Origin of the sequence: Nocardia miyunensis NBRC 108239, from assembly GCF_001613065.1 — a bacterium.
GTDB lineage: Bacteria > Actinomycetota > Actinomycetes > Mycobacteriales > Mycobacteriaceae > Nocardia > Nocardia miyunensis.
Window position 1 is genome coordinate 57,672 of record NZ_BDBQ01000060.1, and the last position, 49,076, is coordinate 106,747.

Consider the following 49,076-nt stretch of genomic DNA (forward strand, 5'->3'; position numbering starts at 1 on the left):
GCGTGGATCTGGACCGGTACAAGCGCACCCTGATCGAACGTTTCGGGAATCCGGCGATCGGGGACACCATCGCTCGGCTGTGCGCCGAATCCTCGGATCGGATTCCGAAGTGGGTGCTGCCGGTCATCAGGGAGCGGCTGGCCGCGGGCGGTGAGATCGACTGTGCCGCAGCCATCGTGGCGAGCTGGGCCCGCTATGCCGAGGGAGTCGACGAGCAGGGGCAGCCGATCGAGGTGGTCGACCGGTTGCGGGACCGGCTGACGCCGCTGGCGCGGCGGCAGCGCACCGACCCGACCGCATTTCTGTGTGACCGTTCGGTATTCGGCGATCTCATCGACGAGCCGCGGTTCGTGCGTCCCTATCTGGCCGCTCTGGAATCCCTGCATGCCAAGGGAGCGCGGGCAACCCTGGGCGACCTCGCCGGGCAGGGGTGAACCGCCGAATGTCGTGTGGCCGAATCGGTGGGTCGGTGCTCGGTCGACGAGGCCGGAGGGCTATTTTTAGAGAGCTATGAAAACTGCCGCCACCACAATTTCAGGAGCCTGGCGCGCGGGCGACGACACGGCAGTGTCGTTCCGTGACGCCGCCGTAGCGTGGGCGCTGGCCGCCCATGGGGTCCTAGCCGAAACCGCCACCGGCTATGGACAATTCGTGACCGTCGAAGAGCTGGCCGAGCGAGTGCAGGAAATGTCGGGCGTGCATACCGACGCGCCGACTCGCACCTGGATGGACGCCATCCTGCGCAAGGTCGCGCGCCGCTGCCACAGCGCGGGAGAACCCCCGCTGACCGCATTGTGCGTGCGAGCCAACCATACTGTCGGCGATAGCTACAAATATGTTCTCGAACTCGCCGGACTGCCGAAGCCGGAGGATCTGGAACTGCATGCGGCGTACGCGCGATGGCAGTGCTACCAGACCTACGGCGCCGACGTCCCGGCCGACGGCGGTGTGCCGTCGCTGACGCCGAAGGTCGCGGCGCGGCGCGGCGCGGTCAAGACGCGCCCGGTCGAGCCGGAGCCCGAGCCCGTCGCGGGCCCGGCGGTGTGCCCGGAGTGCTTCATTCAGCTGCCTGCCACCGGAATCTGCCAGTACTGCTGAGACTTTCGCGGCTCGCACCGACGGCCGGTGCGAGCCGCGTCCTGTCCGGCGTCGCGGCGGATCAGTGAAATGCCTTGAGCCCCACCACTCCCGCGACGATCAGCAGCAGACATACGATGCGGCCCACAGCGGCGGATTCACCCAGCCACAGCATCCCGGCCAGGGCGGTGCCGACCGCTCCGATGCCGACCCAGGCCGCGTATCCGGTGCCCACCGGAATCGTGCGCAGCGCATATCCGAGCCCGGCCATGCTCAGTATCAGTGCGACCAGGAAGGCCGCACTGGGCCACAGTTTGCTGAACCCCTCGGACCGCTCGAGCGCGATCGCCCACGCCGTCTCCATGAACCCCGAGACGATCAACAATATCCAGGCCATGCAGGTACCGTAGGCGACCGTCCGGTTCGGTATCGCTCCGGCCGGATGTGCGGCGGAGCACAATGCAGTCATGGCCGATCTCGTACTGGTCCAGGGCGACATCACCGAACAGACGGTGGACGCGGTGGTGAACGCGGCCAATTCGTCGCTGCTGGGTGGCGGCGGAGTGGACGGGGCGATCCACCGCAAGGGCGGTCCGGCCATCCTCGCCGAATGCCGTGACCTGCGCGCATCCCGCTACGACAAGGGTCTGCCGACCGGCGCCGCGGTGGCCACCACGGCCGGGAACCTTCCAGCGCGTTGGGTCATTCACACGGTGGGCCCGGTGTGGTCGGCCCACGACGACCGCTCGGAGCTCCTGGCCTCGTGCTACCGCGAGTCGCTCGCGGTGGCCGACGAGCTCGGTGCGGAAACGGTGGCCTTCCCCGCGATATCCACCGGCGTCTACGGCTGGCCGATGGATGACGGCGCCCGGATAGCGGTCGAGACCGTGCGTGCGGCGGATACCCGCGTGCAGCGGATCAGTTTCGTGCTGTTCGGCCGCGACGGGTACGCGGCATTCGAGAAAGCGCTGTTCTGAGCGTTTTCACGATCGGTAGCGGGCACTGGACGATCGGTTGTCGTGACATACGAAAAGCCGCATCCACCCGCGTGGTGAATGCGGCTTTTCGTATCGGTTCTGCTACCGGCCGCGACGGGTCTTGAGCAGCTCCAGACGCTCCTGGAGCAGCTCCTCGAGCTCCTCCTTGGAACGACGCTCGAGCAGCATGTCCCAGTGCGTGCGCGGGGGCTTGACCTTCTTGGGCTCCTGGGTGGTGCCCTCGATCAGGATGCCTTCCTGACCATTGCGGCACAGCCAGGTGGGCGGGATCTCGGCGTCATCGGCGAAGGGCACATCGAACTCCTCGCCGTTGTCGGTCCGGTACCGCGCCACTCGCCGAGGGGCCAGGTCGTGGTCCCGGTCGGTCTCGTAGCTCACCGCTCCGAGTCGGCTGCCTCGGAGTACGCGATCTGCCATGGTGTGCGGTCCTCTCTTAGCCTGTCGGCAACGTTCTACTCGGATATAACGCGCCATGCCCAGGTTCAGTTCCCGGCGACGGTCAACCCCTGCATATTACGGGTAACCGCTGGTAGGTAAAAATAACCGTCCCAACCGGGGGAAAACGGTGTGCCCCGCGTGGCGACCGGAGATCCGCCCGTTAGGGTGTCGGGTCATGTCGCGCCGTGTCCTGTCGTCCTGTTCCTGGTGTGGACGGCAGATCGCTGAATCCGAAGTCGGGCGTCGCCGCCGATATTGTCGGCAGTCGTGTCGCCAACGAGCCTACGAACATCGAAAAGGCTTGGAGGGCACCGGAATTCCCGAGGACTCGGTGGTGCTGAGCGCACAGGAGGCGGCCGATCTGGCCGATCGCTGGTTCGCCGCGCGCTGTGCGGCGGAGGATGTCGCGACCGCGGTCACCGAGGGCGCGGATCACGGTGAGCTGCTGGAGCTGACCAGTACCCTGGTCAGCCTGGCGAAGGAGGCCGAGCGACTGCGCTGAGCGGTCTCAGCCCGCTCGATGCGCAACCGGCAGCGCGGGCGCGGGATCCTGCGGCGTCGTGGGAATCGCCGCGGTCCGTCGCGCGGTGAGTGTGACAGTCGTCATGGCAGCGCCGGTGGCCACGACCAGGGCGGTGAACGTCAGCAGGGTCGTCGAGTCGGGGTGGATCAGCGGCTGCGCCCGCAGCGCCTGCCACAGCAGCAGGGCGACCAGGGCGGCGTAGCCGAGTGCCAGGGTTCCGATCAGCCGCGCACGCACCCGTTCGGTCAGCCACGGATAGCGATGCGCGAGCCGGGCCAGGACCAGTGCGGAAACGATCAGCACCTGGATTCCGTGCAGCCCGGCGAAGTGCGGTATGCGCAGATCCCCGCCGATCGTGCTCCAGTGGATGAGCGGCATGCCACCGACTCCGTCCCGAGCCTGCGCGGGGGAGTGCAGCACGGTGTGCCCGGCACCGAGCTCCACCGGATGTCCCACGGCGTCGTGCACGATCTGCTCGCCGGTGAATCCCATCAGATAACCCAGCGCCATACCGAACACCGCGATCGCCAGGCCGGTGTGCACCGCCCGGGCGATCGGCCGATCGGCGATCCGTTGCCACGAAAGGATCAGCGCGATAACGAGATTCGCCGCGAACAGGCCTGGAACGCCCGAGGCGAACACGATCTGCCCGATCGAGTTGACCGGATCGGATTCGGTGTTGAAGTGGCTGAACGTGCCGCGCGCGGCCTGCAGCACGATGAAACCGACGTCCACGAAGGCCGTCACGGCGAACAGGCTCCCGAACCACCGGGTGACGCGGGATCCCCTGTGCGGGAACGACAGCAGCCACGCGAGGGTGAGCGTGTAGAGGGCGAAGGCCAGCCCGAACTTCATCGGTTTGAGCCAGACCGATTCGCTCAGGATCGTGCGATGGTCGACTGCCATGGCGCACAGGCTGAACACGACGAGCCCGGCCATCGAGCACGATGTCGCGAGCAGCGGCCGGTGCAGGCGCCGGGCGGGGGAGGCGGCAACAGCGGAGGTGGTCATATGGCGACGCTATGGCCGCGTCCCCGCGCGGCACGTCCCCCGACGGTGCTGTCCGAACGTAATACCGTGGTGCTAGGGGTGTTTCAGGGTCGCGTCCGTCCCGGTGTCAGGAGCGAACGAACAGGGTCGGTCAGCCGACACGACGATAGCGGGCGGACCGCCCGTTGAGACCCGAGCCCGACCATGAGCGACTGCGCAACTGCTTGTCGATCGCGTCGATCACCTCGGGCACCGTGATCTCCAGCAGTCCGGGATCGGGGGTGTCGCCGTCGTGATCACCGGTGTGCCCGGCCCACAGCACCACGTGACGGCCGAGCAGATGCGGTGGTGGACCGCTCTGATCGGGCGAGGTGGGACCGAACAGCAGAACGGTGCGGGTGCCGAACGCGGTCGCCAGATGCGCGACGCCGGTGTCGCCGCACACCACGAGTTCGGCCTCGGCGACGGTGGCGGACAACTCGATGAGATTCTGCTGCCCGGCCAGGACATGATGCTGTGGCAGTCCGGCCCGTGCGGCGATGCCGAGCGCGGTCTCGCGTTCGAATTCGTCGCCGGTGAGCACCACTTCGCGGTCCTGGACGAGCAGATGCCGGATCACCGCGGCGAAACGTTCCGCCGGCCAGCGCCGGGCCTCGGCGCCCGCGCCCATGTGGATGACCACGCAGTCGCGATAATTCGTGGCGGCGACCGGCGGGACCAGACCGAGATTGCGGCGGTCGGCGCTGATACCGGCTGATTCGAGCAGGTAGCACCAGCGATCGACATCGTGCATATCGGGCTGCCACCGCGGGCCGTCCAGGTCCGGGAATGCCGGATTGCGGTAGGTGAGGATCCGGGCGGGGTTGGTCTTGGCCAGTTCCACGATGCCTTCCGCCCCCGGGCCTTGCAGATTGACCGCGAGTGCCGGTGGCTCGCCGTCCCAGCGCAGACTCTCCGGATCCGCGGTGGGCACCATCTCGTCGACCGAGGTGATCAGATCGACGATCGGCTTGAGCCGATGCGGTGCCGCCAGCGCGATGTGGTCGTGCGGCCGTGCCCGCCGCAGCGCGCGGAGAGCTGGGACCGCGGTGAGTAGATCACCTAGTCCACGTGCGCGCAGCACGAGTACAACCGCCACCCTCTTCTCCTAGCCATCAACCTGTCATTCGCCTCCCTCCGCCTCCGCGCGCGAACTCGGCAGCGCATGGGGCGAAGAGAGCCACTTGGCGATGGTTACCCGGGGTGAAAGACCGCGAAACGCGTATTCGATGCGATATCCGTCCCACCGGGTCGGACCGGGATCTGCCTGGTCATGCGACTGCGAGCCGATCGGGAGAGTGTCCCCCGGGACGTCTGGGCACACTCCCCGTCGCGGCCTCGCGGACACCGTTCGGGCGGTCGTCCGGAGGCGTTCGGATAGCCCGGATTGCCGATGACAACGGCATGAATCCCGGCAGTGCGGACGCCATGGCAGGCGTGGCCGGTGGGAGTGGGACGGACGGCCCGTGCGCAGGGGCCCAGACCATGCGAACGGGCCGGGCTGAGCACGATGACGCGTTGGCTCAGCGGGTGGGCGCGGCGCTCGGCGACGGTGTCTCCGACAGCGCGGTCCGCGACATGTGCCGGTGGTGCGATGTCGTGTCCGCGTCAGTGTGCGTATCGGCTTCCGTGTAACGGTGGAACCAATGCAGGTGGTCCTGCCAGAACGAGTGATCGGCCGTGACCCCGTGCGGATGGTGGGGATTCTCGTCACCGCCGAACGCGGTTCCGGCGGTGAATCCGATGCCGCTGATCAGCAGGGCCACCACCACCGCCGCCGCGATGCGCAACGCAAGCGAGGTCCGCCAACGAGTGCCGAACCGGGCCAGGCGGGTGGGTTGTGGTGACGGTTCGGCGATCACGGGATCGGGGTGCGTCTGCGGCGGTGGCGGAGTCGTCGATCCGGATTCGGACGCGTGCTCGGCCGGGGCGGTGATGCCCCGCTCCGCCGATGGGGTGCCCGGTGTCGGACCGGTCGGTTCGGAGCCTGCTGCACGGGGAGGTGTGTGCTCCCCGTCGCTCTCCTCGTATGTCATCTCTTGTGCCTCGGTGGTCTGTGCCTCGATGAACAGGACATTCGGTCGGTTGGGCGGCTGTCGACTGATTCGCAGGCTACGGCCCGGACATGGCATCGATCTGCGTGTCGGATGTGGATCTGCTGTGTGTCGCGAATGCGGCCCCAAGATTTCTACTACCGGACGTCGTTGACGGCATTGACCATGAACTACGCTCTCGTTCCATGACATTCGTCTTCAATTTGGTGCTCGTGACCCACCTGCTGGGTCTGGCGGCCATCATCGGCGGCTACGCGGCCTCGCCGACGCGGGTATCCGAGGTTCTGGTGTGGGGCGCGCGGGCGCAGATCATCACCGGACTGGTGCTGTTCGGCATGGCGGATTCGATCCATTCGCTGGACAAGCACGTGATCATGGCGAAGATGATCGTCAAGCTGGTGATCGCGGTCGCGGTGGCGGCGTTCGCCGAGATCGCGCGAGCCGATGCCAAGCGCGACAAGTTGATCGGCTGGATGCCGCACGCCGCGGGCTGGCTGGCGATCGTGAACGTCTGCGTCGCGGTGCTCTGGAACTGAGTGCCGTCCGGCACACCGCGCGAGGCTGCCCGGTCTGCGACTGTGCACGGTGTGCCGGAACGGGGTGTTCCTCAGCCCTCCATCAGTGACTGTCCGATGTACCCGCCCGGGTCGGTGATTCCGGGCGGGACGACGAACACCGCGGACCCGACGGGGGTGGTCCAGGTGTTGAGGGCGTCGAATTCCGCGAGCCGCCGCTGCACCGGGAGATACTGCGTCTCGATATCGGCCTGGTACGCGGCGAACAACAGCCCAGAATTCGATACCGCGCCGGGTGCGGGGGATTCGTCGTAGTTGTAGCCGCGGCGCAGGAACCGATCGGTGGCACCGGTGTGGTGTGCCCGAGCGATATGCGACGACGGCGGGATCACCGGTATGCCGAATTTGTCGACAGCGGCGAAATCCGGATCGTCCGTCTCCCGGGTTCCGGTCAGGGGAGCGCCGGTGGCGACCCGGCGGCCCACCGACAACTCCCGCCCGCCGGTGTCCAGATCGTCCCAGGTGTCCAGGTTCATCGCGATGCGCCGCAGTACCAGCGAGGTCCCGCCCGCGAGCCACGGCTGTCCGCGGCCGTCGTGCCAGATCAGGCGATCGAAGTCGGCCGTGCCCGCGGCGGGATTCACGGTCCCGTCGACCTGGCCGAACAGATTGCGCATGCTCTGCCCGGGCCCGGCATCGCGAAATCCGCGCTGCACCCACCGCACCGTCACCAGTGAGGTGACGGTGCGGCTCAGTGCCCGCACCGCGTGCGCGACCGTCGTCGCCTCGTCCGCGCAGATCTGCAGCAGCAGATCACCGTCGCAGTACGCGGGATCGAGACGATCGATCGTGAAAGCGGGCAACGGCCGCAGCCACGATGGCCGCGCCGCCTCGACCCCGGCGGCGGTGAACAGCCGCGGTCCGAAACCGATCGTCACCGTCAGCCGCGCGGGCCGCGCGGTGAGTTCGGGTTCGGAATCGGCCAGGCCGGGTTCGCCCTGGGTGAGCCGGGCCGCGTCACCGCTCCAGATCTGCAGCAGCCCGATGATGTCCGCGCGGGTGACACCGGGTTTCAGATCGAATCCGAGGTAGGTCACGTGCCGTTGCGGCGTCGTCGCGACGCCGCCCTGATGACGTCCGTGGAACGGCTCGGTCGCCGCGGCGGGATCGGGATCCCGCCGCGAACGGGCGAAATGCTCCGTCCCCCAGGCTATTCCGGCGGCACCGGCCGCGACCGTGCCGCCGCCGAGCAGTCGTCGCCGGGTCAGGCCCGGCTCAGCCACCGTGCGCGGGGGTGGTGGTGGGCGCGTAGTTCTCCTGGTTCCCGGAGAAATCGCGAGCCTGCGCGGTGAACGTGGTGCTCGAACCGTCGGCGAATTTCACTGTGATCGGCGTCCGCGATCCCGTGCGCAGCGGCGTCTTCAGATCCATGAACATCAGATGGTCGCCGCCCGGGGTGAGCGATACGGTGCCGTGCGCGGGCACGACCAGCCCACCGGCCATGGCCCGCATCATCGTGGTCCCACCGGTATCCACGGTTTCGTGGATCTCCATCCGCGTCGACGCGGGACTGGTTGCGTCGACCACGCGGATCTCCCTGTCGGTGGAATTGCTGAAATCGGCGAAGGCCGAGGACATTCCGGAATCGGCGGCCTTGATCCACTGATTACTGATCCGGATCGAGGCCGCGTCGTTGCTGGATTCGGATGTCCCGGAGGAACATCCGGTCAGCAGGATCGGCACCGCCAACGTCGCGGCGGCCATGGCCGGGTAGGTACGGGCGAGGGTGAACATGCGAAGGCTCCGTTTCATGGTGATGGTCGAGAGCCACCGTCCTGAGGCCGCGCGGGAGGCGATCGACGACGCGCGTGCGGCTGGAGTCCCGGCCGCACGGTCAGGGGCCTGCACGGCGTCGTGGGACCTGCGGCCGAGTCGAGACGCGTATCGGCGTGCGTCGCGGCGCGTTCGAACCTTCGCTGAGGTGCATTCGGTCGCGGCGCGGAGAAGGAATCCGCTTGCGGCCGTGCGTCATCGGTGTCGAGCAAGCAGCCCTGTCACAGCGGGCATCGACGATCGCGCTTTTGCGAGCGTCCCGCGAGCGGATACCGATTCAGGCGACGGCGAGATCCGTCGGACGGTGGAAAGTATCGATGAACGAATACCTCGGCGGCCCTCGCCGCCCGATACCCGAGCTGATCAGCAACCGCCGCAACGTGATCGGCGGGACAGCAGGCGTGACGAGCGAATGCGACCGCGGCGCGGCGACCGTCGCGATGAGCGCGACGAGGACACGCAGCACGCTCGCGTACACCCGTCGCAACGCCGCCTCCGCACCGCGGATCAGCAGTGCGCCAACAGGAATGGCGAGTGCGTGCGCGGCCAGCATGGGCGGCGTGAGCAGGTGTGCGTGGCAGTGCTCCGGCGAAATCGCCAGCGCCACATGCCCGATCGCCTGTCCCACCGCGAGCATGGGCAGCAGCCGGGCCAGCCCCGGCCGCATCCCGGCCGTCACGGTTCCGGTGAGCGCGCAGACCGCGACGAGCAGGACGACCGACGCCGAGGTCAGCGATACCGGTCCACCGCCCAGCGCGTGCGCGCCGATGCTCACCGCGCCCGAAGCCGCACCGACACACGCACCGCGCAGACGCGCGGTGGGGTCGGCGGGTGATCGCACCGGGTCATCGTAACGACCCCGAGACCGAGCGGATCGTCAGGACTCCGCGGAGGTCTGCGGTTCGATCGGCGGCAGCGCCGCCAGACGATCGAGGATCAGGTCCGCCACGCCCGCCATGCCCGCGGCGGTGGGATGGAACGGCGCGCCCGGATAGTGCCGTCCCGGCAGCGGAATGTAGCCGCCGGAGGTCCACGCGCCGGCGCTTCCGGGCGGATGGTCCAGGCTGGGTGTGCGCGCATCGATCAGTTCGGCCCCGGCCCGGGCGGCGGCCGAGGCCGTATGCGCGGCAAGGGATTCGGCGAACTGATGATAGTTGCGATCGACCGGGCGGTCCTCGTCGGAGACGGGGCCGAGCAGGGACAGATAGTTCACCACCAGAACCCGGGCCCGCGGTGCGCGCTGGGAGATGGTGTTCAGCACCCCGGTCAGACTCTGTTCGATCGTATGCAGCCGGTGGTTGACGGCGGTTTCGTCGCCGAAGCGCGCGATCGGGGGGATGAGCCGTAACGGCAAGGGTAATCGGTGCGCGACGCGGTACTGGGTGAGTCCGACATCGTTACCGCCGACGGTCAGCGTGACCAGGTCGGTACCGGCATCGACCGCGCGTATCTGCGGCGGCTGGCCGTACTGCTGCTCGCGCAGGATGTGTTCACAGGTGGCGCCGCTGCTGGTGACGTCGGTGAGCTGCAACCGGGCGGCTTCGGCGACCAGATGCGCGTAGTTGTTGCGCGAGCGCCCCGCCAAGCGGGGCGCCCCGGGCTCGCGGGGAGCGATCGCGGGCCCGGAGGCGAACGAACTGCCCAGTGCCACATACTTTTTGCCGTGCCATCGAGTCGACTCCGGATCCGTGCCGGGTCGGCCGTGGTGGAGAATGCCGCTCACCTCCCTGGACGTGCCCCCCTTCGGGAGGCATCTTGACGCAGTGCGCGGCGCGTTTCAAGCCCACAGGAGACCTGTCCGCTCGGCCGCTACGTCACAGTGTTTCCAGCGCGGCCTGAGTCAAATCATCCGGAAATACGAACCGGCGCAGGGACCAGTACCGGAATGCCATGGCCAGCAACACGCCGAGGATCTGCCCGGTGATGAAATTCGACACCGCCTGCGTCGCCGGGCTGACATGCGGCACGTGGATATCGAACACGTACAGCGCGATCGCCTGCGGAATCAGGGTGACGACCACCGCCAGTGCGCTCACGCCGAAGAACAGCGCCGCCTCGTGCGCGCGCTGGCGCCCGCCGCGGGTGCTGAACGACCATTCCCGATTGAGAATGTAGGACGCGATGGTCGCGATGAGCACGCCGATCGCCCGCGCGGTGAGCGGTTTGTCCTGCAGCACGGTCAGTTTCAGCGTGTAGACGATTCCGGTATCGATGAACCAGGTGATCGCACCCACCACGGCGAACTTCATCAGCTCCTGATGCTGGTGAAGGCGGGCGAGGTAGCGATCCGGCACTCGATCCAGTGCGGTCTGCATCAACGACACGTCGTCACAATAGCCGGACCGTCGCCTTACGGCACGTGTTGCCGCGTCCAGGTGTCGCGTGGGCCGCCGCCGTGTCCGGCGGCGGCCGGATCGTTCAGGCCCCGACGTAGGCTGCCAGATGTTCGCCGGTGAGGGTGGACCGGGCCGCGACCAGATCCGCGGGCGTGCCCTCGAAGACGACGGTGCCGCCGTCGTGTCCCGCACCCGGTCCCAGGTCGACGATCCAGTCCGCATGGGCCATGACCGCCTGGTGGTGTTCGACGACGATGACCGATTTCCCGGCCTCGACCAGCCGATCCAGCAGCGCGAGCAGTTGTTCCACATCGGCTAGGTGCAGCCCGGTGGTCGGCTCGTCCAGGACGTAGATTCCGCCCTTGTCGCCCATGTGGGTGGCCAGCTTGAGCCGTTGACGTTCACCACCGGACAACGTGGTCAACGGCTGTCCCAGGCGCAGATACCCGAGCCCGACATCGGCGAGGTGGCGCAGAATCCTCTGGGCCGCGGGAAGACGCGCCTCGCCCTCGCCGAAGAATTCCTCGGCCTGCGCGACGGACATCGCGAGCACCTCGCTGATATCGCGTCCGCCGAGGTGATAGTCCAGGACCGCGGCCTGATACCGCTTGCCCTCGCACTCCTCGCAGGTGGTCGCGACGCCGGCCATCATCGCCAGATCGGTGTAGATGACGCCCGCGCCGTTGCAGGCCGGGCACGCGCCTTCCGAATTCGCACTGAACAGAGCCGGTTTCACCCCGTTGGCCTTGGCGAATGCCTTGCGGATCGGTTCGAGCAGCCCGGTGTAGGTCGCGGGATTACTGCGTCGCGAGCCGCGGATCGCGCCCTGGTCGACCGAGACGACGCCCGCGTCCGCCGGAATCGACCCGTGCACCAGCGAACTCTTACCGGATCCCGCGACCCCGGTGATCACGACGAGCACACCGAGCGGGATGTCGACGTCCACCTTGCGCAGGTTGTTCGCCGTCGCACCGCGAATCTCGAGGGCCCCGGTGGGTTCGCGCACGGACTTCTTGACCGCCGCGCGGTCGTCCAGGTGGCGGCCGGTGATGGTGTCGCTGGCGCGCAACTCCTCGAGGGTGCCCTGGAAGCAGATCGTGCCGCCGTCGGAGCCCGCGCCGGGGCCGAGATCGACGATGTGATCGGCGATCGCGATGGCCTCGGGTTTGTGCTCGACCACGAGCACGGTATTGCCCTTGTCCCGCAATCGCAGCAGCAGCGAGTTCATGCGCTCGATATCGTGCGGGTGCAGGCCGATGGTGGGCTCGTCGAACACGTAGGTGATATCGGTGAGCGAGGAACCCAGATGCCGAATCATCTTGGTGCGCTGCGCTTCTCCGCCCGACAGCGTGCCCGACGGCCGGTTCAGGCTCAGATATCCCAGGCCGATCTCCACGAAGGAGTCCAGGGTCTCGCGCAACGACTCCAGCAGTGGGCCGACCGACGGTTCGTCCAGGCCGCGCACCCATTCAGCGAGGTCGCTGATCTGCATCGCGCACGCGTCGGCGATGCTGATTCCGTCGATCTTCGACGATCGCGCGGTCTCGCTGAGCCGGGTGCCGTCGCATTCGGGACAGATCGTGAAGGTGACCGCTCGCTCGACGAAGGCGCGCACATGCGGTTGCAGCGTGTCGACATCCTTGGACAACATCGACTTCTGAATCTTCGGGATCAGTCCCTCATAGGTCAGGTTGATCCCCTCGACCTTGATCTTGGTCGGTTCCTTGTAGAGCAGATCGTTCAATTCACGCTTGGTGTACTTCTCGAGCGGCTTGTCCGGGTCGAAGAATCCGGAGCCGATGAAGATTCGGCCGAACCAGCCGTCCATGCTGTAGCCCGGGATGGTGAACGGGCCCTCGCGCAGGGATTTGGTGTCGTCGTACAGCTGGGCCAGATCGATGTCGTTGACCGAGCCGCGGCCCTCGCATCGCGGGCACATCCCGCCGGTGATACTGAAACTGCGCCGCTCCTTCACCGTCCGGCCGGAGCGTTCCACGGTGACCGCGCCCGCACCGCTGATCGAGGCGACATTGAACGAAAAGGCTTGGGGCGAGCCGATATGCGGTGTGCCCAGACGGCTGAACAGGATCCGCAGCATGGCGTCGGCGTCGGTGGCCGTGCCGACCGTCGAGCGCGGATTCGAACCCATGCGCTGCTGATCGACGCTGATCGCGGTCGTCAATCCCTCGAGCACGTCGACCTCGGGCCTGGCCAGCGTCGGCATGAATCCCTGGACGAAGGCGCTGTAGGTCTCGTTGATCAGGCGCTGCGATTCCGCCGCGATCGTGCCGAAGACCAGCGAACTCTTCCCCGAACCGGAGACGCCGGTGAACACCGTGAGCCTGCGCTTGGGCAGCTCGACGCTGACGTCCCGCAGATTGTTCACGCGCGCGCCGAGCACGCGGATCGTCTCGTGGCTGTCGGCGACGGGCGATGCGGGCGGCTGCTCTCGGCGCGCGGGCGTCCTCATGGCCTCGGTCATCGTTTCTCCATCTGTCTGCACGGCCGTTCTCACGGCCCGGAATCAAATGTGGGGTGGTGCGGAACGGATCAGCGCAGTTCCTGGATTCGGACCATATTTCCGGCGGGGTCGCGAAAGGCGCAGTCGCGCACGCCGTACGGCTGTTCGGTCGGTTCCTGGACGACCTCCGCGCCGGTGGCCTTCACGCGATCGAAACTGCCGTCGAGATCCTTGGTTGCCATCAGGATGCTGCCGTAGGTGCCCTTGGACATCATCTCGGTGATGGTGCGACGCTCGTCGTCGGTGATACCCGGGCTGGCCTGCGGCGGGTACAGCACGACATTGATGCCCGGCTGATCGGCCGGGCCGACGGTCAGCCAGCGCATCCCGTTGTAGCCGACGTCGTTGCGGAGTTCGAAGCCGAGCGCGTCACGGTAGAAGGCAAGGGCCGCGTCGGGATCGTTCTGGGGCAGGAAACTCGAGTGAATGGTGATATCCATGGCGATCAGGCTAATTGCGGGTCGGTTACCGAAGCTTCTCGATTCCTGATCGGTCTGGTCACCTGTTTCGCTACACACGAGGGCATGCCCGCGGTGGCGTCGGCCTGTTCGCGGCGGTAGACGCTGGGTGAAACGCCGACCAGTTCGCTGAACCGGGTGCTGAACGTGCCCAGTGACGAGCAGCCGACGGCGAAGCAGACCTCGGTGACGCTCAGATCACCCCGGCGCAGCAATGCCATCGCGCGCTCGATTCGCCTGGTCATCAGGTACGAGTACGGCGACTCCCCGTAGGCGAGCCGGAACTGGCGGCTCAGATGCCCGGCCGATATGTGCGCGTCGCGGGCGAGCGCCTCGACGTCCAGCGGCTGGGCGTACTCCCGATCGATCCGGTCGCGCACCCGCCGCAGCCGGGCGAGGTCCTGCAGGCGCTGCTCCTCGGTCGGGCTGCTGGTCATATGCCAGATCGTACGTGCCGGCCTCGGGATGCGGGAGCCGCTGATGCCATCGGCGGGAGGACTCGGTTAGCGTCGGCGGCATGGAACTGCGACGAATCCACCACGCCGCGATCATCGCCTCGGACTACGGCGTGTCGAAGACCTTCTATACGCAGGTGCTGGGTTTGCGGGTGGTCGCGGAGAACTATCGGGCCGAGCGGGATTCCCACAAGCTGGATCTGGCGCTACCGGACGGATCGCAGATCGAGTTGTTCTCCTTCCCGGATCCGCCCGCCCGGCCCTCGCGTCCGGAGGCGTGCGGGCTGCGTCATCTGGCCTTCGCCGTTCCCGATGTGGCCGCGGCGGTCCGGGAGTTGCGGGGGAGGGGAGTGGTCACCGAGGAGATTCGGGTGGACGAATACACCGGAAAGCGCTTCGTATTCTTCGCCGATCCCGACGGTCTGCCGCTCGAGCTGTACCAGGAGTGAGCGCCGGGGGAGCGGGTGCCGATGAGATGCGTTGTGCACCTGAGGGTTCTGATGTGGCCGACCGGGAAAGTGTTGGGCGGCACAGGCTTTGCGTGTACCCAACCCGATGGAACATTCCACCTGCAACATTTGACAATGAAGATATGCGAATTGGAACATGTCAGACCAGCGGGTCCGTACATGGGCACGTGCTTTCGGGTGGAAAGCGCTGGATGCATCAATCACCAATTGCCTGGATGAGAGAGGATCGGCGCTGGTAGCGGTCGGGCGGGGGAGTGGGCGGGCACTGCCATACGATGTTGCGATGACCACAGTGTTGTTGAGAACCTCAGCAGGGGACATCGCCCTGGAACTCGATGAGACCAAGGCTCCCAAGACGGTCACGAACTTTGTGGACTACGTCAAGGCGGGCCATTACGACGGCACGATCTTTCACCGGGTGATCCCCGGATTCATGGTCCAAGGCGGCGGACTGACCGCGGATATGAGTCAGAAGCCCGCACCGAACAAGGTGGAGAACGAAGCCGACAACGGGTTGCGCAACGACAAGTACACCGTCGCGATGGCGCGCACCTCGGACCCGCATTCGGCCAGCGCGCAGTTCTTCATCAACACCTCGGGCAACGACTTCCTGAACTACCCCGGCCAGGACGGCTTCGGCTATACCGTCTTCGGCAAGGTGACCGACGGAGAGAATGTGGTCGACGAGATCGAGGGCGTGGCCACCACGTCCAAGGCCGGACATCGCGACGTCCCGGTCGAGCCGATCACCATCGTCTCCGCCGAGGTGGTCTAGACCCGTCGAACGCATCCCGGGGCCGCGGCAGGTAGCCCCGGGATCGCTCACGTCTCGGCCACGTGCGTCTGGCGCGTCACCACGGGCGGCAGAACCGACCAGGGGAAGTTGATCCACCGGTCGGTGCGCCGCCACACGTATTCACACGAGACCTCCGACCGCGGCTTCTGATAGATGACCGCGCAGCGCACTTCGGCCACCTTGTCGGCGCAGAAATCGCGCACGAGCCGCAGGGTTGCTCCGGTATCGGCGACGTCATCGGCCACCAGCACCCGCGCCCCGGCGAGATCGACCGCCGAGGGCACCGGCGGCAACATAACCGGCATATCCAGCCGCTGATCGACTCCGGTATAGAACTCCACGTTCATGACGTGCAGATTCTTCACGTCCAGCGCATATCCGAGCGCCCCAGCGACGAACAGCCCGCCCCGCGCGATGGACAGGATCAGATCCGGTTCGAACCCGTCCCCGGCGACCATCTCGGCGAGCTCGCGGCTCGCGGTGCCGAACAGTTGCCAGTCGAGTTCCTCGCGATCGCTCACGTGAGGAGACTAGCCCAGCTCGGCGGTCGGCCCGACAGGTATGTGTACGCCGATCGCGTGCGTCGGTGACCGATTCCGGTGTGTGCCGCCGACCCGATCATGAAAGATCGCCGGCGGAACTGAATGGGACGCTTAGCGGCTGACGGGTGCGTCCAGTCCCGGCAGTTGTGAGCAGTCCTGCGGTCGTACGAGTCGAACGGGACTGTGGGCCGATGACAGTGATCGGGCGGCCGAACCGGCTCGGGTGGATGCGGCCGCAGACGTGCGGGCCTCGAGTTGAGGCCGGGTGAGCACTCGTCAGACCAGTCGATGGCCGCCATCGACGTGTAGGACGGTTCCGGTCATGAATCGGTTGTGCAGGACGGCGAGGAAGGCGTCGGCGATGTCGTCGGGGTGGCCGATGCGGCCCCCGGGCAGTCGTGCGGCCATGGCCGCGAGCCGTTCGTCCTTGGTGTCGGCGGCGAAGCCGTTCCAGATGGGTGTGTCCACCCAGCCCGGGGATACGGCGTTGACGCGGATCGGCGCCAGTTCGAGGGCGAGCGCGCGGACGAGTCCTTCGAGTGCGGCGTTCGCGGTGGCCACGACGGTGCCGCCGACAGCCGGTCGGTAGGCGGCGATTCCCGAAGTGACAGTGAGGGTTTCGGAGAGCAGGGGCACGGCATACTTGGCGACGAGCCATGGGCCGAGCACCTTGGCGTCGACAACGGCCCGGGCATCGGCGAGCGGCAACTGTGTCAGCGGCCCGTACCCGGCGGACATATCGGCGGCAGTGACGACGACGTGATCCAGCCGCCCGGTGTGCTCGATCAACCACGGGCCGAAAAGATCTCGCACCGAGTCCTCGCGAGTGATATCCGCCTGGGCGGTACGCAAACGGTCGCAGGCCAATTCGGCGGACACTGCGTCCAGTCGATCCCGGGACCGCCCGGCGATGGTGACTGCCTGCCCCTCGGCAAGCAGCCTGCGAGCCAACGCCAGCCCCATACCGGAGCTGCCACCGACCACGAGCGTGTGCGAAATATCGTCCATGACAACGACTTTGCATCCCATGGCGTCGTCGGGGGAGACCGTGCGGGGCCTGGTCCCGACAGGGCCACCCCTCCACCCCGATCCTGCGAGTACCGCCTCTGGTCGCCCCGCCGCAGTGGCTATCGCTCGCGCGAACCGGTCCTGGTGGGATCACCTCGGGACCTCGTCCGGCGGCCACATTGACCCTGACGATAGAACGGGCGGACAACGGCCGCCGAGTGTGCACTTATACGTGGAAACCATTGTGGCGCAATGATGTTCTAACCATATGAAACTTGGCGTCGGGAAAACCGTTCGCAGGAAACTCCGAATGAGGCGGCTCGGCCCCGCCGCGGATCTGTCCACGGCACTCGGGACGGTGTCGGAGAGCAATCGCGTCATCGCCGCAACCGATACGAAGTCGGATCAGCGGGATGGACGGCAGCGCGCCCGGCGTGTGGCGGCGGCCTCGACGTGGTGTGGATCGGGTCCGGCTTTCCGCTGCCGTTCAGAGTGTTTCGATGTGTTGGGTACCGGACTCGTCGGAGGGTGCCGGTCGGCGATTCGGGGGTTGTTGCGCGAACGGGCTGGGCTTGTGTGGCTGTGTGAGACTGCCGTGGTGACGGAAATCGATGAAGCTGCTCGTGCGAATCTGCTGCGGCGGGGGTTCCTGCTCGAATACGCAACGCTCGCATGGAATGTCGTCGGCATAGTGGTGATAGCTATTGCTGCGGCTGCGGCGAGGTCGGTTGCGTTGGCGGGGTTCGGGTTGGATTCGCTGATCGAGATCGGTGCTTCGGCCGTGGTGATCTGGGAGCTGTCCGGCACCGGGGAGTCGCGTCAACGGTTCGCGCTGCGTTCGATCGGAGTGGGGTTCGCCGCGCTCGCCGTATATTTGCTGGTCCAGTCGACCGTGGTCTTGGCCACCGGATTTCATCCCGAGCATTCGCCGCTGGGTATCGCTTGGACCGCGGTCACGGCGGTGGTGATGTTCGGATTGGCGACGGGAAAGGCGAGAACCGGTGCCGCTCTGGGTAATCCGGTGTTGGCGACAGAGGGGAAAGTCACCCTGATCGACGGACTGCTTGCCGTCGCGGTGCTGATCGGATTGGCACTCAACGCTGTGGCGGGTTGGTGGTGGGCCGATCCGGTCGCGGGTTACGTTCTGGTGTTCTATGCGGCGCGAGAGGTGAAAGGGGTTTTCCTCGGGGAGCCTGTCGAGAGATGAGTGAGAGCCGGGCTGATGATGCGGCGGATGCGGGGAGTGCTGGAGATCCCGCGGACTGGTCCCGGTGGGGCCACCCCGAGGACTCGCGGAACGGGCAGACTGGTGGGGTGAGTGGACGGCGGGTGTTGGGGGATTTTCTGCGGGCACGGCGGGGGCGGTTGGGGCCTGAGCAGGTGGGGTTGTCGGTGGGGGTGGGGCGGCGGCAGACTCCGGGGTTGCGGCGGGAGGAGGTTGCGACGCTCGCGGGTTTGAGTGTGGATTACTACACGCGGCTGGAGCAGGGGCGGGATACGAATCCGAGTCTGGCGGTGCTGGATGCGCTTGCCGGGGCGTTGCGGCTCGACGGGGACGAGCGGATGCATCTGTACGACCTGGCTCGGGCGGTGGCGGTGCGGCGGGTGGCTCCCGAAGTGGTGCGGCAGGTGCCGCGGGCGGGGTTGCTGCTGTTGCTCGAGTCGGTGCGGCCGACGCCGGGGTTGATTCTGGATCAGCCGAGCAATGTGCTCGCGACGAATCCGGAGGCGTTGCGGTTGCTCGAGGGGTTGTCGGATTTCGCTGTGGCGGAACGGAATCTGGTGCGGTACGTGTTCACCCATCCCGCGGCGCGGCGGGTGTTCGAGGACTGGGACGCGATGACGCGCGATTGTGTGGCGCATCTGCGCACGGTGCAGGGGCGTGAACCGGATTCGGCGGCGATCCATGCGGTTGTGGACGGATTATGTTCCGAGAGTGCGGAATTCGCGGACCTGTGGGCACACTACGATGTGCGTACCAAGCGCGGTGCGACGCGGGTGTTCCGGCATCGTGAGGTGGGGCGGTTCGCGTTGACCTCGGAGATCGTCACCGCCCCCGACGGGCAGCGTTTCGTGGTGTTCCAGGCCGCGCCGGGCAGCCCGGACCACGATGCGATGACGCTGCTAGGGATGATGGACGATGGTGTACCACAGCAGCGCGCAGGTGCCGAGGACGAAAAGTGGTGACAGGATCCAGGTTTCGACCTTGTTGCCGGTGCGTTCGATGATCGGGATGGTGGTGCGGAGCTTGAAGGGCCAGAACAGGCGGCAGCCCCGGTCGGTGAGGCAGTCTCCGGCGAGGTGGGCCAGGGAGCCCAGGCCGACGGCGAACGGGAGCCAGGTCGGTTTGTCCGAGATCCACTGGTCCATGGCGAAGGTGCCGGCCGCGGCCAGGATGACGATCGTGCCGTAGGAGCGGAATCCCTCGCCGGGCGGGCACAGATTCAGCGCGCGGACCGCGAGGGCGAGCAGGAAGAACACCAGGGAGAGGGTGAACCAGCGGTGCAGCCAGTGCTCACCGGCCCAGGTTCCGGCGGTGACGGCGATGACGAAGGCGAACGAGTGGGTGGCGTGGCGGTGCCCGCCGGATACTTCGGAGATCACTTTGCAGGCCACATGCGAGACCGGTCCGAGCACATGGGAAATGGTGCCGCTGGGATGATCGGCGTCGGGCAGCAGTGCCGCGCCCGCGGTGAGGAAGGTGCCCATCACCAGATCGACGGTGCCGATATGTCCGGCGGTGACCGCCGGGAAGGTCAGAATCGAAAGCGGCAGCGCGGCAGCGGCTCCGGCCCACGCGAGAGCGCCGCTGGTCGCATGTGAATGTCCTAGCACCGCCTCGAGAGTAGCCGATCTTGATCTTCGGCTGCGAACGACCATGGGCGAGCGCGGTTTCGAGGCCGTGTGCCCCCGAATCGGCACCGGCCCAGGGCAGGTCAGGCGCGCTGATGCGGATGCGGGTCCACGATCCGGTGTAACGCGTTGAGGTTCGCGTCCAGGGCGTAGAACGTGCGCAGCGCGATGGCGAATGCGAAAAGCCCACCGACGCGCAGTCCTACGATCGGCCCGATGACGGATTGCTGCTGATCGGGATCGAGGAAGACCAGTCCGGCGGGCACGCCGATCAGCGGCACCGAGGCCGCGATACCGAGATAGATGCGGCTGCGTCGCACCAGCCGGTGCAGTCGCTCGGTCTCCGCGGGGCAGATGTGCCCGGCGGCCACGAGTCCCGGGTAGTACCAGCGCAATACGAAGAAGGTGACCGGAAAGTACGTGTACACCACCGCAACCGCGGCCGCGACGGCGTGCGAGGCGATCAGGTCGGTGAGCAGTCCGGGCGGCAGCGATCCGAGGCCGTGCAGTCTGATCAGGAATACCGCACCGGCCGCGAGCCACCCGATGACGGCCACCACCGCGATCCGGTCGCCACAGGAGAGGGTGTCCGCGCGGGCCTTGGCGAGGGTGGCCTCGTCGAACCGGCGGCCGTGGCGTAACCCATCGGGCACCAGGAACACCTGGCGACGCCAATACAGCAGTCCCGCGATGCCCAGCGGATAGGCGATGACGGCGACATCAGTCCCAGCCGGGTCATGGTGCCGGCGGCTGCGGGACCGAGTTGTCCTTCGACCAGGCGAATGTTGTGCGCCCCCATGTACAGCCCGGCCAGCAACTGCCCGAAGATGCTGGACAGGGTGACCACCGGCATCGGCCGCATGCGCAGCCGGGCACGCAGGCTGTTCGTCGGCGGGTCGACCAGGTCGCGGGCCGTACGGTCCTGGCTGAGTTCGAGTTGATCGGCCAGCTCCGCGCCGGTGGCGTAGCGGTCGGCGGGGTCGGGCGCCAGGCAGGTCAGCAGTGTGTGCCGCAGCATCGCGGGAGTGTCCGGCGGCAGCTGATCCTGGTACTTCGGATCGATCCCGACATTGCGGCGGTCGATCATCGCCTGCAGGGATTGCCCGGACTCCCCGCAACCGAGTTCGTCGTCGAAAGGGATTGTGCCGGTGAGCAATTCCCACAGCACGACGCCGAGGGCATACAGGTCGCTGCGGGTGTCCAGGTCCGCGTCCGAGGCGGTCAGGCCGGGATGGATCGCGGCGAGCTGTTCGGGGGACATGTGGCTGCGCGCGGTGATCTCCTCGTAGATCACGGGCCCGGCCCCGAGGATATTCGATCCCTCGCGTCGCTTATCGGTGGTCGGGTGAGACCGTTACCGGGGAGTAGGGATTTCCGGCCACTGGTCTGGCCTTACTGAACAATAGTGAGATACGCTCCGGGACAAGACGTTCGACGAGAGAAGGGGACGAACTGTGTCCACAGCCGCCGCGGTGAAACTGCAGATCCAAACGATCGGAGCGGGATTCATGTTCTCCCGCGAGGCCAAGGCGTTCGGCGCTTCGACGGGGGTGACGACGTTCCTCGGGCCCTACACGCGCGGGCGCGGCGGTGTGCTCGGCGACGTCGACGCGGACGTGGTGACCTCCGCGTTCGGCTTCTTCCCTGCCGAGACCGTCCGCTCGGCGTGGGACTCGCTGGATATGCCCGCGGAGAAGGCGGCGATCGCCTATCTGGGGGTGTGCCAGGATTTCGGGCGGCGCAAACTGGGCGGATTCGACGGCGCCGGACGGCTGGCCGAGTTGCTGGCCCCGGTGGTCGCGGCCGCCGATCCGGCCGGTGCGGCGCTGTTCGCGGGCTGGCGGGCGCTGCCGTGGGCCGCGGACGATCCCGCGCGGGCGATGCAGCTTATCCACGTGATGCGCGAATTGCGCGGCGGGCTGCATCTGCTGGCCGTGCGGGCCGCTGGGCTGACTCCGCAGCAGGCGGTGCTGATCGGCGGATCGCCGCGCAACAGCGGCGCGGACCAGGCGCGCGCGTTCGGGTGGCCCGAGCCGTACCAGGAGATCACCCCCGAACTGCGGCAGCGGTGGGATGCGGCCGAGGCGACGACCGACGAGCTGATCGGCCCGGCCTTCGCGGTTCTGGACGAGAAGCAGGGCGCGGAACTGGCCGAATTGCTCACGACCGCACAGGGTTTGGTTTACAGCCGCTGAATCGGGTTGTGGGCGGGATGCTTCCGTGACGGCCGCGGTACCGCCGATCTGTGGGATAGTGCCGGAGGACGATCGCTCGCGACGAGCGATCACCCTCCGGCACAGGTGAATCCGGTCCGATCAGCGCAGCGCCGGGATGACCTCGCGTTCGAACAGCTCGATGCCGGAAGTGTCGTACGCGGCCTCGGGGAAATTGAGGATCGCGTAGCCCAGGCCCAGATCGCGCAGGGCACTGAGCTGCTCGGTGATCTGATCGGGTGTGCCGTGCGTGATGGCCTTGTCGATCCAGGCGTCGGCCGCCTGCTGACCGATGACCGGCACCAGGCGCGCGCGCAGTGCGGTGAGGCGGTCCTCGATCTCGGCCTCGGTCGCGCCGGTCACCACGGTGGTGTTGGCGCTGCGCACGATCGCGTCGAAATCGGTGCCCACATCGGCGCAATGGCCGCGCAGCAGTTCGGATTTGCGGGCGAAATCCTCGCCGCTGAAGTTGGTGTACTGCGCGTACTTCGCGGCGATCTTCAACGTCACCTTCTCGCCGCCGCCGGCGATCCAGAGCGGAATCCCGCCCTCCTGCAACGGAAGCGGCTGCACGATCGCACCGTCGACCTGATAGTGCTTGCCGTCGAGGGTGGCCTCGCCTTTGCTCCACGCCTGCCGGAAGATCTGCACGCCCTCGTCCAGGCGGGCCAGGCGCTCACCGGCGGTGGGGAAGCCGTATCCGTATGCGCGCCATTCCTGTTCGTACCAGCCCGCGCCGATACCCATCTCGACCCGGCCACCGGAGATGATGTCCACGGTGGCCGCGACCTTGGCCAGATAGGCCGGATTGCGGTAGCTCATCGCGGTACACATCTGACCGAGCCGGATGCGCTCGGTGCTCGCCGCGAACGCGGACATCAGCGTCCACGCCTCGTGGGTCGCCTCGGTGGTCGGCACCGGCACGGTATGGAAGTGGTCGAACACCCACAGCGACTCCCAGTCGTCGTTGGCGTCGGCCCGGCGGGCCAGATCACGCATCACCGTCCACTGTGCCGCGGGTTCGATACCGACCAGATCGAGCCGCCAGCCCTGGGGGATGAAGATGCCGAAGCGCACGGTCTACTCCTTCGCGTCCGTGGGGTCCGGGATGGACCCCGGCCGCGGCGGGTCGCGCCGCGGCACCGCAGTCCACTGTCGTGGGTCGGTGCCCGGTCGGCAACTTCTCGCCCGCAGGTCCGATCAGTCGTCGCTCGGTGCGGCCCGCGGCCAGGAGCGCCCGCTGCTGGGCAGGGCGGCCGGATCGGTGCTCAGCACACGGGGTTTCGCTGGCGAGGGGGTGGCGAGTGCGGCCTCCGCCTCGGCGGTGCCGCGCTCGTCCAGCTCGGCGACGCCGACCAGCACGATCAGCATCATGGTCACCAGGGTGACGGTCATGATCAACGGGGTGAGCAGCTGCACCGGGTCCACGCCGCTGCCGCCCATCGCCATGTCGTGAGCGGTGGGCTTGTCCGCGGACATCGAGGCCATGCCGGTGTAGTGCATGCCGCACACCGCCAGACCCATGATCATCGCCGCGCCGAACGTGGCCGCCAGGCCCTGGACGTGCAGCATGAACCACAGCGCCGCGGTCGCCGCGACGACGGCGATGACCACCGACAGCGCCACGACCGAGAGGCTGTAGTGCATCGCGACGTCCGACTGCATCGCGAACATGCCCATGTAGTGCATACCCGCCACGCCCAGTCCGGTGACGGCCCCGCCGATCGGCAGCGCGAGCACCTCACGCCGCCAGCGCACCACCAGCGACAGTCCGACCCACACCACCACGATGGCGACGACCGCGCTGAGCAGCGTCAGTGGCAAGTTGTATCGGATGTTCGCGCCGTGAATGGAAAAGCCCAGCATGGCGGTGAAATGCATGACCCAGATCCCGGCGCCGCCGAGTGAGATCGCCGCGGCCACCAGCCAGCCGCCGGGACGTTTCGATTCCCGCGCGTGGAAGGCGCACCGCAGTCCGAGCACCGAGCCGATGACGGACATGATGTACGCCAAGACCGGGGTCACCCAGCCGTAGCTGAAGTAGTCGAGTTCTAGCACGTGGCACTTCCAAATTTCCTTGAACGAGAGATCGCAGGGACCCTAGTTCAACTTGTCGAGTATGGGAAGCTCGATGTTTACCCGAGGAGATACGCCGGTGTGACCATCGGGCGGACGTTGTAGACGAAGTTCTGCCGAGACTCGTGATAGCTCTCGTCGGGCGCGAAGAAGTTTCGGTGCATCTGGGTCAGCTCCTCTTCCCGGTACGCGGCAAGGGGTTTGGCGGCTTCATCGGCCGCGCGGCGCTGCTTCTTGGCCAGCAGACGCTCGGCCAGCTCAGGTGCCGCGGCCAGGGCGGCGGCCTCCTGCCGCGCCCAGGTCCAGAACTCGCCCGCGCTGCCCGGGATCGCGTAGTCGGCCAGGCCCAGGGACACCGCCTCGCGCGCGCCGACCGGCAGGGGAGTGCCGGTGAGCCGGGCGGCCTCGGCCGCGCCGACGCGCCGCGGCAGCGAGTAGGTCCAGTACTCCGAGCCGTATAGCCCCATCAACCGGTAGTGCGGGTTGAGCACGACCGATTCGCGGCACCAGATCTCGTCGGCGGCCAGGGCGAGCATCACCCCGCCCGCGGCGGCGTTGCCGGTGAGCGCGGAGATGACGAGTTTGTCGGTCGTGGTCAGGATGGCCTCGACCAGATCGTCCATGGCGGTGATGTTGCGCCAGGATTCCTGCGCCGGATCGGCGGCGGCCTCGATGACGTTGAGGTGAATGCCGTTGGAGAAGAAGTCCCGGGCCGGGCCGAGCACCAGCACGTCCACCGGGCGGCGGCTGGCCTGGCGGTAGGCGTCGAGCAGGCGGCGGCACTGCCGGGTGTCCATCGCGCCGCCGGCGAAGGCGAATTCGAGGTAGCCGACGCCGGCGTCCTCGCGGTAACGCAGTTCGGACCAGGTGTCGCGTTCGGCGGCCTCGGCCGGGGTGATCGGAGCCTCGGGGACGTCGGTGAGTTCGGCGGCCAGCACGTCGGCGGCGGGGCGTTTGAAGGTGGCCGGGCCGCCGGGGACGCGGCGCGGGCGCAGCTGCGGAAGCCAGATCGCGCCGTCGACGGTCGCGCGGCAGATCGCCCCGTCGCGGGTGGCGACGATCGCGCCGGGCACGCCGCGCAGCCGGTCCTCGTTGTGGCCGCCGTGGATGAAGTACTCGCGGCCGAACAGCACGTCGACCACTCCGGGCTGGGAGTCGGCGGCGCGTAGTTTGCGCAGGATCGCCGCGGTGCTCTCGGTGGACCAGTCGATCCGGCGGAACTGCTGGGAGTGGTAGGGGCGCAACTGTCCGCGCACGTCGGGACGCGTGTAGTCCAGCGGTTCGGGCTCGTAGTCCCCGGCGAAACGTTCCACGGCCAGCAGTACCGCGCGCACGGCGGCGTCGGCGGCCTCGTTGCGGTACAGCTCGCTCTTGCCGCAGTCCGCGACGGGGAACGGGACGCTCGCCCAGATCGGGCCAGCGTCCATTTCTTCGACTGCCTGCAGGACGGTGACGCCCCATTCGTCGGCGCCCTCGGAGATCGCCCAGTCCAGCGAGGACGGGCCGCGGTCGCCCATCGGGCCGGGGTGCACGATCAGCACCGGGTACCGGGTCCACACGTCCTTCGGGATCGCGGTGGTGAGCATCGGGGCCAGGATCAGGTCGGGGCGAAAGGAGTCCACGCGCGCTCGCAGCAGATCGTCGCCGAGGGCCAGTTCGACCCCGATGTGATGCCTGTCCCGCAACTCGGTGTGAACGCGCTGGGTAAGACTGTTGAATGCGCTGGCGACCAGCAGGATGCGCACGGTGCTCCTCCATCGGGGATGTTTCGGGAACCGCACCACGAGCGGGTGGTGGTTCAGTCCGAAACTAGCCAAGTGAGGGCCCGGATGCATCTTTGCGAATGCCATGCGGCATCCGATACGACTGTAGGCCCCCGGGTTGAGTTGTGTTGGCCGACAAGCCATCCGAGCGCGCGTCGGGTCACATTCCGGACCGTGGCTATCATGAGGCTATCGGTGTGGGCTGAGCGGGGTGGTTCGAATCGCATAGTGGAGCGCCGCCGAGGCGAGTGGTCTGGAGGAGCGGTCGAGAGACTGGCATCCTGCCAGCAAGCGCATTTCAGTGGTGGTGCGCCGGGGGCCGCATCCGGTGTCCAGAGGTGTGGACGTTCGCGGGCGAGCGGTCCGGCAGACAGAGACGCTACGCGATCGCGAACCGTCGTGAACAGGGACTTTGGTCCCCGAATCCGTTGAGCGTCAACGTAATCGAGCCAATATGACGCTGCGGGCAGTAGATACTACGCTCGCGATCGCAGCTTCGGAAGACATTCCGCACAGATCGGTGAGTGTGAAGAATGACTCGGCGCTCATCACCACGGCGAGGTCCTGGCGCATTTGCGTCAACGTCTCAGGAGTGAGATCCGCCAGGGGTTCCAGGGCGGCCTCGATGAGCCCGAGACGGTAGGCGGGACGCAGGATTTCGGTCGGGCGGACGATGGCCGCGGCCATCGTCGCGCGCACCGCCGGTGCGTGGGTGAGCACGTGCCGCAGCAGATATTCCGTCGCGTGGGCGACCCGCTCGGCCGGATCGGTGACGTGCTCGACCGGGGCCATGATCTGCGTTGCGCCCGGCCATGATTCGTGCATCGCCTCGCGCAGCAGGGTGGCCAGATCGGGGAAGTAGCGGTAGGCGGTGGCCTCGGAAACCCGTGCGGTCCGGGCGACTTCGGGCATGGTCACCTCGCCGCCCGCGTCGATGAGGGTGCGCGCCGAGTCCAGGATCGCGCGTCGGGTGCGCTCCTTCTGATTCGCGCGTCCGCCGCGTGTCGCGGTCGATGTGGATTCGGCCTGTCGGGCCACCTCGCTCACCTCCGTAGTCGGTTGATATCGAGAGCATACTCTCTTCGTGAGAGTGGACTTGCATAACGCGATGGGTGCGTCTACTTTGATGAGAGTCCACTCTCACGAACGAGGAGTCATCATGGCCGCGTATGACATTCGGGTTCCCGGCATCGGTCCGGTGCCCGTCACAGTGACCGAAACCGGTTCGGGCCCGGTTCATCTGCTGCTGCACGGCGGGGCGGGACCGCAGTCGGTGCAGGAGTTCGCCGAGCGCTACGCCCGAGTGCGGTCGGTGCGGGTGCTGACACCGGTGCACCCCGGCTTCGGTGGTACGCCCCGGCCCGAGGCGGTATCCACGATCGCCGACCTGGCCACGGTGTACATCGCGCTGCTCGACGAACTCGGGCTCGACGAGGTGACCGTGATCGGCAATTCGATCGGCGGCTGGATCGCCGCGGAGATGGCATCGCAGGGCAGCGACCGGATCGCCGCGGCGGTTCTGGTCTGCGCGGTCGGCCTCGAGGTGCCCGGGGTGACGCCCATGGACTTCTTCGGTCTGCGACTCGACGAGATCGCCGACTACAGCTACCACCGGCCCGACGCCTTCCGGATGGATCCGTCCACCTTCAGCCCGCAGCAGCTCGAGGCGATGGCCGGGAACCGTGTCGCGCTGCAGGTCTACGGCGGTGAGCGGATGGCCGACCCGGCGCTGACCGAGCGGCTGTCCGGGGTGAAGATCCCGGTGCTGGTGCTTAGCGGCCAGAGCGACCGGATCGCCCCGCCGGAGATCGGGCGGGCCTACGCCGCCGCCATTCCCGGCGCGCGATACGAGCTGCTACCCGAGACCGGGCATCTGCCGCAGCTGGAAACGCCCGATCAGCTGGTGACGGCCCTCGCGGCCTTCGCCGCCGGAAAGTAGGTACGAGTCGTGACAGAGGTACTGATCACCGGACAGGACAACGCCGAGATCGCACTGACCGGCCCGGTCGTGCTGCGTATCCTCGAGGACGGCAGTGCGACCGACCACCGGCTCGGCGTCGCCGAGATCGAGGTCGCCCCGCACACCCAGGGGCCGCCGCAGCATCGGCACGCCCGCCACGACGAGGGGTTCTACGTCGTCTCGGGCACAGTGCGTTTCACCGTGGGCGCCACCGACCACGACGTCCCCGCGCGCACCCTGGTCATGGTCCCGCCCGGCGCGCCGCACACCTTCGCCAACCCCTTCGACGAACCCGCTGTCATGCTGAACACCTTCACCCCCGACCTGTACGTGCAGTACTTCCGCGACCTGCGCGCCATGATCGAAGCGGGCGAGCCCATGACCCAGGAGAACGTCGTCGAGGTGATGGCACGTTACGCGACCACACCGGCCGAGGACCACCGGCACTGAGTCCGGATTCGCTGCTACCGCCGCAACGTATCCGGCCGTGACACCGGACGATCGGCGGCCCGCCCCGGCGACCCCGGTGTACCGCAGGACATTTCGACCCCACCGCTTCGTGATTTCGAGACACCCGCGCTCAGGCGCGTAAGCCGTTGCGTATCAACTGATTCCGATCGGACACCGGGATTGCGGGCGCGCGCTACGGATTCACGTTCTGCGGGAGATGAGTCCTCGTGCCGCGAAGGCGCGACCAGCGCAGGGCACTTCGGCTGGGCGGCGCTGCCGCGAGCATCGCCCCCAGTGGCGGGACGTGCCGCGGTGGCGACGATTCCGGCCGGTCGGCCGCGAGCCCGCGTCGGCGGCGTACCGGTAGATCGTGCCGACCGGCCGCGACTGATGCCGATCGAGCTCACCGAGGCCGAGTCGCCGGAGCGGTTGTCCGAGCCGACGCTTGGGCTTGCCTCGCGCCAATGCCGGTGTCCTTCCCCGCAAATGGCCGCTACTGCGGTGTTATCCGCAAACCCCTGCGGCAGGTCTTGCGCCCGTGCTTGCGAGACACAATGGCTCGACGCAATTCATCTGCGGCCGAACGGAAACCGGTTCGGCATCGGCGGGAAGGCCGGGGCGATCTGTGGACCGGAGCTGCCGGTCGGGGTGAGATAAGGCTGCGGAGGCGTCGTCGTCGCGAAACATCTCGCTGTCGTGCGGGTTCCGGCCGATCCGCTCGAATTGCGCTGTGTACCAGGCGGAATCACGGGCGCGGGCCGTCCGATAGTCGTCGCCATGGCTGAGGGCGTGAGCCGGGATGTGATGTGAGTGGCCGAAACTCGCCGGGCGGGATCGCCGGTCCTGTCGTACCGGGCCGATAGCGGTGTCCGGGCCGGGGAGTCCTCGTCGCCCTTACCGGACCGAGCAGGGGGTGTGGATGAGCGGTGCGGGGATGGGGGGCATGGGCGATGATGGAGGCGTGGGCTGGAATCCGAGGCAGTGGGACGCTGCTCGGATATTTCGGGTTCGGGGGGAGACGGGACGTCCGGGACGGGCCGAGGCGCGTGCTCGGCGGGCGCTCGGGTTCGCGGCGGGGGTGGGGGCGGTGCTGTGGCTGGTGAGCCATATGCATGTGATCATTCAGCAGGATCGGATGGTGCAGGCGTGGTGGACGCCGACAGTGGTGGCGGGGCTGCTGATCACCGGGACAGGGCTGGTCGTGGCGTCGCTGACGGTGGGCGGCCCGGCCGTCGGCAGGTTTGCGGCCTGGCTGGCGACGGTTATGCTGGCCGCGCTGATGACCTTGCCGATCGCCGGGCACTACAACTGTTTCGGCCCGTCCGGTACCTGGATCCCGCCGTTGGTGGCGGCCACAGCGGTGGCCGGCGTGCTGGCATGGCCCCGGTGCTGGCCGGTGTATCTGCTGGTCTCGGGCGTGATCGCCGCCGTGATCGACGCATACGTCTCCGGCGGCACCGGAATTCACGTCATCGCCGAAGATCTCGTGCGGACCTGGGGTGTGCAGGGCTTCCTGACCTGGACCGCGGCGCGGCTGCTGGCCGCGGCGATCGAACTGGACACCGTGACCGCGATCGTCGTGCGGCAGGCGACCGTGGCCGCGGGCGCGGAGGCCACCGACCGTGAACGCACCCGATTCGCCGGACTGATCCACGACAACGTCCTGGCCACCCTGCTCGACGCCGCCCGCGGCGGCACCGCCGAACGGCTGCGGCGCTCGGCCCGGCGCACCCTGCGCCAGCTCGACACCAGCCCGCACGAATATCGCGTCGAGGACACCGGCGAGGTGCGCGAGGCGATCGAGGCGCTGCGCGCGGAGGCCGCCGAGCACGGCCTGCCCGTCACGGTCGACCTCGCGAACCGGGCCCGCGACCTGCGCATACCGAACGAGGTGACGACCTCGCTGGCCGGTGCGCTGGGCGAGGCGGTGCGCAACAGCTTGCGACACGCCGCGCCCGACGGACGCGCGGTCACCCGGACGGTGCGAATCGCGGTGGACGAGGGCGGGGTCGTCGTGCAGATCGTCGACGACGGGGCCGGATTCGAGGTCGATCGGATCGGCGTGGAGCGGCTGGGTGTGCGGCAGAGCATCCTGTGGCGGATGCGATGCCTGCGCGGCGGCGACGCGCAGGTCGACTCGGCACCCGGCCGGGGAACCACGGTCACGCTGCGCTGGACTCACACCGACCCGCGGGAACCGCGGCCTCCGGCGCTGATCGGCGTGCGGGGTCTGCCGGGCATCGTGATGATGGCGCTGCTGTGCTGGGCGGTGGGCATGCTGCTGCTGGGATATGTGCGCGGCGGCGATCCGGTCGTGGCCTGCACCGGGTTCGGATTGGTCGCCGCGGCGGGCGCGGTGGTGCTGATACCTCGGGACGACCCGCTGCCGCGCGCGGCGACCTGGTCGGTGGTCGCGGTGGGTCCGCTGGCCGCGTCCATCGTCAACCTCGGTCCGCGCGCGGCGCACCACGCGGTGTGGGTGATCGTCGCCTACTCGTATGTGCTTGCGCTGCTGGCGATTCGGGGCCGGGTCGCGGCGACGTGCGTGGCCTTGCTCGCGGCCGGGGCCGCCTACTACGTCGCGGGCGGATCGCCGGGGGCCGCACTGAACGGCACCGCCGTGGCGGGCGCGACCGTCCTGGCGGCGGTCGCGTTCACCCTGTACATGCGGCCGCTGCTGCGCTCGTATCACGGGGCCCGCGCCGATATCGCCCGGCATGCCGGAGCCGAGGCCCGCGCGGCGGCGCAGAGCCGGGAACGCCGCAGTCAGATGGCCTATCTGTCGCGCACCGCGCGCCCGATGCTCGAATTCCTCGCCGCGGGCCGTCCGCTCAGTCCGCAACAGGTGCGCGAATGCCGGTTGCTCGAGGCCGAACTGCGCGATCGGCTGCGCGCGCCGGGTCTGGCCGATCCGGCCCTGGTGCGCGCCGCCCGCGCGGCCCGGACCAGGGGCGTGCGACTGACCCTGCTCGACGACGCCGGACCCGGCCCGGAGGACGGCGAATTGCGTGCGGCGATCGTGGAAACCGCTGTGGCGTACCTGGATTCGGTGATGGGGGGCCGCGTCACGGTCCGCGTGCTGCCGCCGGGACGCGGCTGCGCGGCCACGATCGTCATCGTCGAGCCCGACACCTACCGTCGCGTGGAGATCGACGCCGGGGGAGTGCCCTCGGCGACCACCGAACCGGCCACCGCGGGCTGAGCGGATCGCGCGGCCTCACTTGCGGGCGTAACTGCGGAACTGGAAACTGTCCTTGCCGTTGGACGAGCGGGTGATCCCGGTGGTGAAGGCCAGCACGAACTCCCGCGGGATCTCGGGTGCGTAGGCATCGCCGGACGCCTTGGCGTCGACCTCGGTCACCACGATGACTGTCGCGAATTCGATTGCCGCGGAGAATATTTCGGCTCCGCCGAGCACCCAGACCTCGTCCGGGTCGGTCAGCGCCAGGGCCTCGGATACCGAATCCGCGCTCTCGGCTCCCGGTGCGAACCACTCGGGATTGCGGGTGATGACCACGGTGCGGCGATCGGGCGCGACGCGCGCCTGTTCGGGCAGTGCGTCCCAGGTGCGGCGGCCCATGATGATGGTGCGGCCGCCGGTGACGTCCTGGAAGTGCTGCACGTCCTCGGGGATCTGCCACGGGATGCCGCCCTTCGCGCCGATGACGCGGTCGGGGGTTTGGGACCAGATCAGCCCGATCGTGCGCTTGCTGTGCTCGGTCACGTGCGGTCACCACCTTCGCTCTACGAATAGTTTACCTTTGCTAACTATCTCGTCGGCTGTTCGGCTGATCACCCCGGTGTTGCGCGACCTTCAGGTGGTTATGCGCTCACCACCACTTCAGGATCGGCCGCATCGCCCGGCCCAGCGCGGGCGCCAGGGATCGCGAGTAGTTCGCGGTCAGGTGATGTTCGTCGTGATAGATGAGGATATTGCCTGCCGAGACCGGGCAGACGTCCGCCGCGCAGACCGCATCGGTCATATCGAGCGGAAAGATGTTCGGGAACCGCGAGGCGGGTTCGGCTTCGGGGTTCACCGGATTCAGGGCGTAGTCGCGTGGCAGGCCGCAACTCGTGCTGTCACCGCCCTCGGCCAGGCAGTCCGAGGCGCGATAACGCACCCCGTCGCGCCGTAGCCACGGCGTGTCGCGGATAGCCACCACGTTCAGCCCGCGATCGGCAAGTTGGGACCACACGTCCAGATAGTCCTGCGGGGTCTCGTCGCCGGGCCCGTCGAGGGGGCGGGTGCCAGTGGTGAACACCCAGTCCGGCCGTTCCTGCCCGAGCCGGTCGATCACCTGGCGGGACCAGTCGCGACAGTCCGGAATCGCCTCGCCCTTGTAGGAGATGGCATCCGAGACGGTCAGCGGGCAACCCATCTTCAACATCACCCGCACCCGGAAACCGTGCTGCTGACCCAGGATCTGCAGGGCCGGAATCCAATGTTCGGCATGGGAACTGCCGACGACCGCGAGCGTGCGCTGGGCGTTGCGGTCGCCGTAGTCGCAGGTGACCACGTCGGTCGTCGTCCAGTCCGCGATACAGCCGTCGGTGGTCGGATAGGGCAGGTCCGCGGGCGCTTCCAGGACCGTGGGCCGCATCCGCGCGTGCGGGACCGGTGCGCCCGCGGCCAGCGCCTCCGCGCCGGGATACTGGACCGGGTCCAGCGACGCCGGCGGCCGGGGCCCGTTCGTGCCCATCGCCACGTGCCAGGACGCGCTCGCCCCGATTCCCACGACACCGATCACCGCGACCAGTGCGCCGATGGGCCGCCGCAAGCGCATCAGGACCGGGGCGAGGGAGATCGTCCGGGGGCGTTCGGCGCGCTGGCTCTGCTCGGCCGCGAGCGCGCGGGCCGAACGCATCCGCAACGGCTCCTCCACCAGATGCCGGGTCGCGTACGCGAGCACCAGCGACACCCCGATCACGCCCAGGCCGCCCACCGGCCCGGCCATGGGCCTGCCGCGTTCGGAGAGATAGAAGATCAGGAACGGCCAGTGCCACAGATACAGCGAGTAGGCCATACCGCCCAGTTCCACGGCCGGTCGCGTGGCCAGCCAGCGCAGCAGCAGCGGCCGGGCGGCGGGTTCGAGATTGTTACCCGCGAGGATCAGCGCCGCGGCCGCGCCGACCGGGATCAGCGCCGCGGGGCCGGGGAACACGGCCGCACCGAAGACCAGTTCCCCGCAGATCGCCACGATGATCAGCCCGGCGACCGCCACCGCGGCGCGCGCGATGCGGGGCATGGTCAGCCACGGCGCGGCGATCGCCAGCAGCCCACCGGCCAGCAACTCCCAGGCCCGGGCGAACGAATCGTAGTAGTTCCAGCTCTGGTGGGCGCTCTCGCCGACCATCGCGTACAGGAACGAGATGACTGTGAGCGTGCCCAGCAACACCAGCAGCGCCGGGCGCAGCTGCCCGGGACGTCCCAGCTTGCGCAGCGACCAGGCCACCACCGCGAGCAACAGTGTGATCGCGAGATAGAACTGCCCCTGCACCGACATCGACCACAGGTGCTGCAACGGGCTCACCGACGGATCGGCCGCCAGATAATCCGACGACGCGAGCGCCAGATGCCAATTCTGGTAGTAGAACGCCGAGGCCAGCGTCTGATCGGCCAGATCGGCCCACTGGGTGACCGGGCGCAACGTCACCGCCGCGACCACCACGGCCGCGAGCACCACCACCAGGGCGGGGAGCAGGCGGCGCAGCGTGCGTCGCACGGTGAACAGCACCCGCACCGCACCGCCGGATTCGATCTGCCGCAGCAGCAGACCGGTGAAGAAGAACCCCGACAGGACCAGGAAGATGTCCACGCCGCCGGACACCCGCCCGAACCAGACGTGGAAGAGCACCACCAGAACGATGGCCACACCCCGCAGACCGTCCAGATCCAGGCGATACGCGCTCGCGGCCGAGGGGCGGACGGCGGGTGCGCTCTGCTGTGGGCCGGATTGCACCGGCTGCTGCGTCCTGCCCATCACCGCGCGCGGAACCGTTGTGCCGGTGCACAATTCGCATCGGGCGACGGGCTGGGCAGCGAAACGCAATGCGTCAACGAGGAAACCGGCACATGAATTCTCATATCATGTCCGCGAATTGGGGTCCAATCAGGGACATTCCGAACGCAGAACGCCGACGCGGCCGTCGGATGCGGCCGCGCCGGCGGGTTCGGCCCGGTCAGCTGTTGGCGTTACCGGCCTGCCAGGTCTGCCACGGGACCTCCCAGTCGCCGTAGGTGTCCCACACCGGCAGGGTGGGCCCGCCGGAGTTGGTGATCTCCACTACGTCGCCGATGCCGAAGTGGTCGTAGAACCACTGGGCGTTGGCGGGCGCGAGGTTCACACAGCCGTGCGAGACGTTGCTGCTGCCCTGCTGCCCGACCGACCACGGCGCGGAATGCACGAACTCGCCGTCGTTGGATATGCGTTCGTCGAGCAGGACGGTCTCGTTGTAGTAGCCGGGCTGTCCGGCGCAGGTGCCATAGGTGCACGAATCCATCACGATCGAGGGCTGCTTCGCGGAGATGACGTGCGGGCCCTCGTGCGAGGGGAAACCGGGCGAGCCCAGACTCATCGGCATCTGGTTGACCTGTTTGCCGTTGTCGAAGATGGTGAGCTGGTCGGTGCTGCCGTCGGCCTTGGCGACCCAGGCGTCGTGCACGGTGTAGTCGGCGCTGTTGTTCTCCGCGCCCAGCACGCCGTTGCCGAGATCGAGCCCGACCACATCGGCCTCGATGTGGATCTTGGTGCCCGGCAGCCAGTAGTTCGGGCCGCGATAGTGCACGTCCTTGTCGTCGACCCAGTACCACGCACCGGGCTGCGGCGGGCTGACGGTGATGTGCAGATGCTTCTGCACCTCGGCCTTGTTGGTCACCGGTTTGGTGAACTGGAACACCATCGGCTGGCCGACGCCGATGCCGGTGGCGGCGACCACGTCGGGTGCGGGCACGACGTTCGCGTACGCGGTGCTGACGCTGTCCGCGGAGATCGTGTTCACGGTGAAGTTCTGCTTGGTGTGCGCACCGGCGGAGTTCACCGCGTCGGCGGTGATGGCGTAGGCGCTGGAGAAGGCCAGCGAATCGGTGTTGGTCCAGGTCTTCCCGTCGGGGGACAGGGTGCCGGCGAGGGGCTTGCCGTCCGGGGTGGTGGCGGTGACGGCGGTCAGGTGCCCGCCGGTCGCCGAGACGGTGATCGGGACGCTCGGATTGATCGGTTTCGCGGTGTCCGGAACGTCGATCGCCGCGGCCGGGACCGCGGGCGTGGTGTTCTCCTGGGCACCGCTACCGCCGCCGTGACCGGTGGCGGATCGGCCGAGGAAGACCGCGCCGACGGCGATCACGACGATCGCCACGGCCGCGGCGGCCAGCAGCCAGGTCGCGCGTCCGGGGCCCGGCACCGAGCTGCCGGGCGCCGCCGCGCCGACCTTGGCAGGCGGTGCGACGGGCGTGACCGACGGCAGTGCTGTGGTCGGCGCATCGGCGCCGGGTGCGCTGGGCGGCGTGGCGGCCGGGATCGCGGTCGTGGCGGCTTCGTCGGCGCTGGGAATCGCGGCTGTGGCCACCTCCGCGTCGGTGGCCGCGCGGTCGGCGCTATCGGATGCTTTGTTCGTATCGTCTTGTGCGGCAACATCTTTCGATGCGGCACCGCCGGTTGTGGCGGCGTTCTCGGATGCGGCCGGTGGTTTTTCGGGGTGGCGGTCCTGGCCGGACTGTGGGTTGGCGTCGGTCGGTTCGCCGGAGCTCGAATCGGTCACGATGTTCTGTTCGTCCTCACCGATCCCCGTGTTAGCGGCGGCCGGTTTGTCGGTGGTGGTCGGTTCCTGGGCGGGGTGCGACCCGCTGCTGTGTTCGGGATCGCCGGTCTGGCTCATCGTGCCCCCGCCCGGGCCAGTATTCCACGTCCACCTCCACGCTCCCGCGCCGCCCGCACGCCCCCGGTGGACGATGGGGCGCGATCGTTACGACATTCCTCCATGAAGTCGATCTTGCCGCAGGATCGCGAAAACCATGCTCCCTCACAGTAATCGCACAGCGAAGCGAGACCTTCGCCGATGCGCGCACACCGGCCGCCCGATCGCGCGGGCGGCCCGGTGTGACTCACTGTTCGGGCGCCAGAACCTCTCCGGAATCGGCCGCCCGCACCAGAATCGCCTCGACCGGACAGGATTCCGCGGCATCGAGAACGCTCTCGTCGGGATCGGCCAATTCGGCGACCGGACTGGAATATCCGTCCACGAGTGTGAAATGCGCCGCGGCCGTGCCGGTGCACATACCCGAGCCGATACAGGCGTCACGGTCGACCGAGATGCGCCATTGCTGTTCGCTCATCCGCCCGCCTACCAGCTCACCGGCAGCGCGATCGGCCCGCGCACCAGCAGGCCCGTCTTCCACTGGACCTGCTCGAGCGGGACGGCCAGCCGCAGCCCCGGGAACCGGCGCAGCAGGGTGCCGATCGCCACCTGCAGTTCGACCCGGGCCAGTTGAGCGCCCAGGCAGTGGTGCACGCCGTACCCGAACGCGATGTGCGGATTGTGCTTTCGAGTCAGGTCGAGTTCGGCCGGGTTGTGGAAGATGTTCTCGTCGCGATTGGCGGATGGCATCTGCGCGAAGACGGACTCACCGGCGCGCACGGTGACCCCGCACAGCTCGAGATCCTCGGTGGCCACCCGCGCGGACCCGCCCCCGGCGCCGAGTTGCACGAAACGCAGCAGTTCCTCGATCGCGTCGGGCACCAGATCCGGATCCGCGCGCAGCGCATCCCACTGTCCGGGTGTGGTGAGCAGCAGGTAGGTGAAGTTGGCGATCTGGTTGGCGGTGGTCTCGTGACCGGCGACGAGCAGGGTGATGCCGAGTTGGACCAGTTCGTCCTCGGTGAGCCGGTCGTCGTTGTCGCGGGCGGCGACCAGCGCGCCGAGTACGTCATCGCCCGTGTCCGGCGCGGCGCGGCGTTCGGCGACCACCTCGGCCAGATACTTCTCGAGTTCGGTTCGGGCCGCGGTGATCTGGTCGGGGGTGTAGGCCGTGGTGGACAGGATGGCATCGGAGAAGTCGCGGAACCGGTGCTGGTCCTGCGGAGGTACGCCGAGCATCTCGCAGATCACCGTAACCGGCAGTGGCAGTGCGAGATTCGCCACCAGATCCGCGGGCGAGCCGATCCGCTCCAGGTCGTCCAGGCAGTGATCGACGATCTGCTGAGCGCGCGGGCGCAGCAGATCGACCCGGCGGCTGGTGAATGCCTTGGCGACCAGTTTGCGCAGGCGGCTGTGCTCGGGCGGATCCATGGTCAGCAGCGAGGGGCGGGCGGGTTGCGGGACCGTGCGGGGGATGTCTTCGCGATCCACGGTGACCGCGCGGCTGAATCGCGGGTCGGCCAGCACGAATTTGACGTCCTCGTAACGGGTTACGAGCCAGCCGTCGCCGCCGTAGGGAAGATGCACGCGGCTGATCGGTTCGGTGTGCCGCAACTTCTCGTAGAGCGGATCTATCTCGAGCCGGACCGGAACTCCGAAGGGGAAGTCGCGTACCGGTGAGTCGACGCTCATATCTGAACTCCCTTCCCGCACGCCGCAACTGGCGTGTAAGCGATGTAAGCGAGTGCTTACAAAAATAGGGTAAGGTGGTCCACGGAACGCGTCAACTTCTGAATCGCGTTACTGCGGTGGGAAATTCACATCAATGCGCTCGAGCAGCACCCGCGCGGCACGCAGCACATGAGCGGCAACCGCGTCCGGATCGGCTCCGGCCAGCGGATCTCGCTGATGCACCGTGCGCAACAGGCCGATGCCCAGCAACCACGCGAGCAGCAGATCCGCGCGCAACTCGGCGTCGGGTGCGTCGGTGAGGGTGGACAGCGCGCGCACGTATTCCTCGTCCAACTGCGCGCGAATCGCCGCGGTGCCCTCGTCGTGCCCGCTCGACCGAAGCGCGGCCTGCAGCCAATAACCCTGTGCGGTAGCTTCGTCCGGTCGCAGCATGCGCCCGAGCATGCGGGCCAGCAGCCCGTCGTCGGGGCCCTCGGCCAGGCGGCGGCCACGGTCGGTGATCGAGGCCCGGAACAACTCGTCCTTGGTGCCGAAGTAGCGGAACAGCAGCGCCTGGTTCACCCCGGCGCGCGCGGCGATATCGCGCACCGTGGCACGCTCGAATCCGCGCTCGGCGAACAACTCCTGCGCGGCGGTCAGCAGCGCAGCGCGCGTGGCGGCCGCATCGCGCCGGCGTCCGGCCGGTGCGCTCTCCTCGGACATCCATCCTCCCGGTGATCGTCCCAGCAGAGTACGGGCAGCCTCGCGGGTGGAAGGTGACGCCCGCTCGCTCAGGGCACGGCCGAGTGGACGACCTCGCGAGTGCTCTCGCGTTCGGCCGCCGGATCGGCGGGAGGCCGGCGACGCTTGCGGGGGATCAGCCGCGGAGACCACCAGGAGAAATCGCCGAACAGCCGCATCGTCGCCGGGACCAGCAGCATGCGCAGCATGGTCGCGTCGATGAACAGGGCCGTGACCATGCCGTACGCGATGTACTGCATCATCACCAGATCCGAGAGCGCGAACGCGCCGGTGACCACCAGCAGGATCAGGGCCGCGGCGGTGATGATCCGGCCGGTGTGCGCGATGCCCGAGCGGACCGCGTCGATGGTGGACGCGCCCGCCCGGCGCGCCTCGACGATGCGGGCGACCAGGAATATCTGGTAGTCGGTGGACAGGCCGTAGATCACCGAGACGATCAGCACCAGAACCAGCGCCATGATCGGCTGCGCGGTGAAATTCATTGTGCGAGAGCCGTGTCCGTCGACGAATATCCAGGTCAGCACGCCCAGCGTGGATCCGAGGCCGAGCAGGTTGAGTACCGCGGCCTGCAACGGCAGCACGATCGAGCCGAAGGCGGCGAACATCAGGGCGGTGGTCAGGATGAAGACCAGGGCGATCATCCACGGCAGCCGGTGCAGCAGCGCGTCGACGCTGTCGCGTTGCTCGGCGGGCGTACCGCCCACCAGAACCGTTGTGCCCCTGGGCAATGGCATCGAGCGCAGATAGTCGATGGCGGGATCGGGGCGGTGCGGATCCAGCAGCACGGTGTCGGTGGTGAAGATGCCGGGATTCGAGGGCCCCTGCACCGCGGCCGGGAAAGGTGCGGCCAGACCCGGTGCGCGAGCGGCGGTTTCGAGTACGCCGGGCACGTCCCGGGTGTCGTTGGTGATCACGATCAGGGAGATCGGTCCGGTCTGACGCAGCGGGAAGATCCGGTCGAAATGCTCCTGGGCGAGGCGGGTCTCATTGTCCGGCGGCAGGAATCGCTCACTGATGCCGCCGAAGGCGATATCGCGCACCGGCGCGATCAGCAGCACGAGGATGGCGACGATCGGAATCCCCACGGCCAGCGGCCGTCTCATCACCCATCCGGCCAGCCGCCCCCAGCGGTTGTCCGGATCCTCCGCGGTGCCGCGGGTGCGCTGGAACCGGCGGAACCCGAACAGATCGATGCCTCTGCCCAGCACCGCGAGCATGGCGGGCAGCAGGGTCACCGCGGTGAGCGCGGCCAGCGTGACGGTGATCATCGCGCCGTAGGCGAACGAGCGCAGGAACCCTTGCGGGAAAAGCAGAATCGCCGCCGACGCGGCCACCACGATGGTCGCCGAGGACACCACCGTGCGTCCGGCGCTGGCCACCGTGCGCCGCACCGCCGGCGGAACCTCGTGCCCGTCGGCGAGTTCCTCGCGGAATCGGCTCACGATGAACAGGCCGTAGTCGATCGCCAGTCCCAGCCCGATCATCGAAACCACCGGGGAGACGAAGGAATTCACGTCGGTGACGGTGGTGATCGCCCGGATCACCCCCCACGCGCCGATCACCGTGAGCCCACCCGCGATCAGCGGCAGGGCGGCCGCGACGACGCCGCCGAAGACGAAGAACAGCAGCACCGCGACCGCGGGGATGGCGAACAGTTCCATGCGCGTCTGATCGTGCGCCATGGTGTCGTTGAGTGCCCCGGCCACCGGCTGCCCGCCCGCGACCAGCATATCGATGCCCGGAATGTCGAACGCTCCGGCGACGTGCCGGTAGTTGCGCATCATCTCGGTGTTGTCCGCACCGCGAATGGCGATGGAGGCGAAGGCATATCGGCGATCCTCGGAGCCGAAGACATCCGGCAGCGACACCCCGGTATCGGTGCGCCAGTAGGTCCCGTTGACCTTGGCGATCTGATCCGGAAAGCGTTGCGGCAGGCTGTTCAGGCTGTTCACGACGGTCCGCGAGAACGCCGGATCGTCGATCGTGCGTCCGGGCGGCGCGTGGTAGAGCAGGAGCACATCGGCAATGTGGTTGCGCCCGAACGCCTCGTCCTTCAGGCGTGCCTCGTGGATGGACTGCGAACCGGGGTCGTCCCAGCCGTCGGCGCTGAGCCGGTCGTGCAGATCCATCCCGTAGACGCCCAGTGCCAGCAATCCGGCCAGCAGTACCACGATCACCGTGAACCGCCGCCGAACGACCATGTCCGCCCAGCGCGTGAAATCGGCGAACAAAGGCCGTCCTCTCTGCCGCATCGAATTCCGGAAAGTGCGTGGCGGCTCGGCACGCACGCCGAGCGCCGAGGGGAGCCTATCGGTGCGGGTGCGAATTCATCGCGGGCAGCGAAATGTATTCCGAAACGACACAATGACACGCCCTCGGTATTGTGAGCGATACCGAGCGCCGCATTGTGGCCGAATCCGTTCGCGTGATACGCCTTTCGCCGGATCGCCATGCCGCTCACCAGCGACGCCTGGGCGAAGTCACAGTCCCGGGCGAGCCGTCTCCGAGGACGGCACAAAATGTGCTCGCGAGACTGTTCGTCTCATTGTCCGTCGATACACTGAGCCGGGCCTGTCAACTGTGCGGGGTGCTGAATTACACGGATCGCCGAATCGGACGGCGATGACATATCCCGAGCTCGGGAGGAAAACTGCGTGTCTGATATTGCAATTGTCGGTATCGGCTGTCGATTCGCGGGCGGCATCGATTCGCCCGACACGTTCTGGGATTTCGTGGTCGACAAACGGGACGGAGTCGTGGAGATTCCGGCCGACCGCTGGGACTATCGACGATACTACGATCCCGAACCGCGCACGCCCGGTCGCGCCTACACCAAGCGCGGCGCGTTCATGACCATCGATCCCTGGGAATTCGATCCGGACTTCTTCGGCATCTCCCCGCGCGAGGCGACGGTGCTCGATCCGCAGCAGCGGCTGCTGCTCGAGGTCACCTGGGAGGCCCTGGACGACGCGGGTGTGGCCGGGCGCGCGACCGGTGCGCCGGTCGGGGTGTACGTCGGCGGATTCGTGGTGGACCAGTCGGTCATCGGCGTGGTCGGCCCGGCGCTGTTCCACACCGATATGCACACTCCGGCCAGCGCCTCCTACACGATGCTGTCCAATCGAATCGCGTACGCGCTCAACCTGACCGGGCCCGCGCTGACGGTGGACACCGCCTGCTCCTCCTCGCTGGTGGCCTTCCACCTGGCCTGCCAGGCGCTGGAGAACGGCGACTGCGAGGTGGCCCTGGCCGGTGGCGTCAACGTCATGTTGCAGCCCGAGACGTTCGTGCTGATGTGCAAGGGTGGATTCCTGGCCACGGACGGCCGCTGCAAATCCTTCGACGCCTCCGCCGACGGGTACGGCCGTGGCGAGGGCGCGGGCATGGTGGTGCTCAAGCGGCTCGAGGACGCGGTCCGCGACGGCGACCGGATCTATTCGGTGGTCAAGGCCACGGGTGCGAACCAGGACGGGCGCACCACCGCGATCACCGTGCCCAGCGCCGAATCCCAGGAGTCGCTGGCGCGCCAGGTGTGCGCGCGCGCGGGTCTGCGCCCGGACGAGATCACCTACGTCGAGGCGCACGGCACCGGAACCCTGGTCGGTGATCCGGTCGAATTGCGCGCGCTGGGAAGGGTTTTCGGCGCACCCGCCGGACGGACCGGCACGCTCGGCGTCGGTTCGGTGAAATCGACCATCGGGCATACCGAGGCCGCGGCCGGTGTGGCGAGTGTGATCAAGGCGGCGCTGGCCATCGCGCACCGCACGATTCCGCCGCAGGGCTGGCTGGACAAGCCCAATCCGGACATCCCGTTCGAGGAACTGGGCCTGAGCGTCCAGCGCGAGCCCGAGCGGCTCGCGCCCGGCGGCGCGCCGATGACCATCGCGGTCAACGGATTCGGCTACGGCGGCACCAACGCGCACGCGATCCTGCAGGAATACCGCGAGCCGAGCGTGCCCGCGGCCCACGAGCACAACCACTTCGGCATCCTGCCGATCTCCGCGCGCGGCACCGCGGCCGCCCGCGCGCAGGCGGGCCGATTCGCGGATCTGCTTGCCGCGGGCGCGGATCCGGACCATCTTGCCGAGGCGGCCTGGACCCGGCTGGCCCATCATCCGTACCGCACCGGCGTCCTGGTCGACGGCGACACCACCGAGCTGATCTGCCAGCTGCGCGGGTTCGCCGGGGGCGAGGGCCGCGACGCGGCGCGCACGATCCTCTCGCGGGTGGCAGAGCCGGTCTTCGTGTTCTCCGGAATGGGCCCGCAGCATTGGCGGATGGGCCGCGAACTGCTGTCTGCCGGTGAGGTTTTCGCTGAGACCGCACAGCGCGTCGACGAGGAGTTCCGGGTGCTGTCGGGCTGGTCGATCATCGAGGAGTTGCAGCGGCCGGAGGAGGAGTCGCGGGTCACCCGGACCGAGGTGGCCCAGCCCGCGAACTTCCTGATCCAGGTGGCGCTGGTGCGCGAACTCGCCGAATACGGCATCACGCCCGCCGCGGTGGTCGGCCACAGCGTCGGCGAGGTGTCCGCGGCGTACGTCACCGGGGCGCTGACTCTGCCCGAGTCCGTCCGGGTGGCGTATCACCGCGCCCGGTTGCAGGCGACCACGGCCGGGACCGGCGGCATGCTCGCGGTCGGCCTGAATCCCGATCAGGCCCGCGAACTGGTCGGCGACGACGCCCGGGTGGACATCGCGGCGATCAACAGCGCCGGCTCGCTGACCCTGTCCGGCGATGCGGACCGGCTGGACGAGATCGCCGAGAAGCTCACCGAGGAAGGCGTTTTCGCGCGCCGCCTGCGGGTGGAGGTGCCGTATCACAGTCAGCTGATGGATCCGATCCTGGACGAGCTGCGCACCGAGCTGGCCGAGCTGAAGCCGCGGCCGCCGATCGTGCCGCTGTACTCCACCGTCACCGGCGCACGGGTCACCGAGGGCGACTGGGACGCGGAGTACTGGTGCGCCAACGTGCGTCAACCGGTGCTGTTCCGCGACGCGATCACCGCCCTGATCGCCGCGGACAGCCGGGTGTTCCTCGAGGTCGGCCCGCATCCGGTGCTCTCGGGCAACATCCGCGAGACGCTGCTGGGCGCGGACGTCAACGGCACCACCGTGCCGACACTCGATCGCACGCAAGCGGATTCGGAGAGCATCCGGCGCACCCTGATCGGCCTGTATGCCGCCGGGGTGCTCGCGGTGGACACGCTGTTCCCGCCCGAGCGCCCGGCCACACCGCATCTGCCGCTGCCGCGCTACCCGTGGCAGCGCACCCGATTGCATTCGGCGCTACCGCTTTTCGAGCAGGCGCGCCTGGGCACCCCCGACGGATACACCATGCTGGGCGATCCGGATCTGGAGGGTCGCCCGGACTGGCTGCTGCAGGTCGGTGGCGAATTGCTGCCGTGGCTGGCCGATCACGTCGTCAACGGGGTGAAGATCATGCCTGGCGCGGCCTATCTGGACGCCGCGCTCAGTGCCGCGGCCAGCAGACTCGGCGTCAAACGCGTTGGGCTGGAACAGGTCCGGTTCGTCGCGCCGCTGATCATGGGCGCACCGGACGTGCCGCTGGTGGCGTTGAGCGTGGAGGAGGCCAGCGGGCGGTTCCTGATCCGCTCGCGCGGTGCGACCGGACAGGCGTGGACCGTGCACGCGCACGGCCGGCTGCTGACCGGCAGCCATGAGCAGACCTTCGTCCGGGTGCCGAGTATCGAGGTCGGGGTCGACATCGATCCCGAGATGTTCTATTCCGGGCTGGACGCCGCGGGTTTGCAGTACGGCCCGTCCTTCCGGCGCGTGGTGGACGTGCGGGTCGGCGAGGACGTCGCGGTGGCGACCGTGGACGGCAGTATCGCCGAGGGCTCGGGGCATCTGGCCCATCCCGCCGTGGTGGACGCGGCCATGCAGAGCGCGGCACTGCTGTTCGCCGACGAGCGGATCAACGAGGGCACCATGGTTCCGGTCGGGGTGAACGCGGTGCGGCTGCTCGCCCCGCTGCCCGAGCGGATCACCGTCGTGGCCCGCCGCGATCCGAAGGCGCGCCTGCGCGCCGACGTGGATCTGCTGGATGCCGACCAGAATCTGGTGATGCGCCTGACCGGCCTGCAGATCGGCGCGCTGTGTCCCGGAGACGACCCGCTGCACCGGATGGTCGAGTTCTACTACGCCGACACCATGGAACAGCGCGATCCGATCGACCCGGCCGCACTGGCCGACGCCGGATCCGCCACCACCGTGCTCATCGCGCTCGGAAAGAGCGCTCGCGCAACCGAACTCGCCGAGTCGATCCCGGGATCGCGGCTGTATCAGGTGGATTCGCCGGGCCCCGAACTCGAGCCGGAACTGACCGAACTCCTACAGGCCGGACGGGACGAGGGCACGCAGCGACTGCACGTGGTCCTGGTCGCCGGACCCGAACAGCAGGACGATCTCGCGGATCTGTGGACCCTCAAGCGAATCGCCGTGGCAGTACACGAATTCGCGAATCCCGAGTCCGCGGACGGCGCACCGCAGTCGGTCTTCGGCGACGGCGCGTGCCACGTCACCCTGGTGACCGAGCACGCCTTCGCCCTGTCCGGCAGCCCGATCGCACCGGAGTCCGGCCACGCCGCGCTCGCCGGTGCGCGGCGGGTGCTGCTCAACGAGCAGACCGCGCTGCGCTGGCGGCTGATCGATACCGAACCCGACACCCCGATCTCCGACCTGATCGCGGAACTGGCTGTGCCCGGGGCATTCTCGCTCGACAACTCCGACGAGGTGCTTCTTCGCGAGGGCGTGCGCTGGGTTCCGGTGGTGACCAAACCGCTGCCCGAGCGGATCGAGGACCTGGACACCGATCGCCCGCTCACCGACCCGGAGGCGAACTTCGCGCTGGAGTTGCCCCGCACCCGCGTGCTGTCCGCGCTGGCCTGGCGCGAATGTCCGCGTCCGGCACCGGGACCTGATCAGGTCGAGGTCCGCATGCGGGTCATCGGCCTGAACTACAAGGATCCGCTCAAGGTCATCGGACTACTCGGCGAACGCGAGCTCGCGCCGACGTATTTCGGCACCGTGCCGGGTATGGAGGGCGTCGGGGAGATCACCCGGCTGGGCGAGGGCGTCACCGATCTGGCGGTCGGTGATCTGGTCGCGATCGCGGCGAAGGGCATGATGCGGCGTTTCGCGATCGCGGATCGCTCGCTGACCATCCCGCTGCCCGCCGACACCGATCCCGGATACTGCACCAGCACAATCGCTTTCGGCACCGCCGAATACGCGTTGCACGATCTGGCGCGGCTCGAGCCGGGGGAGACGGTGCTGATCCACGGCGCGGCCGGTGGCGTCGGCACCGCCGCCATCCAGGTCGCCAAGGCGCGCGGGGCGCGCATCATCGGCACCGCCGGCACCGACGAGCGCCGCGCGCACATCCTGACCCTGGGCGCGGACTACGCGGTGAACTCGCGTTCGCTGAACTTCGTCGACGACGTGCTCGAGATCACCGGCGGCGTCGGCGCGGACGTGGTGCTCAGCAGCGCGCCCGGGGAGATCCTGCGGCAGAACTTCAACGCCGTGGCCGAGTTCGGCCGCATCGTGGAGGTCGGCAAGGCCGACATCTACACCGGTGGGCTGCTCGAGATGAGCAACTTCGACAAGAACGTGGCCTACTTCTCGATGGATCTGGACCGGCTGGTCGCGGTGCGACCCGAGCGCCTCACCGCCCTGCTTCAGCGCGTGTATGAGCGGGTGCTGGAAGGGGTGTATCAGCCGCTGGAATACACCATGTTCGATACGCGCGAGGTGGCCAAGGCGTTCGAGGAGACCATCCGCTCGACCCGCACCACCCGGATCGCGCTGCGCATGGACGATCCGGAGCCGCCCGTGCGGCCGTATCTGCCCGAACTCGAAATCGACGGCGACGCAACCTATCTGGTCACCGGCGGCTTCGGCGGATTCGGCATGGCCACCGGCCGCTGGCTGGTCATGCGCGGTGCGCGGCGGCTGGTGCTGGCCGGACGCAGCGGCGCGACGACCGAGGAGGCGCGACGGCAACTCGAGGCCTGGCGCACGGTCGGGGTCGAGGTGCTCGAGTGCAAGCTCGACGTCACCGACGCCGAGGCCGTGGCGGCGATGGTGGCCCGCGCGCACACCGCGGAGCATCCGCTGCGCGGTGTGTTCCACGCGGCGGGCGCGGTCGCCGACAACCGGATCGCGCTGATGGAACACGATCAGCTCGACCGGGTGTACCGGCCCAAGGTGCACGGCGCGCGGGTGGTGCACCAGGCGATCGCGGACGCCGGTATCGAACTGGACATGTTCGTGCTGTGCTCCTCGGGTGGCTCGATGTACGGGATCTACGGCCAGTACAACTACTGCGCGGCCAATGTCGCGGTGGAGTCGCTGGCCGAGCAGTGGTCCCGCGCGGGCGAGCGGGCGCTGTGCGTGGGCTGGGGGCACCTGTCCGGTGCGACCGGCGGTATGGCCGCGGACGAGACGGCGATGAAATATCTGGATCTGGTCGGATTCGGCGCCATCGATATGGCCGATGCCACTGCCTACCTGGAACAGACCCTGCGCCTGGGCGCGACGCGGGCGGCCATCATCCCGACCGACTGGGCGAAACTCACCGGCACCTTCCCGCAGCTGACCCGGACCGGGCGCACCATCGCCCTGGCCCAGGCATCGGCCAAGGACACCTCGGAGCTGGCCCGGCTGCGTGCGGAACTGGCCGAGATGGAAGAGGTCGAGCGCGGCCCGTTCATCGCCCGCAAGATGGCCGGGGAACTCGCGGTGGTGATGGGTGTTCCGGTGGAATCGATCGATATGACCGTCCCGGTGCCCGAGCTGGGCCTGGATTCGCTGATGGCGGTGGAACTGGGCGCGCGGGTGACCAAGACGCTCGGCATCGATCTGATGTCCCTGCAGATGGGCCGATCATTCAGCCTGGAACAGGCCGGACCCAAGGTGGCCGAGTTGATTCTCGCCTCGGCGACGACGACATCGGAAGCCGAAGCGCCGCAACCGGTTCTGGCCGGTGTGACATCGGACCAGCCGGCGGCCGACGGTGCGGCCAACGGCCGCGCACCTGTGGATTCACCGCTGGTGCCGGCGAATTCCGAGGCCGGGGCGTGAACGTCCGGCCGCGGTGAACGAACCCATCGACACAGCGTGCCGCGCACGGCCCGACCGAGCATCCGCGAGGTGGGCCGTGCGTCGGCGCGCACAGGGAAGTGAGGACACGTCGTGGTCGGTTTCGGTCTGATCGATGAGTGGCAACCCGCGCCCGGCCGCCTCATCAGCTGGGTGGCCTCGCCGCAGGCGCTCGAGCGGGCCGCGCGGGCGCCGGAGCATCCCGTCCCGCCCTCACATCAGCAGGAGGAGTATCTGCGCCTGGCGGATCGGCACAGCGGGGCGGATTTCCGGTATTCGGGACTGTGCGTGGTGACCGCCGAGATCCCCGCCGGGGACCTCGATCGCGAGGCGATGACCAATGCTGTCAACGCCTTCCTGCAACGCCACGACAGTTTCCATACCTGGTTCGCCATCGACCCCGGCGGGACGGTCCGGCGGCATCTGGTGCCCGCCGAGGCGATCGAATTCGTCCCGGCCGACCACGGCGAGATCTACGACTCGGAAACGATCCGCGAACACGTGGAGAAGACCACCCCGGGGCCGTTCAACTGGGACTGCTTCACCTTCGGCGCGATCGAACGCGCCGAATCCACCACCGTGTACCTGGCCGCGGACCATCTGCACACGGACGGATTCGGCCAGTACATCGCCGGTTTCGAACTTGCCATGTTGTACGTCGCGCAGGTCTGGCAGAACTCGGGCAAGCTCACCGAACCGGCCAGCTATCTGGACTACTGCGCCCGCGAGCGCGCCTACACCGAACAGCTCACCGTGAATTCGCCCGGTGTGCGGCGCTGGGGGCAGCTGCTGCGCGGCAACGACGGCCGATTGCCTTGCTTCCCATTGGATCTGGGCAAGAGCCTGGACGGCTACAACCGCAGCGCGCACCGCACCGTCACCCTCCTGGACGCGGCCGCGGCCGAACGGTTCGACCGCGTGTGCGGCGAGCAAGGAGCCGAATTCGCCGGTGGCATCTTCGCCGCGGCGGCGCTGGCCGAACGCGAATTGACCGGCAGTGACTACTATTTCGGCATGACGCCGATCAGCACGCGCGTCTCGGCGGCCGAGCGCTCGTCGGTGGGCTGGTACGTCAACCTGGTGCCGGTGGCCTTCCCGATCGGCCCGAAAACCCCGTTCGCCCGCATGGTCCCGATGGCCCAGCGCGCCTACGACGACGGACTGCTGCTCGCGCCCACGGCACTGCACCGGGTGCTGCGTCTGCTGCAATCGGATTCGGAGATCAAGGCCGGGCCCGGCTCGGGACATCCGATGATCTCCTACGTGGACACCCGTGAGCTGTCCGGCAGCGAGTACTTCGGC

At 68.1% G+C, this 49,076-nt stretch carries 44 protein-coding genes (1 of these 44 only partly in view); 15 read left to right on the forward strand and 29 right to left on the reverse strand.

Annotation, left to right across the window (positions count from 1 at the left end; all coding sequences use genetic code 11):
• Positions 1-434 carry the 3' end of a mannitol dehydrogenase family protein gene (locus NM2_RS25900; protein ID WP_245718224.1) on the forward strand. The gene continues 1,015 nt to the left of window position 1, outside the view, so the window shows 434 of its 1,449 coding nt (coding positions 1,016-1,449); its start codon lies off the left edge, out of view; it ends in the stop codon at positions 432-434.
• Between the two features lie 217 nt (positions 435-651).
• Positions 652-1,098 carry a hypothetical protein gene (locus tag NM2_RS25905; protein ID WP_245718225.1) on the forward strand — a complete coding sequence of 149 codons (447 nt, stop codon included), beginning with the start codon at positions 652-654 and terminating at the stop codon, positions 1,096-1,098.
• A gap of 61 nt (positions 1,099-1,159) precedes the next feature.
• Here the strand turns inward: NM2_RS25905 and NM2_RS25910 are convergent, their stop codons facing one another.
• Positions 1,160-1,474, reverse strand: a complete 315-nt coding sequence (locus tag NM2_RS25910; protein ID WP_067673858.1) for a DMT family transporter — start codon at positions 1,472-1,474, stop codon at positions 1,160-1,162.
• 70 nt (positions 1,475-1,544) lie between these two features.
• Here NM2_RS25910 and NM2_RS25915 point away from each other — a divergent pair, with 70 nt between their 5' ends.
• A complete protein-coding gene (locus NM2_RS25915) occupies positions 1,545-2,054 on the forward strand; it encodes an O-acetyl-ADP-ribose deacetylase (RefSeq protein ID WP_067673766.1) in 510 nt (169 codons plus the stop codon).
• 102 nt (positions 2,055-2,156) lie between these two features.
• Here NM2_RS25915 and NM2_RS25920 read toward each other — a convergent pair whose 3' ends face one another.
• Positions 2,157-2,492, reverse strand: a complete 336-nt coding sequence (locus NM2_RS25920; protein WP_030517018.1) for an RNA polymerase-binding protein RbpA — start codon at positions 2,490-2,492, stop codon at positions 2,157-2,159.
• Positions 2,493-2,688: 196 nt separating this feature from the next.
• Here NM2_RS25920 and NM2_RS25925 point away from each other — a divergent pair, with 196 nt between their 5' ends.
• On the forward strand, positions 2,689-3,015 hold the full coding sequence (locus tag NM2_RS25925) for a hypothetical protein (RefSeq protein WP_067673768.1): 327 nt from the start codon (positions 2,689-2,691) through the stop codon (positions 3,013-3,015).
• A gap of 6 nt (positions 3,016-3,021) precedes the next feature.
• On the opposite strand, the gene NM2_RS25930 is transcribed toward NM2_RS25925, so the two are convergent.
• The 3 genes from NM2_RS25930 to NM2_RS25940 form a co-directional block, all read right to left on the reverse strand.
• On the reverse strand, positions 3,022-4,047 hold the full coding sequence (locus NM2_RS25930) for a hypothetical protein (protein ID WP_067673770.1): 1,026 nt from the start codon (positions 4,045-4,047) through the stop codon (positions 3,022-3,024).
• Between the two features lie 130 nt (positions 4,048-4,177).
• Entirely contained in the window at positions 4,178-5,164 is a 987-nt protein-coding gene (locus NM2_RS25935) for a glycosyltransferase family 9 protein (RefSeq protein ID WP_067673772.1), read from the reverse strand.
• Between the two features lie 424 nt (positions 5,165-5,588).
• Positions 5,589-6,101 (reverse strand): hypothetical protein, encoded by a 513-nt coding sequence (locus NM2_RS25940; protein WP_157121311.1) that lies wholly within the window; start codon positions 6,099-6,101, stop codon positions 5,589-5,591.
• Between the two features lie 203 nt (positions 6,102-6,304).
• Between NM2_RS25940 and NM2_RS25945 the strand changes: the two genes are divergently transcribed.
• A complete protein-coding gene (locus tag NM2_RS25945) occupies positions 6,305-6,655 on the forward strand; it encodes a hypothetical protein (protein WP_067673776.1) in 351 nt (116 codons plus the stop codon).
• Positions 6,656-6,726: 71 nt separating this feature from the next.
• Here NM2_RS25945 and NM2_RS25950 read toward each other — a convergent pair whose 3' ends face one another.
• The 8 genes from NM2_RS25950 to NM2_RS25985 form a co-directional block, all read right to left on the reverse strand.
• On the reverse strand, positions 6,727-7,917 hold the full coding sequence (locus NM2_RS25950) for a Dyp-type peroxidase (RefSeq protein ID WP_067673778.1): 1,191 nt from the start codon (positions 7,915-7,917) through the stop codon (positions 6,727-6,729).
• A complete protein-coding gene (locus NM2_RS25955; RefSeq protein ID WP_084531554.1) occupies positions 7,910-8,428 on the reverse strand; it encodes a copper chaperone PCu(A)C in 519 nt (172 codons plus the stop codon). Before NM2_RS25955 ends, NM2_RS25950 begins: the two co-directional genes overlap by 8 nt.
• Before the next feature lie 316 nt (positions 8,429-8,744).
• A complete protein-coding gene (locus NM2_RS25960; RefSeq protein ID WP_067673782.1) occupies positions 8,745-9,308 on the reverse strand; it encodes a hypothetical protein in 564 nt (187 codons plus the stop codon).
• Positions 9,309-9,344: 36 nt separating this feature from the next.
• Positions 9,345-10,190, reverse strand: coding sequence for an SGNH/GDSL hydrolase family protein (locus NM2_RS25965; RefSeq protein WP_245718226.1), 846 nt, complete (start codon positions 10,188-10,190; stop codon positions 9,345-9,347).
• A 91-nt stretch (positions 10,191-10,281) separates the two neighbouring features.
• Positions 10,282-10,782, reverse strand: a complete 501-nt coding sequence (locus NM2_RS25970; RefSeq protein ID WP_067673787.1) for a GtrA family protein — start codon at positions 10,780-10,782, stop codon at positions 10,282-10,284.
• Between the two features lie 103 nt (positions 10,783-10,885).
• Positions 10,886-13,285: an ATP-binding cassette domain-containing protein gene (locus NM2_RS25975; protein ID WP_067673789.1), complete on the reverse strand. Its 2,400-nt coding sequence runs from the start codon at positions 13,283-13,285 to the stop codon at positions 10,886-10,888.
• A gap of 68 nt (positions 13,286-13,353) precedes the next feature.
• Positions 13,354-13,764 (reverse strand): VOC family protein, encoded by a 411-nt coding sequence (locus NM2_RS25980; protein WP_067673791.1) that lies wholly within the window; start codon positions 13,762-13,764, stop codon positions 13,354-13,356.
• Between the two features lie 5 nt (positions 13,765-13,769).
• Positions 13,770-14,219 (reverse strand): helix-turn-helix transcriptional regulator, encoded by a 450-nt coding sequence (locus NM2_RS25985; RefSeq protein WP_067673794.1) that lies wholly within the window; start codon positions 14,217-14,219, stop codon positions 13,770-13,772.
• Positions 14,220-14,299: 80 nt separating this feature from the next.
• Here NM2_RS25985 and gloA2 point away from each other — a divergent pair, with 80 nt between their 5' ends.
• Positions 14,300-14,686 carry an SMU1112c/YaeR family gloxylase I-like metalloprotein gene (gene gloA2 / locus NM2_RS25990; RefSeq protein ID WP_067673796.1) on the forward strand — a complete coding sequence of 129 codons (387 nt, stop codon included), beginning with the start codon at positions 14,300-14,302 and terminating at the stop codon, positions 14,684-14,686.
• A 304-nt stretch (positions 14,687-14,990) separates the two neighbouring features.
• On the forward strand, positions 14,991-15,482 hold the full coding sequence (locus NM2_RS25995) for a peptidylprolyl isomerase (RefSeq protein ID WP_067673798.1): 492 nt from the start codon (positions 14,991-14,993) through the stop codon (positions 15,480-15,482).
• Between the two features lie 47 nt (positions 15,483-15,529).
• Here the strand turns inward: NM2_RS25995 and NM2_RS26000 are convergent, their stop codons facing one another.
• Together NM2_RS26000 and NM2_RS26005 are read right to left on the reverse strand one after the other, a co-directional pair.
• Positions 15,530-16,024 carry a phosphoribosyltransferase gene (locus tag NM2_RS26000; RefSeq protein ID WP_067673800.1) on the reverse strand — a complete coding sequence of 165 codons (495 nt, stop codon included), beginning with the start codon at positions 16,022-16,024 and terminating at the stop codon, positions 15,530-15,532.
• A 297-nt stretch (positions 16,025-16,321) separates the two neighbouring features.
• Complete coding sequence (locus NM2_RS26005) at positions 16,322-17,053, reverse strand: SDR family oxidoreductase (RefSeq protein WP_067673802.1); 732 nt, start codon at positions 17,051-17,053, stop codon at positions 16,322-16,324.
• Between the two features lie 598 nt (positions 17,054-17,651).
• Between NM2_RS26005 and NM2_RS26010 the strand changes: the two genes are divergently transcribed.
• Both NM2_RS26010 and NM2_RS26015 read left to right on the forward strand, forming a co-directional pair.
• The gene (locus NM2_RS26010) at positions 17,652-18,260 is read left to right on the forward strand and encodes a cation efflux transmembrane domain-containing protein (protein ID WP_218025988.1); all 609 of its coding nucleotides are present in this window, start codon (positions 17,652-17,654) and stop codon (positions 18,258-18,260) included.
• Positions 18,261-18,367: 107 nt separating this feature from the next.
• On the forward strand, positions 18,368-19,240 hold the full coding sequence (locus NM2_RS26015; RefSeq protein ID WP_067673803.1) for a helix-turn-helix transcriptional regulator: 873 nt from the start codon (positions 18,368-18,370) through the stop codon (positions 19,238-19,240).
• Here the strand turns inward: NM2_RS26015 and NM2_RS26020 are convergent.
• The 3 genes from NM2_RS26020 to NM2_RS50685 form a co-directional block, all read right to left on the reverse strand.
• Positions 19,178-19,888: a metal-dependent hydrolase gene (locus NM2_RS26020; protein WP_067673805.1), complete on the reverse strand. Its 711-nt coding sequence runs from the start codon at positions 19,886-19,888 to the stop codon at positions 19,178-19,180. The two genes, NM2_RS26015 and NM2_RS26020, sit on opposite strands and share 63 nt — an antisense overlap.
• Positions 19,889-19,989: 101 nt before the next feature.
• The gene (locus NM2_RS50680; protein WP_174575678.1) at positions 19,990-20,463 is read right to left on the reverse strand and encodes a hypothetical protein; all 474 of its coding nucleotides are present in this window, start codon (positions 20,461-20,463) and stop codon (positions 19,990-19,992) included.
• Positions 20,421-21,200 carry a protein kinase family protein gene (locus NM2_RS50685; protein WP_067673808.1) on the reverse strand — a complete coding sequence of 260 codons (780 nt, stop codon included), beginning with the start codon at positions 21,198-21,200 and terminating at the stop codon, positions 20,421-20,423. The genes NM2_RS50680 and NM2_RS50685 overlap by 43 nt, the downstream gene beginning before the upstream one ends.
• A 160-nt stretch (positions 21,201-21,360) precedes the next feature.
• Here NM2_RS50685 and NM2_RS26035 point away from each other — a divergent pair, with 160 nt between their 5' ends.
• Positions 21,361-22,101, forward strand: coding sequence for an SCO6745 family protein (locus NM2_RS26035; RefSeq protein ID WP_067673811.1), 741 nt, complete (start codon positions 21,361-21,363; stop codon positions 22,099-22,101).
• 120 nt (positions 22,102-22,221) lie between these two features.
• On the opposite strand, the gene NM2_RS26040 is transcribed toward NM2_RS26035, so the two are convergent.
• From NM2_RS26040 to NM2_RS26055, 4 genes are all read right to left on the reverse strand, one after another.
• Positions 22,222-23,196: an LLM class F420-dependent oxidoreductase gene (locus NM2_RS26040; protein WP_067673813.1), complete on the reverse strand. Its 975-nt coding sequence runs from the start codon at positions 23,194-23,196 to the stop codon at positions 22,222-22,224.
• A 123-nt stretch (positions 23,197-23,319) separates the two neighbouring features.
• Positions 23,320-24,177 carry an MHYT domain-containing protein gene (locus NM2_RS26045; protein WP_245718227.1) on the reverse strand — a complete coding sequence of 286 codons (858 nt, stop codon included), beginning with the start codon at positions 24,175-24,177 and terminating at the stop codon, positions 23,320-23,322.
• Positions 24,178-24,254: 77 nt separating this feature from the next.
• Positions 24,255-25,940 (reverse strand): hydrogenase maturation protein, encoded by a 1,686-nt coding sequence (locus NM2_RS26050; RefSeq protein WP_067673864.1) that lies wholly within the window; start codon positions 25,938-25,940, stop codon positions 24,255-24,257.
• A gap of 453 nt (positions 25,941-26,393) precedes the next feature.
• Positions 26,394-26,996, reverse strand: coding sequence for a TetR/AcrR family transcriptional regulator (locus NM2_RS26055; protein WP_067673866.1), 603 nt, complete (start codon positions 26,994-26,996; stop codon positions 26,394-26,396).
• Positions 26,997-27,117: 121 nt separating this feature from the next.
• Here NM2_RS26055 and NM2_RS26060 point away from each other — a divergent pair, with 121 nt between their 5' ends.
• From NM2_RS26060 to NM2_RS47840, 3 genes are all read left to right on the forward strand, one after another.
• The gene (locus NM2_RS26060) at positions 27,118-27,897 is read left to right on the forward strand and encodes an alpha/beta fold hydrolase (protein ID WP_067673815.1); all 780 of its coding nucleotides are present in this window, start codon (positions 27,118-27,120) and stop codon (positions 27,895-27,897) included.
• A 9-nt stretch (positions 27,898-27,906) separates the two neighbouring features.
• A complete protein-coding gene (locus tag NM2_RS26065) occupies positions 27,907-28,368 on the forward strand; it encodes a cupin domain-containing protein (protein WP_067673817.1) in 462 nt (153 codons plus the stop codon).
• A 943-nt stretch (positions 28,369-29,311) separates the two neighbouring features.
• Positions 29,312-31,570 (forward strand): sensor histidine kinase, encoded by a 2,259-nt coding sequence (locus NM2_RS47840; protein WP_157121312.1) that lies wholly within the window; start codon positions 29,312-29,314, stop codon positions 31,568-31,570.
• 15 nt (positions 31,571-31,585) lie between these two features.
• On the opposite strand, the gene NM2_RS26075 is transcribed toward NM2_RS47840, so the two are convergent.
• The 7 genes from NM2_RS26075 to NM2_RS26105 form a co-directional block, all read right to left on the reverse strand.
• Entirely contained in the window at positions 31,586-32,092 is a 507-nt protein-coding gene (locus tag NM2_RS26075; RefSeq protein ID WP_067673819.1) for a dihydrofolate reductase, read from the reverse strand.
• A gap of 106 nt (positions 32,093-32,198) precedes the next feature.
• Positions 32,199-34,349 (reverse strand): acyltransferase family protein, encoded by a 2,151-nt coding sequence (locus tag NM2_RS26080; RefSeq protein WP_067673870.1) that lies wholly within the window; start codon positions 34,347-34,349, stop codon positions 32,199-32,201.
• A 199-nt stretch (positions 34,350-34,548) separates the two neighbouring features.
• Positions 34,549-35,739 carry a L,D-transpeptidase gene (locus NM2_RS51890; protein WP_439956920.1) on the reverse strand — a complete coding sequence of 397 codons (1,191 nt, stop codon included), beginning with the start codon at positions 35,737-35,739 and terminating at the stop codon, positions 34,549-34,551.
• 727 nt (positions 35,740-36,466) lie between these two features.
• Complete coding sequence (locus tag NM2_RS26090) at positions 36,467-36,697, reverse strand: ferredoxin (protein WP_067673821.1); 231 nt, start codon at positions 36,695-36,697, stop codon at positions 36,467-36,469.
• 8 nt (positions 36,698-36,705) lie between these two features.
• On the reverse strand, positions 36,706-37,911 hold the full coding sequence (locus tag NM2_RS26095; RefSeq protein WP_067673823.1) for a cytochrome P450: 1,206 nt from the start codon (positions 37,909-37,911) through the stop codon (positions 36,706-36,708).
• A 108-nt stretch (positions 37,912-38,019) separates the two neighbouring features.
• Positions 38,020-38,613, reverse strand: coding sequence for a TetR/AcrR family transcriptional regulator (locus NM2_RS26100; protein ID WP_067673825.1), 594 nt, complete (start codon positions 38,611-38,613; stop codon positions 38,020-38,022).
• Between the two features lie 68 nt (positions 38,614-38,681).
• Positions 38,682-40,883 (reverse strand): MMPL family transporter, encoded by a 2,202-nt coding sequence (locus NM2_RS26105; RefSeq protein ID WP_067673827.1) that lies wholly within the window; start codon positions 40,881-40,883, stop codon positions 38,682-38,684.
• Between the two features lie 423 nt (positions 40,884-41,306).
• Here NM2_RS26105 and NM2_RS26110 point away from each other — a divergent pair, with 423 nt between their 5' ends.
• Both NM2_RS26110 and NM2_RS26115 read left to right on the forward strand, forming a co-directional pair.
• Positions 41,307-47,756: a type I polyketide synthase gene (locus NM2_RS26110; RefSeq protein WP_067673829.1), complete on the forward strand. Its 6,450-nt coding sequence runs from the start codon at positions 41,307-41,309 to the stop codon at positions 47,754-47,756.
• Positions 47,757-47,867: 111 nt separating this feature from the next.
• On the forward strand, positions 47,868-49,076 hold a 1,209-nt coding region (locus NM2_RS26115; protein ID WP_067673831.1), incomplete at its 3' end, for a condensation domain-containing protein.

Excerpts from the sequence above, each read along its gene's own strand:
- NM2_RS25910 (WP_067673858.1), bottom strand. The coding sequence starts at position 1,474 with ATGGCCTGGATATTGTTGATCGTCTCGGGGTTCATGGAGACGGCGTGG.
- NM2_RS25915 (WP_067673766.1), top strand. The coding sequence starts at position 1,545 with ATGGCCGATCTCGTACTGGTCCAGGGCGACATCACCGAACAGACGGTG.
- NM2_RS25920 (WP_030517018.1), bottom strand. The coding sequence starts at position 2,492 with ATGGCAGATCGCGTACTCCGAGGCAGCCGACTCGGAGCGGTGAGCTAC.
- NM2_RS25925 (WP_067673768.1), top strand. The coding sequence starts at position 2,689 with ATGTCGCGCCGTGTCCTGTCGTCCTGTTCCTGGTGTGGACGGCAGATC.
- NM2_RS25930 (WP_067673770.1), bottom strand. The coding sequence starts at position 4,047 with ATGACCACCTCCGCTGTTGCCGCCTCCCCCGCCCGGCGCCTGCACCGG.
- NM2_RS25940 (WP_157121311.1), bottom strand. The coding sequence starts at position 6,101 with ATGACATACGAGGAGAGCGACGGGGAGCACACACCTCCCCGTGCAGCA.
- NM2_RS25945 (WP_067673776.1), top strand. The coding sequence starts at position 6,305 with ATGACATTCGTCTTCAATTTGGTGCTCGTGACCCACCTGCTGGGTCTG.
- NM2_RS25955 (WP_084531554.1), bottom strand. The coding sequence starts at position 8,428 with ATGTTCACCCTCGCCCGTACCTACCCGGCCATGGCCGCCGCGACGTTG.
- NM2_RS25970 (WP_067673787.1), bottom strand. The coding sequence starts at position 10,782 with ATGCAGACCGCACTGGATCGAGTGCCGGATCGCTACCTCGCCCGCCTT.
- NM2_RS25975 (WP_067673789.1), bottom strand. The coding sequence starts at position 13,285 with ATGACCGAGGCCATGAGGACGCCCGCGCGCCGAGAGCAGCCGCCCGCA.
- NM2_RS25980 (WP_067673791.1), bottom strand. The coding sequence starts at position 13,764 with ATGGATATCACCATTCACTCGAGTTTCCTGCCCCAGAACGATCCCGAC.
- NM2_RS25985 (WP_067673794.1), bottom strand. The coding sequence starts at position 14,219 with ATGACCAGCAGCCCGACCGAGGAGCAGCGCCTGCAGGACCTCGCCCGG.
- gloA2 (WP_067673796.1), top strand. The coding sequence starts at position 14,300 with ATGGAACTGCGACGAATCCACCACGCCGCGATCATCGCCTCGGACTAC.
- NM2_RS25995 (WP_067673798.1), top strand. The coding sequence starts at position 14,991 with ATGACCACAGTGTTGTTGAGAACCTCAGCAGGGGACATCGCCCTGGAA.
- NM2_RS26005 (WP_067673802.1), bottom strand. The coding sequence starts at position 17,053 with ATGGACGATATTTCGCACACGCTCGTGGTCGGTGGCAGCTCCGGTATG.
- NM2_RS26060 (WP_067673815.1), top strand. The coding sequence starts at position 27,118 with ATGGCCGCGTATGACATTCGGGTTCCCGGCATCGGTCCGGTGCCCGTC.
- NM2_RS47840 (WP_157121312.1), top strand. The coding sequence starts at position 29,312 with ATGGGCGATGATGGAGGCGTGGGCTGGAATCCGAGGCAGTGGGACGCT.
- NM2_RS26080 (WP_067673870.1), bottom strand. The coding sequence starts at position 34,349 with ATGGGCAGGACGCAGCAGCCGGTGCAATCCGGCCCACAGCAGAGCGCA.
- NM2_RS26090 (WP_067673821.1), bottom strand. The coding sequence starts at position 36,697 with ATGAGCGAACAGCAATGGCGCATCTCGGTCGACCGTGACGCCTGTATC.
- NM2_RS26095 (WP_067673823.1), bottom strand. The coding sequence starts at position 37,911 with ATGAGCGTCGACTCACCGGTACGCGACTTCCCCTTCGGAGTTCCGGTC.
- NM2_RS26100 (WP_067673825.1), bottom strand. The coding sequence starts at position 38,613 with ATGTCCGAGGAGAGCGCACCGGCCGGACGCCGGCGCGATGCGGCCGCC.